The sequence below is a fragment of the Psychrobacter sp. SHUES1 genome (genome assembly GCF_001652315.1).
GTDB classification, from domain to species: Bacteria; Pseudomonadota; Gammaproteobacteria; order Pseudomonadales; family Moraxellaceae; genus Psychrobacter; species Psychrobacter faecalis.
The window spans coordinates 1-57,671 of sequence record NZ_LXWA01000008.1; the positions used below are offsets into that span (position 1 = coordinate 1).

The following is a 57,671-nucleotide window of genomic DNA, read 5'->3' on the forward strand; positions in this document are numbered from 1 at the left end:
CTTGGTGTGTTTATCATGACAAAAAGGGCAGTTTTTTGATTCATGGCTTTGATTCCTTGCAAATATAGACAGTATATAGCGTTAGACACTACGCCAGCATGAATAATGTCCATTACACCGGATTTGCGGCTTATCAAAGTTAAAAATCAGCGTATCAATATCACTTAAGATGCGCGGTAAAAAGCGTGTTTCGACCTCTTGCGGCGCTACGCTTTGCAGCATAACTTGCGTGCTATCGCTCTGTTTGGCAAGGCTACTGATTTCGATATAAATATTCGCTATCAGCTCGTTGATAACTTTTGCCGATAGCGCTTTTTGATGGGTGCTTGCCTCTATTAACGCATCAAATTGACTCAATAGCGCGGCGTAATACTTAGGTCGCGGCGTTTCGTTATGGGCAAGGTCATGTAGCCAAGCTTCAGTCAAATACCAAAGACGCTGCAAATCGTCATCTTTTGCGGTTTGCCATAAGTATTGAACGACTTTTTCTAAAGTCGCCAGTATAGAAGCGTCATTGGTATCAGCAGCAAGTAACGCTTGCGCTTGTTGACGCCAAACCAATAGCAACTGCTGATACTGCGCCTGGTCTAAACTGACCATTGCCGTACTGACGGGTAGCGCAATATCAACAATATCGTTAGTGGCAATGCTAGCAAGACTGTCCTCTTTAGAGTCTAAAGAAGCGTCTACAAGGTGATCGGTCGCTATATCATAACGCGCTAAAACTTGGGTAAGCTCAGCTGATGTTTTATTTATTAAAGCGCTATGAAAATTGCTCGTACGTGCGTAATAAACCAGCTCACCCGTAAGCAGTCGATGCGCTATGTGACCTATACGGCTCGCATCAGCATCTAAGCTATCGACTTCTGTCCTTGCAAGTAAGCTGAGCTTAGTAGCCAAATTTGCCAATATCGGCAAGTTAATCATGATCAAAGCGCCACCAATCTGATGATAGCTCTGTGTCATCTGCTCATAATCAGCGCTTTTTTCACCCAATTGCCAGCCATCAGCTATCTGTGATAATTGCTGATCAAACAGTGGCAGTAACCACTCAAGTGTCACCATGTCGTTGGGCTGGTTTTTCATAGATGTATCCTAACTCGTCTAGGCGCTAATTTAGGCACTGGTTTTTTGCCAGGCGTTAATCTGTGGGTGCGCAATACGGCGCATGTTTGAAGGACGCCAAAATAACGCCTCACCTGGAGCCAATATAATATAACCGCCTACTGCGCACTGCTCTGATAGCCGCGCTAATATATCGCGCTGATCAAACTTACGAAAATAAAGCAGCATGTTTTGGCAGACAATGACTTGTTGTAAATGCGGCGTTGGCGGTTTTTTGTCGATAATGTTGTGTAAAGCAAAGCGTACACGCTGTTTTAGCGTTGGCATCACCTGCCAGTGGGCTCGAGCGTTTTTCTCTGTATTTTTTTGCGTAGACACAGGCAGAAAACGTAATTGTTCAACGATACTTGTTGGTCGTAATAGTTGAATAAATTGCTGGCAATCTTGCGGAATCAAAGCCAGTTGCTTATTATCATACTGACCTAAACGTGCTTTTTTTAATGCCTGCTGACTGACATCAGTCCCTAATATGCTGTAATTGGTCAGCTGCCTTGCGGCCAAACTCATGTCCAGCGACCAAGTTTCTTGCCCACTGGCACAGCCGACGCTCCAGATACGGAATGAATCATCAGGATTGCTGGCGTCAATACTAGCGCTGCTATCATTAGTATTGCAGCTAGTACTAGCAGCGATTAGCTGCTCTCGTTGCCACTGTAAGGCGTAATCAGTGATAAACTCTATAGAGGGCAAATGGCGAAAAAAGCGACTTTCATGAATGAGCACTTTATCTAACAATTGCTGGCGCAGCTCATGATTAATCGGTAATTGATGCCATAATTGTCTGTTGCTCAAACCATAGGCCAGTGCCGTTTGACTGACGGCGTTGACCAACCATTTACGTTGAACATTTGGCAATATAAAACCAATCTCTTGCTCTATATAGCGTTGCCATTGCTCAGTATCAAAAGCAACATCATCCCACAAAGCTTCTGCTATCAAAGCATCGGCTTTATTAATCATCAGACTGTCTTTTTGAGTATGATTATTCACGTGACCTGCTATTAATAGTGTTGCTCAACAGAAAAACGAGTAGAGCAACTGCTTGGTTAATATTTCAATATCACAATCATAAGCTGATAACTAGAGATTACATGCTCGCCGAAACACTTTCATCGATCTCTAAATACTCATCTTCGCTAAACTCTTGCTCTAACTGCTCATCATCATTAGAAATCTTAAAGCCGGTGACCGATTCTTGCAGTGCCGCCGCCATTTCACTAAGCTCACCGATAGAGCGCGCGGTCGCCATCGAACCAGACGAGGTTTGCGAAGTAATATCTTGAATAATATTCATGGTGTGCGAGATGTGACCAGCAGACTCAGCCTGTTGTAGAGCGGCGTTAGAGATGTTTTGAATCAGGTCAGCCAAGGTATTTGAAACCGTTTGCACCTCTTCTAGTGCCTCACCCGCATCTTTTGCCAAGCGCGCTCCGCGTACGACTTCAGAAGTTGTTGATTCCATCGACATAACCGCTTCACTGGTATCGGCCTGAATGGTTTTTACCAGCGTTTCGATCTGTTTGGTTGCGTTGGCTGAACGCTCAGCAAGACGCTGAACCTCGTCGGCAACAACCGCAAAGCCTCGACCTGCTTCCCCTGCCATCGATGCCTGAATCGCAGCGTTCAATGCCAAGACGTTGGTTTGGTCAGCAATATCGTTAATTAGACCAACGATATCACCAATCTCTTGCGAAGACTCACCGAGACGCTTGATACGTTTTGAGGTTTCTTGAATCTGATCACGAATCACGTTCATACCTTCTATCGAGCGCTGTACAACTTCCGCACCGTTATAAGCAATGGCAACCGAACGCTGTGCAACCGTCGCCGATTCTGAAGCGTTATTTGACACTTGGTCAATCGAGACTGTCATCTCATTAATCGCCGCAGATACCCCAGCAATTTCTTGTGCTTGGTGCTCTGAGGCTTCAGCAAGCTCAACTGCATTCATCTGCGTTTGCTCTGAGGACTGCGAGACACGCTCAGCGGTACTATTAATAACCAGTACCAATTGGCGTAATTGGTCAATTGCAAAGTTCACAGAGTCAGCAATCGCACCGGTAAAATCTTCCGATACCGTCGCGTTTACTGTTAAGTCACCATCTGCCAAATCGCCCAACTCATCTAGTAGACGCAAAATTGCAATCTGGTTACGCTCGTTCTCTTCTTGAATCTGGCGCGCGCGCTCAGACTCCGCTTCTGCTTCTTGACGACGGCGTAAGGTTTCTTTTTCAATCAATAAACGCTCTGAGCCGCCGCGTTGTTTGAGTAATTGGTATAAAGCAAATAAAATGCCCAGTACACCTACCACAAAAACAATCACAGGCAAGATGACTGATTGATTAAAATTGCTTAAATATTGGCTGACCGACGACAATGAATTGACCAGCCAAAACAGACAAGCCACGCTCACTAAAGCACAAAGCCCTAATAACAGCTTCCATTTACTATTAGCATCTGTCGTTGTTTTATTCGTACCAGCTACAGGGTTGTTTATAACATCACTCATCGTGCCTATTCCTTTCAAACAATCGTCAAAGTCGTATCGTGACTGACTCTGAAATCATATTGCCATCAAAACAACAGTGATTCACAAAGCCTGTATGAATGCTGACATCTCATCAAACCATGTCAGCCTTTGTTCTTTTCTTGCTTTAATAAACACCCGTTAATAATCGAAGTGTTTATTAAGGTTGATGTATTTACCAAAAATCAATATTTAGAAAAAACAGCTAATTACTAGTTACTCACAGCCACTAGATGGCAGCATCGGTATATTGCAAATCCTGTGCCAGCAGACTTGGCATAAATACATACCAATCTTGCTCATCTTTGACAAACTTACCGTGATTATAAGGCGCAAACGGCGAGCTCGGTTCAAGCGCTTCTGCTCGATATTGGTCTTGGGTAAACTGCTCAATGCCCAGCACCTGATCGACCAGCAGTCCTGAAAACAGATTATCATGGTCAATCACAATGACTTTACGCTGGCTCATTTGTGGCAATCGGCTGGGCACTTGTAAAAACCGCGACAAATCGGTTAACGGCAACAAGCGCCCGCGGATGTTGGCGATGCCGAGCATCCAAGGCTTTACTAAAGGTAAGCTGGTATATTCTGGCATGGATAATACTTCTGATACTTGACCCATTGGTGCCACCAAACGCTGACCGCCAATTTCAAATACCACGCCTTGCCAATCAAACTCTTTGCCGCCGCGGCGACCACTTTTACGCGCGCGTGCTAAGTCTGCTATACGCAGCAGCTCAATAAATCCTCTGGATGCCACAAGCTACCCCATTACTTTACGAATTATCTGGACCAAACCACTTTCATCAATCGGTTTGGTGATATATTCTTTAGCGCCTTGACGCTTACCCCATACTCGATCTGTTTCTTGGTTTTTGGTACTGATCATAATAATAGGGATATGAGCAGTCGTTTTACCGCGCGTAATTTTGCGGGTTGCCTGAAAACCATTCATCTCAGGCATTACCACGTCCATCAAAATGACGTCTGGTAGATGGTCGACGGCCATCTGACAACCTTGCTCTCCATTGCTCGCTTCTAATACTTGAAAGTTATTTTTAGAAAGCATGTCGCGAAATTTCGCCATCTCAGATGGCGAGTCGTCAATGACTAAAACAGTAGTCATAGGTATTTCCTTTATTTTTGATGATATCCATCAGGATATATTGTTAAAACAAACCGATTAAAAATAAATCGTATTGATTGAATGCCAGTATTATTTTCATCAAGATAAAAATTAAGCAGCAAGCGCTCACTATTAACCTGAATAACCGAACTTATAATATTTTTATAGCAGGTCTTTAACGGGCTGCTATTCACGTTACTGATTATTTAGCGATACTGGTTAATCGCCTCAAAAAGCTCATCTTTACTAAATGGCTTGGTCAAATACTCATCAGAACCAACAATGCGCCCGCGAGCTTTATCAAACAAACCATCTTTCGATGACAACATAATCACCGGTTTGCTCGCATAATCTGGATTATTTTTTATCAAGGCACAAGTCTGATAACCATCTAAACGCGGCATCATAATATCTACGAAAATGATATCTGGATTGTTATCAACAATCTTCGCTAAGGCATCAAAACCGTCAATCGCGGTGACGACTTCACAACCTGCTTTTTGCAATAAAGTTTCTGCGGTACGGCGAATGGTTTTTGAGTCATCGATTACCATTCAAAATCAGTAAATAAGAGTAATCATTTCACCGCCTCATAATTCCCTATATAATAAAAATTCGTTGACAAGGGTGATCGCTATGACAGGTTTTATAGATTTAAGGCGTTTGAGGGCTAAATTTTCAAGCACCATACTTTTAGCTTTTAGCCCATTAAAAAAGAGTGCGTATCTTTTGGGCGCGGCGCTGCTTATCGCCTGCCAGCCCTCCCCGCCTACGTCAGAACCTGTCACAGCTGAAAATAGCGAGGCCTTTGACACGCCCCTGCTCATACGTGCTGATAGCATTACGATGACCCCTGATCATATCCTAAGCGTCAAACCAACCCGTTATCAGCCGAGCCTTGGCTTAGAAGGTGAGATTGAGCCTATCAAACAGGTAAACCTAATTGCTGCCCAAGCACTGACGGTAGAGCAGGTGTTGGTGAAAAAAAATCAACGGGTCGAAAAAGGCGCACCATTATTCACCGTTCGATGGCAAGCAGCGCCTATTGAATCAACAGAGTCATCTGAACAAGCCGATGATGAAGTAGCAACTTCCTTAGAAGTAGAAGATGAAGTAGTAGATAATAAAGGTGCGGCCACTGAACCAAAACCGTCTGCCGTCAACAGTACTCAAGCGGCGCCAAAAGATTCCACTGCTAAGAATTCAGATAACATAAAACCCAGTACAGAAAAAAATGGTGAGGATGTTAAAGGAAATTCTGCTAGTGCTAGCAATAACGACTTAGACAATAACCAAGCTTCTAAGCATACAGAAACGGCGAATAATTTGATAACGGTACGGGCAAGCTTCGCAGGTCATATCGAAAAGCTATACGTCAAAAGCGGCCAACAAGTAGCACCGCGTCAACCTCTTTTAAAGCTTAGCGACGGGACGGAGCTGCATTTTAGCGCAAGCTTACCGATTGAAGCCAAATCACAAATCTCCGTTGGACAAACGGTTAACTTCACGGCGGAAGGCTTGATAGATAAATTTACCGGTCAGGTCAGTAAGCTGACAGTCACTGAGTTACCAAAGCAGCTATTGGTTTATGTCAATGTGGTTGATAATGAAGTCAGTCGCAACCAAATACGACCTGATATGCAGGTGACTGGGCGCGTTGACTACGGACAAATAGAAGTTGGAACCATTGTTCCTAAGCGCGCGCTGCACAATGTTGACCTAACCGTGCTGCACAAACCGCCTTATAAGCCGCTGCGTCCTTTGCATGCTAACGTTTGGATTATCAAACAAGACCAGCGTTTGACGCGCCAGCCCGTCGAAGTTATCGAGTATGACCCCTTGACTAAGCAGTATTTAATTGCCGGTATTACCAATGACAGTTTGATTTGCTTGGCAAACTTACCGGTGGAATCTGAAGGAAAAAAGGCGGTAATTTCATAAGCGCCAAAGCTCGTAGTTACATTGTGTAGAAACATTAACAAAGCCTATCTTGTTTAATAACATCCTGTTTAGGCAATATAGCGTAAACTAATAGGGATTACGCTTTAAGTGAGAATGAACTAAGAGTTAAGGGCTTTGAAAATTTAGGGCGTGCTTATTTACAAAAACAGTTTTATAAAGACAGCATTTGTAGATAGGCACTTTTAAAGCAGTATTTTTAAACAGCATTTTAAACAAACTATAACAACAACTAGAGGAAAAATTATGAGTAAGCAAATTTTATTAATTGAAGACGATCCAGATTTAGCCGAATTAATCAGCGATTATCTGACCATGAACTATTATGATGTACATCATGCAGGACTAGGTCAAGAAGGTTTGGACTTGTTAGACGCTAAAGAGCGTGACATCGATTTGGTGGTGCTAGATTTGATGCTGCCTGATATGGATGGCATGCAAGTTTGCCAAAAGATACGTGGCAACAAAAACAACATGACCAATAAAGTGCCGATTATTATGCTAACGGCGAAAGGCGATACCACAGACCGTGTATTAGGTTTAGAGATGGGCGCCGATGATTATATTGCCAAACCCTTTGAGCCGCGCGAACTACTCGCGCGTATTCGTGCCGTCATTCGTCGTCATGAGCAGCCAAATCAAGCTGACAGCCAGTCAGATAGTTTAACGTTTGGGCGCCTAAGCGTTTTTCCTGACAGTCATGAAGTCACTATCGATGATCAACCAGTCCGTTTGACGACGCATCAATTTCAGCTGCTGCATTACTTTGCTACCCACTCGGGCAAAGTGTTAAACCGTGAGCAATTATGGCAAGCGATGCCAAACGATGATAGCTCAGATAATATTGATCGCGCCATTGACGTGCATATTTCGCGCTTGCGTGCGTTAATCGAAGACAATCCGCGCCAGCCAAAACGTATCATTACCGTACGCGGTGTGGGTTATCAATTCGCTACCGATCAGGTATAGTTAGCACATGCAATCAAACGCTATTAAACTAAGCCCGTATTGCGATAAACTTATTAAAATAAAATGAATAAAATGGTTATAAGCGTTTGATAATAGAGATGATTTAATGCAACAACTGGGTTTTCGTTCCGTATTTGCCAAACTATTTGCCAGTGTCATGCTGGCACTTATTTTATTTGCGGTAGCGATGGTGTTATTGACCCAGTTGGTACATGACAAAGACGCTGGTATTCGTTCAGAAATCTTAGCCACGCAAATTTTGGGTCAAGTCGACCCATTTTTGCATGAGCTAAATATTGCTGTCAGTAAAGACAACCGTTTACAAGCGCGCTTTATGCTAGCGGTGGTCAAGAAAAGCTTTGATATTTTTGATGAATCACTGCAAGCAAAAATGGGCCTATATGACAATGAAGGTCATTTGCTCATGCAAAGCGACAACAGCGATTTGCCATTAGAATTGCCTGCGCCGCCCTCGCTATTAGCGCGCGTCTTTCCCTCATTTGCCGAAACCTCCCCAACCAAGCAAGCCCAAGTTTATAGTAGCACCGGCTATACGCTATTATACGAATCACGCCTGCCGCCTAAAAAACCTGTCCTCTCTGCCGCCTTAAATTTATTTACTGGTACGCTATTGCTGCTGCTTATCATGGCAGGGGTGCTTTGGTGGATTGCGCGTACCATTACTTGGCGTATCAATCAGATGAGCCAACAAATGGCGCAATTGGGCGACGGCGACTTTACGGTGCGAGTCAATGCCCGCGGTAATGATGAGATTGCATCGCTTGCGCGCGGCTTTAACCAAGCAGCACAAAAAATTGAACACCTAATCAATGCCAATAACCTGCTATTGGCGCACGCCTCGCACGAGCTGCGTACGCCCATCACCCGTATTCGCTTACAGATTGAGATGATGGATATGCTGGCGGGTGCATTGCCGAGTGATACCAAAGAAAAATTTGATAAGCGTGCCCAAGCTATCAATCGCGATTTGTCTGGATTAAACGATTTGGTCGAGAGTATTTTGCTGGTCAGTCGTTTAGATGCTGGACACGCGCTACAACAAGTTGAGCATTTGGACTTATATGATTTAGTAAACCAAGAACGCCAGCATTATCCTCAAGCAACCTTGATTGGCGAGCATATCGTTATTGATGGCCAATCGTCAATGCTGACCCATTTAATTCGTAACCTATTGACCAATGCTATGTTGCACGGCAAGCCGCCAGTTACGGTATTACTTTACGGTGTGCAAACGCTGGATGAAGCCGACGCTATTCCTGATTATCTTTTGCAAACCATACTGTGCAGCAGCTTTGTCGATTATAACAGCCCAGACTTTGATTACGATGAAGAAGCGCCTCATAGTAACCATGCGCTTGAAACCAGTCAAAATGTACAACCAAATGATGACGCCACAATTACTAACGATAATATTGTTCCTAGCGATAATAAAGCCACCTCAACATCAACTTCGACAGAAGAAGCATCGACCGCAGCGTTATTACCAGCGCCAGTGATTTATAAAAATGGTGAAAGCATCACTGTGGATGCTGAGATTGATGGCAATACGAATAGTGATAACAGCACAGATACTGATAAATCAGCGACGGCAAAAACTATTGACTCATCTAATGAGCGAAACAATGACCTAAGTAGCACCACTGAGACCGAAGCCGTTGTTGAACCGTCGTTATTACTTACCTATCAGCGCTTTACTACCGATTTGACAGAAAAAATTAAGAAAGTTATTTGGCGCGCGGTTCCTGAACAACAAGAAACATCCATCGACGACATCGATGACAAGACTATCAATAAACAGATAGAAGAAGCGGATAAAAGCGTTAGTACTGAGAAGGATGACGCCAAAAGTGCCTCCAAAGACAATAATAAAGAAAACAGTAATAAAGAAAACGGCGACACGGCAAACGCTACCCGCAAAGAGGGCATATTTAGTAAGCATCTCAAAAAGCCGAAAGCTGAGCCAACACGCCCGCTACCGAAATTTGCGGTGCTGGCGGTGATTGATGAAGGCGAAGGTATCCCCGAAAATAAACGCGAAGAAGTCTTTAGCCCCTTTGTACGCTTACAGCAAAAAAACAAAGGCTCAGGGCTTGGCTTGTCGTTGGTTGCTCAAATAGTAACGGCGCACCAAGGCCGTATCATTACAGATACCATCAATGGTCATACGCGATTTTTAGTGGTATTACCCGTTAAGCACGACCCTCATTATCAGCATGACAGCCGTCACTAATCTCATCAGCTAACCAAGCTACAGCCAAGATTATCCGTTAATCATGGATGTCCATATCCAAAACGCTGCATAATATGCTATATTAGCGCCCCTTATTATAGGGTTATTGAAGGTTGATTTTAATTTGCGCACAAATACGCAAAAGAGCCTGCAACCGCTTCATAGCCATTAAAATATTTATTAAATTTTGAGCATTCCATGAGTGACATGATTGTCTTAAACGATGTGACCAAAAGCTTTTTAAGCGACCGGTCTATAAAAGATAAAGACGGCAAGCCACATTGGTTTACTGCGGTTGAGCCGACATCTTTAACGGTAAAACAAGGCGAAATCTTTGGTTTAATGGGTTATTCGGGCGCGGGTAAGTCTACCTTATTGCGCCTAATTAATTTACTTGAGCGCCCAGATTCCGGTCAAGTCATCATAGATGGTACCGATTTGACCACCTTATCGGCCAGTGATTTACGTATCGCTCGCCACAATATCGGTATGATTTTTCAGCAGTTTAACCTGATGTCCAATCGTACTGTCTATGATAATGTCGCCTTTAACTTAACGGTGGCAGGTTATCCGCGCGCCGATATTTATAAGCGGGTGATGGACTGCTTAGAAATCGTCGATTTGACCGACCGTGCTGGGCACTATCCTGCGCAGCTATCAGGCGGACAAAAACAGCGTGTTGGTATCGCCCGTGCGATCGCGCCGAGCCCAAAAGTATTATTGGCTGATGAGCCGACCAGTGCGCTTGATCCTTCAACCACGCGCAGCTTATTGACTTGTCTGCGTGATATTAATGAGCAGCTTGGCGTCACCATTGTCATCGTCACCCATGAGATGAGCGTCATTCGTAGGCTATGCGACCGCGCCGCGTTGTTACATCAAGGGCAGTTGCTCGAGGTTGCCGATATCCGCGACGGTCTGATTCAGGCCACGACCCCGATTGGTAAAGGCTTGGTTCATGAAGATTAAGAGGCAGGAGAATAGACATGTTAACTGGTGCTGAATTATCCGCCTCATTGGACAAGCTGCTTGCGCTACGTAAAGAAATTTTGCAGGCGTTTGTAGATACCTTTATTATGCTAGGTATCTCAACGACGGTCGCCATCGTCATCGGCGGTCTGTTTGGGGTATTCTTGTTTTTATCCAGTGATCGGCAGTTTTTGCAAAATAAAACCTTGTATGGTGTCCTTGGTGCGATCACCAACTTTATGCGCGCCTTCCCGTTTGTGATTTTGATGATTGCCATGAGTCCTTTTACCAAAGCCATCGTTGGTACTGGTATTGGACCGATTGCTGCATCACTAGTACTGGCGATTGCCGGTTCCTTTTACTTTGCGCGTCTGGTCGAGCAAAATCTGCGCGAAGTACCACGCGGCATTATTGAAGCAACGGAATCGATGGGCGCCCGCCCCTTGACCATCATCAAAGTATTGCTCAATGAAGCACGCTCGGGTTTGGTGTTGTCTGTGACCATTTTATGTATCAGCTTACTGTCGTTTTCGGCGGCGGCAGGTATGATTGGTGGTGGCGGTTTGGGCGATTTGGCCATTCGTTATGGTTACTATCGTTATCAAACTGAGGTGATGGTCTTTATCGTCGTGATGCTATCGATTATGGTTATCGGTATTCAGGCGTCTGGTAATTGGATCGCCACCCGTTTGGATAAACGTTAAGGCAAAAACTTAGACTTCACCCTCTCTATTATGGTGATTTCACCTTTTATTTTGAGAGGCAAAGACTGTTTAATATGAATAATACTCAAGGTTTAATGCCGATTCATCCTAAGCAAATGCTTGACTTTGTAACTGATTCCCTTTAATTTTGATACTATCTTAACAGCCTTTAACTTAGCAGCATTACTATTCATAATGTTGCTTTTTTAATGCGGATTTTTACTGTTGACATTTAATCCCTATTCCCTCCCCCTTATTAAGGAAGTTTCATGAAATTAACAGATATCAGCCGTCAACTCGCGACCGCATTGGCCACCGTTGGCGTATCAGGCCTTGTATTGGTCGGTTGCAACAACTCATCAGCGCCAGAAGCTAGTAAAGAGCCAGTCACTGAAGGTGCTACTGAATCAACGACGACAGAAACGGCAGCGGGCAACGATATCGATCCTGAACATAGCAAGATTGTGATCGGTACCACTGAAGGCGATTTTGCTGATATGGTTCGTAACCAAGTAAAAAGCTCGTTAGAAGCGCAAGGCTATGAAGTTGAGCTGGTCACCTTTACTGATTATGTACGTCCAAACATTGCTTTAGCTGATGGCGATTTAGACATCAATGTCTTCCAGCATAAGCCTTATCTTGATACCTTTAAAAAAGAGAACAATCTTGATTTGGTTGAAGTTTTCCAAGTGCCTACTGCGCCACTTGGCATCTATACTGGTAAAAAGACCAAGCTTGACGAAGCCTACAAAGGCATGAGCGTTTCTGCGCCTAATGACCCAAGTAACTTTGCTCGTGCATTGGTCATGATGGATGAGCTTGGCTGGATTACGCTAAAAGACAATATCGATCCACTGACCGCCTCAAAAGCTGATATCGCTGATAATAGCAAATACGACATCAAAATCGTTGAGCTAGAAGCAGCCCAGCTGCCACGTGCGCGTGATGAAGTAGACTTTGCTGTTATCAATGGCAACTACGCGACCGATGCGGGTATTAAGCTGACTGAAGCGCTATTTCAAGAGCCAAGCTTCGCTTATGTCAACTGGTCTGCCATCAAAACTGCGGATAAAGACAAAAAATGGGTCAAAGACGTGACCAACGCTTATAACTCAGACGCCTTTAAAAAGTATGCTCATGATAGCTTCCCAGGCTACAAATACCCAAAAATCTGGGGTGAGAACACTGCTACAGCCCCTGCTACTACAACAGATACTGCACCAGTTACCGAAGCTGCTGCTCAATAGTTAATATTAACCATTGTAAAAACGATTAATTCGGATAAATAAAACGTTTTTACAGTTAAAATTGCCTTAATTTGAAAAAGCCCATTATTTTGAATAGTGGGCTTTTTTGCTCTTAAATTTTATTGAATGGGTACAATCAACGACTCGCAATGACGTTACAGCCTGTTTGTGGTTTGTAGGAAAGCGTCACCTGCTCTTTCACTTAGCCTATTTTCTTTTTATAGTGGCTAAGCCTAATAGAGAATGTGCCTTAATATAAGCTTTGATTTAATAAAAATCGACGCTTAATAAAATCTAAGAAATTTATATGTCTGCTCAAATTCTCTATTAATAACGATAAGAACCATTAATAAATCACAAAAAAACAAGGATAATAATATGCGTGCTAAAACTTATAATATTCGCACCGCTGGACAAGCGAACATTCCGGTACTCGGACTGGGTACATGGCAATCAACGGGACAAGACTGTATCGATGTGGTCAGCCAGGGGCTACAAATGGGCTATGAGCATATTGATACTGCCCAAGCTTATGATAATGAAGTCGAGGTGGGAAAAGGCATTAAGCAATCAGGCGTCGCGCGTGATAAGTTCTTTTTAACGACGAAAATATTTCCTGATGACATGAAGTTTGAACCAGAAAAACTTATCGCTGCGGCCAAGCGCTCGCTAGAAAACTTAGATACTGATTATGTTGATTTACTGCTGCTGCATTGGCCTGATGATCGGGTGCCTTTGTCTGAAACGATGCCAGCGCTTTGCGAGCTACAAAAACAAGGGCTGACTCGTAATATTGGGGTATCTAACTTTAATATCGCCAATATTATCGAGGCTAAAAAATATGCTGATGTGCCGATTGCGGTTAATCAGGTTGAGTTTCATCCCTTTATTAAGCAAAACACCCTGCAGACTTTTTTAAACAATCACCATATTTTATTAGAAGCTTACTCGCCGCTTGCTCGTGGTGATGTGTTTGATAATGAAATCATTAAAGACATTGCTGATAAGCATGGGATTACACCAGCGCAAGTTTCACTAGCGTGGATTTTATCTGATAAGGCACGTATTGCCATTCCAAAAACCTCTAACCCCGACCATTTACAAGGCAACTTAGATGCTGTCAAGGTAACGCTCAGTGCGGATGAGCTTGAGAAAATCGGTAGCTTAGCGCGTAGCGATGGGCGTAAAATTAAGCATCCAGATTATTCACCAGAATGGGATGATTAGTAAGCTATAGTAATGTAAAAATGAAAATAAGCACAAAAAAGCCAGTGATAAAGGTCACTGGCTTTTTTTATGTTTAATACTTTTTACGATAACTATTAATAATTGTATTGTCAGCGTTGTTACTGCTGCAAAGTATCGGTCTTATGCACTTTTTCGGCAGGATTGTATTGCTCAGAAGAAGGTATGGCGCCGTTACGATTGTTTTCTTTCATCGATTTGGCCACTTCTGGCGGCATATAGTTTTCATCATGCTTGGCCAATACTTCGCCTGCGACAAAGGTATCACCTTGCATTTTACCCGTTGCTACCACGCCTGAGTTTTCAGCGAATAAATCTGGCAATATACCTTGATAGGTCACCGGCACGGTTGATTCAAAGTCGGTGATCGCAAACTCCACGCTTAACGGGTCGTCTGGCGCCCGTTGGACACTACCGGCAACGACCATACCACCAGCGCGGATACGCTTATCCTGAGGCGCTTCACCTTGCGCAATGGCGGTGGCGTCAAAGTAGTAATCGGTCTGTTGCCCAATGGCATAAATCACCAATACCACGGCAATCGCCGCCCCTGCAAGCGTAAACATAACCCACATCAGTTTTTTGCGACGAACTGCGTTCATACCACTACCTCATTGATGAGTCGCTGTTCTACAAACCACTCGTCTGCAAAACAGAAAATATTAAAGAAATGCTTATTGGACTGACTTAATGATAAGCCCGTCTAACCGTACTTTTCTAATACCTATATGGTAGCATTTTTTGCCCAAATCAATAAGCCCCCTAGCAACCGATGCGGTCATATATTTACCAGTAAGGCATTATTATTTGATAGGCTAAAAATTTGATATTAAAAAGAATTTTTTAAGAAGATTTGTTTAGGATGGTTGTTTGGTTTTAGAATTAGGGGTCTTGGCAGCGCGCTGTGCTTGACGCGTTTGCTGAATGGATAGCTGCTTGATAAGCGCTTGGCGTTGACGGCGGCTATAAATAATAAAAAACAGCATCACGCCAACCGTAATTGCCCAGCATGACCAGACAAACACGCCATGCTCACCCATGGCAACAAACTCAGAGACGCTATAAAAGTAAGGCTGCATTTTATTTCCCTAGCCGTTATTTGCTTGGTTTATGGTTGTATTTTAGGATTATTTATTTTGGCTACGAACGTATTCTTTGACCCATGCTTTGCCTTGGTCGCGATATAAAATCAGGGTATTGGTCCGATAAATGGCCAATGAGGCGACCAGTAAATAACTACCAATAATCATTAGTAGTAAGGGCAGCCACATATCTGCCGACATTTTTGGTGCCGCCGTCAGGGTAAAGGTTGAACCTTGGTGCAAGGTATTCCACCACTGCACTGAGTACTTGATAATAGGCAAATTCACCGCGCCAACGATAGACAAAATAGCCGCCGCTTTACCGCGATTGGCGGTATGTTCAAAGGCCGCAAACAACGCCATTACCCCAGCATACAAAAACGCCAAAATGAGCATAGACGTCAAGCGTGCATCCCAAACCCAATACGTCCCCCACGTCGGTTTTGCCCATATAGAACCTGTGAGTAAACTAATCACACAAAGCAAAAACCCCATCGGAGCCAGTGCCTGAGCTACAAGGCTTGCGGTCTTAATTTTCCATACCAGATAAATGACACCAAGTACCGCTAAGGCAAAATAAATAGAGATAGCGAGACTGGCAGCGGGTACATGGATGAAAATAATGCGATAGCTATTACCTTGCAGATAATCCGGCGGCGCAAATGCCAAGCCCCAAACGCTACCGATGAACAGACAGAGACCGGCTAATATCGCGAGCCACTTAACCCAAGGTGCAAAGATACGAAAAAACTGCTTAGTACCCACAGTGGTCAAAAAGACCTGCCAAATGCGTTGCCACAGGCTAGGAGATGAGACATTATTCAGGTTGGGCATGGGAATAAACCTATTGCGCAGCTGGTGATTATCGAGTAAAACGCATGATTCATACGCCTACCCGCTAACTTGCTGACGTTAAACGCTGGATAGAATCTACACGTGATTATTTGTTGAATAGCCTATTATAGCAAAGTTGCCAGTTTTCATCATGCTGTTAAGATAAAGGGCTTTCATCAGAAAAGGTATATAGTCGATACTAAATGAAAAGGATAGACAATACTATGCCGCGTGACTGGTGCAAATTTTTCTTGCTTGCTGTGCCTACGCCGACAGAGGCGACGAAAAATTTATCCCAGCCCCGCTGCCTCTTTTTAATATTGACCTGAATATAACATGCCAACATTAATTGTTAATTTAACCATGCCATTTTTAACGTCATTGCAATCACCCATGGCATCACCAGTATCGAAATGATGCTACCTGCTAATAATAACGCTAAAATCGGCAAGCCGTTGAGACCTGTGGCAAATAAATCAACCGCACCAGTAGCAAAAATCAATACCGGCAACTGCATCGGTAAGGCAATCAAAGGTACCAGCACCGCGCCGTTTTTTAGTGATAACGTCAAACTACTGGCGACTGCTGACAGCATGAGCAGCATCGGACTACCAGTAATAATAGACGCCATCAATATCCATGCCTCAAACCAGCTTAGCTGAAATAAAGGCACGGCGAGCAAACTTAATACTGCCACAATGCCGCTACTAAAAATCCAGTGAATAACCAAACGAATCAGCACCCATAATGGCAGCGATGCTTTAGCGACGACTAACTGCGCAAGCGTACCATTATCAAGCGCAGGCTTAAACAAGCCATCAACACCCATTACCAGTGACAGTAATGCCGCAATCCACACTGCCGATACCCCAAGGCGCTGCAGTAAAGCAGGCTCGCTACCAACCGCTAGCGGAAACAAGGTGATAATCACTAGGAACAGTACCAAAGGATATAACCACTGCACCGCGCCTTGCTGCTTGACCTGCCATTCACGCCGCCAAAGCTGCATAAAACTGATACCGCGCACAGCAGCTGTATTAACATTTGAAGTATTAGCATCCGAGCTTGTATTCACGGTTTTTACTGCACTGTCAGTGTCTATCATTTATTGGCTCTTCCACTCATGCGTGTCGCACTTATATTGACGCTTGTTGCAGTTAGATTGATGTTCATGGCAGTTATATTGATAGCATTTACACCATATAATCGGACAAATCGAGCACTTGATTGGCAACGCCGACGGCTTGGTGACTGGTCATTAGTATCGCACCGCCAGCCGTAGCAAATTCGCGCAACCTATCTTCCATGCGTGCTACCATATCGACGTCAAGCGCGGTAAATGGCTCATCGAGTAGCCATAAAGGCGTGACCTCAGGCGTTAATAAATAAAGCCGTGCAAGGGTAATGCGCCGTGTTTGCCCCGCAGATAAATGGCTTGAGCTAATCGTTTCAAAACCCTGCAGCCCTACCCATGTAAGGGCGTCATCGATCTCAGCTGTACTTGAACTAATGCCATATAAATTAAGCAAAAAAGTGAGGTTTTGGGCGACGGTCAGGTTTGGATGAATGCCCAATTGATGCGATACATATAAAGGCTGCACGGGCAAGTTTGCTATCCCTTGATAAATAACCTCACCGCTTAGCACTGGCAATAACCCAGCTAATTGCATCAGTAGCGTCGTTTTACCCGTGCCATTAGCACCGACCAAGTGACAAATGCTACCCGCCGCCAGATTGAGCGTCACGCCTTCACATAAAGGAATTTCACCGCGCTGAACCGTTAGCTTATCAAGCGCAAGTAAAGCTGTATTCAGAGCCGTCATCCAAACCTCTCATTTATTTATTAAGCAGCAGGCAATATTCATCACAAACACCGCTGATGTTCGTGGCATAATACTTTATGCTTACTTCAACCCCACAGTATAACAAATTGTCGATTACTATGACCTCAAAACCTATGCAGACTTCAAAAGATAGCCAAAATTTAGACACTCAAAGTGCTACGAGCACCAACCTAACGCTCGACCGCTTAATCGAGGCGCAAGTTGCCTTTATGCAACAATGGCTGCATGCGCAAGCCCAGCCTTTAGCAACACAGGCTTGGCAGTGGTTTGGCGAGCAGCCATTGAGCAAATATATCAGTAGCGATGATTTGCAGCATCTTATTAATGACTGGTTTCTCAAGCAGCCGCTAAGCGAGGTAGTACGACGCGATATTCGTGATATTTTGCATACTATTATTTATCATCCGGTTAATGATAATGTGCCTTTATCAGAATTGGTCGATGACAGCCAAGTTGAGATCCTAGCCAGCTATGTCGGCAGTCATGAAGAGCAGCGTAATATCTTGGTGCATACGCTGGTTGGCAATGAAACCTTTGCTGATTTATTGACGCAAACGCTGTATCACGCTATCAACGATTTTATGGAATCCACGCTAGATAAAGCGGGCCCTGCTGGTAAACTGATGAAACTTGGGCGCAGCTCGTTTGAAAAAGCCACCAACCGCAATCTTGATGAAAAACTGCAGTCCTACCTGCATCGCAATATTAAAGATTTAACACGCCGAGCAGAAGCCAACGCCCAAGCGCATTTAACCAACGAAGAGGTTGCGCGCTTATTGGTCACCGGTTGGGGGCGTATCAAAGAAAAACCAATCAGCGAAATCCAAACCTATTTACGCGATGAGCCAAACGATAGCAGTATCGCGCATATTGAAAATAGTATTCAACAAAGCTACAACCGTCTGCGCCTATCGCCTTACTTGCACAGCCTTGTGGCAGCGAGCGTCGATACTTGGTATAGCAACCATCAGGCCGATAGCATAGCTACTATCGCGGCAAGTTTACACATCGATGAGCAGGCAATAACGCAATTGAGTACCGCCCTGCTCCCTGTCGTCACGGACGCTCTTGAAAGCTCATGGTTTACGGCGCATATAACAGAGATGCTGCAAGCGTTTTACGCCCAGCCTAGTATCAAAGCAGGACTGGTATTTGGCAGCAATTAATCTGCTGTTTTAGCGTACGGTTTTCTTTAAAATTTTATTATTCACCCTTTATTAGTCAGCTATTATCTATGAGCGAATCTTCTAAACTCAGCTTATGGCAAAGAATCAAGCAGTTGCTTAGTATGGCAACTGAACAGGCTACTATTGACGACACGAAGATTGATAACGACTTGGACTTGGACTTGGACTCGGACTTGAGTTCAGATTCAAGTCTGACAAAACAGGATAAAAACAATGCTTATCCTTCAAAAAATGAAAGAGATAGTATTCAAACTTATCCTAAAGACAGTGATAATAATGACAATGATGATACGGATATTATCGGCTCTAGCCCTGACTTAAACCATAATGTGAACCGTAACGCAAACCAGAGCGTTGATAGCCACTTTGATAATCACTTCGATGAGGTTATTCATAGCAGCCTTAGTAGCAATCTTGATAGTCGCTTAGATAGCAGCACTGACACTGACACTGACACTGACACTGATACTGATACTGATACTGACGCTTATTTTGATTTTGATAATGACATAGACAGCATGACGCAGCAAACTGCGCTCAATGACACCCCTATTGTCAATTATCTTAAGCAGTATTTCGACGATCAACAATGGCATTATAACCATTATCGACCTAAAAGCAGTGTCAGCGATAATAACGACAGCCAGCAATCACACTATTTGTCTTTTAGAATGCGCAATAAAAATCTTGATTGCGGCTACCTATTTCGCGTGCAAGAACATAACAACTTGCTAGCGGTCTATGGTGTTTTGCCGTTCTTAATACCCGAAAGCCATCAAAGCGCCGCCATGTTACTGATTACCCAAATTAATTACGACATGCTGATTGGCAATCTCGAAATGGATATCAATGATGGCGAAATACGCTACAAAAACGCCATCGATGTCGAAGCGGTCGGTATGGATGAAAGTATCATTGAGCACTTATTACAAAGTGTCATCGCGATGACCACGGTGACTTATGAGATATTTAGTGAATTGGTCAACAATCAAAATCCTGCTACAGAATTGCAAGATTTACTGATGGCGCTACATCGACAAGAGGATGCGCGCACCTTTTTCTTACCTACGCAGTTTGTTCAGTAATCCATTGCGCAAACTCAGTATTTGTCGCTCTTACAATTACTCACCAATCCTCTACTTTCAAAACGCTTAAACCTCTCTATTCTTTTACCTTCTATTCTTAAATTACTTTTTAAAAGACATACGTTAATACTATGCTAAAAATTGCTTACTCTGATATTTTTCGTTATTCCGTACCCGAAAAACACCGCTTCCCCATGCAAAAATATACGATGATTCCTGAGCGTTTACTGGCCGAAGGGACCATCACTAGCGATAATTTTTTTGCCCCAAAACGTCTGAGCGAAGAGGAGATTTTAACCACGCATACTGCGGACTATTGGCAGCAGCTTAAAACCCAAACCTTACCACGTAAAGAAGCGCGCGCCATTGGTTTTGAGATGACGCCAGAGTTGGTAGAGCGTGGTCGTTATATTGCCCATGCCACCTATGAATGTGCGTTATATGCGCAGCAATACGGCGTGGCGATGAACGTCGCGGGCGGCACTCACCATGCTTTTGCCGATCATGGCGAGGGGTTTTGTGTGTTTAATGATGTTTGTATCGCCAGCAATTTATTATTAAATCGTGGACAGGCACAACGAATCTTAATCGTTGATTTGGACGTGCATCAAGGTAATGGCAACGCCAGTATCATGGCGGATGAGCCGCGCGTTTTTGTCTTTAGTATGCATGGCGCAAAAAACTACCCGTTTCGCAAACAAGTATCAGACTTAGATATCGAGCTGGATAATGATACGGCTGATGCAGAATACTTACAGATATTAGAGGATACGCTGCCACGCTTAATCCATGAGTTTGCACCGGATATGATGTTCTATCAATCTGCGGTCGATGTGTTGGCAACCGATAAATTGGGCAAGCTTAGTCTGACGCTAGAGGGTTGTAAGGCGCGTGATGCGTTTGTCCTACAACAAGCTAAAGCGGCCAATATTCCCGTGGCTATCGTCATGGGCGGCGGCTATTCAGAAGATATTGAAGACGTGGTTGAGGCGCACTGTAATACGTTTCGTTTGGCACAGCAGCTGTTTTTTGCAGAATTGATTGATTAAGGTGTTACTTAGAAAAAGCCATGACCAAATAACGTAAGAAAACTAGAAAGATTAGCGAGAGTTTAAATGGCAAAAATATTGATTGGTGTAGGAATTTTGCTGGTTATTATCGGCATTATTTGGCTGCTGTTTCCAAATGCATTTTCGTGGCTCGGCAATATGCCAGGCGATATCAAACATACCTCAGGCAATACGCGAGTTTACTTTCCAGTGGTCACCATGATTATTATCAGTATCGTTGCCACTATAATATTAAATCTATTTAATCGCTAAACTTGTTTAAGCGTTAAGTTTATAGCAACGCTGTTATGCCTTGCCAGCCAACCCGAATACCGAGAACGGTAAGAATCAACAAGATAAGCTGACGAAAGCGGGCTTGCGGTAAATAGCGACGCAAGCGAATCCCAACCAACAGCGCAGCGATAGACAATACACTCAGTAAGATAATCAGCTGCCACTCATTAGCACTTAGCGCCATGATAGGTTCACGTAAGACAATAATTTGCGCAACCTTACCCAAGAAATAGCACATGTTGCCAACTTTGGCGATGGTATGCTTATCGTCACTTGCGGACAGTAAATACATCATGAGTATGGTCGACATAGCATTGGTCGCACCGCCAATTATTCCAGCACTAAGTCCAACGATAATCAACACAGGCTTGGTATTGGGCAGACGGATTTGCTTACCGAGCAAGCTACTGCTGACATAAAAGCCAATCACCGCAGCTAATACCAATAGAATATATGCGCTATCGACCCACAGCAGTAGCTTGGCACCGAGCATACTACCGAGCAGGCTGGTCAATGCCAATAACCAATAGCGCCTACCGTAATAGATGAAATTTTGCCAAATACTGCGTCCGCCACCTGCTAACCACGTCATGGCATTGAGCAATAACGACGGGAAAATCACCAAGACAATCGCATGCGGTAACGGATAAATACTGGCAAGTGCAGTGGTGGTTACTAACGTCACACCCAGTCCGCTAATACCATGCAATAATGATGCTAGCGCAAAAATTGCCAGTAGCAATAACGTCTGGGTACTATCGCTATCCATCATATTCGTCATATGAGTCATAGAAACTTATAACCTAATAACGATAGTGATGATAGATATCGGCGACTGACATTGACAACAGCGCAATCAGCATAAGTAGACCGTTTCTTATGATTAATTATGCTTGATGACGTTGCCAAATGGTCTCACCAATAATAGTAACTAACTGCTCGGCAATCTCATCTTTGCTGGCCTTTTCAAGAATCACATTATCGTGTTCATAACGCTCGGAGAAAAACACTTGCATGGCATTATCGTCACTGGCAAAACCAATATCGGCGCGCGAAACGTCATTACAAGCGATCAAATCTAAGTCTTTAGATAGCAGCTTGCCACGCGCATAGCGCTCAACATCTTGCGTTTCTGCTGCAAAACCCACGACAAACAGCTCCGGATGGGCAAGAGAAATCGTCGCTAAAATATCAGGGTTTTTAACCAAGTTTAGCGTCATGGCATCTTGGGTTTTTTTGATTTTTTGCGGCGCGGCATCGAGGGTACGATAATCGGCGACGGCGGCAGTGGCGATAAAAATATCAGCAACCTTGATACCCGCACTCTCATTTTCAGCATGTTCATGTTGATGCTCTTCACCGCAACCACAGTCATCGTGATGATGAGAATGGTCATGGCTATGTTCATGAGAATGCTCATCAGCGTCTTCAGGCAAATACTGTAGCGCACTATGCGTCCCATTAACACATTGCTGTGCGGCTATCAACATATCTTGCGCTGATAACACATCAATGCGCGTGACATTAAGCGGTGTTGGCAAGGCAACTTTGCCACCAGCAATCAAAATTACCTCTGCGCCAGCGGCCACGCAAGCACGGGCTAAAGCAAAACCCATTTTGCCAGTAGAGTGATTGGATAAATAGCGCACCGGATCGATACCTTCTACGGTCGGCCCTGCGGTAATTACCACGCGTTTACCGGCTAAAAGCTGCGGCGTGGTTTGCATGGCGGTAAATAATTGCACTTCCGCTAATAAATCTTCAGGCTCAGGCAAGCGCCCTGCTCCGACGTCACCGCATGCCTGCTCGCCGCTGGCAGGTGCAATAATTTGATAATTCATATCGCGCAGAGTTTGCACATTGAGATTCACCGCTGGATGCGCCCACATCTGCTGATTCATGGCTGGCGCAATGATAACCGGCGCAGTCGTTGCTAAGCAGACCGTGGTCAATAAATCATCTGCCATGCCCATCGCCAGCCGCGCTAAGGTATTGGCGGAAGCAGGCGCAATGACAATCAAGTCTGCCCATTTAGCAAGCTCAATATGTCCCATTCCCGCCTCTGCTTGCTCATCAAGTAATGAAATATGTACCTCATTACCCGTCAAAGCCTGCAAGGTCAGCGGCGTGATAAAGGCTTGCGCGCCTGTGGTCATAATGACGCGCACATCAAAGCCTGCTTTGACTAAAAGACGGGCAAAAATAGCAGATTTATAGGCGGCGATACCGCCAGTGATAGCAAGCACAATATTTGACATAAGCATGGCATCAATAAAAAAATGAAAGATAAAAATTGCGCTTATAGTAACAATTATGCGATAAGTTAGGGGAAGTTTTGTAGATTTATCTCAGTTATCTGGCATCCATCCTTTGTTAAGGAGTAACAATGGCAATTAAAGACTGGCACGAAGATGACAGGCCACGTGAAAAGCTACTGAAATTTGGTGCCGCTCACTTATCTGATGCCGAGATATTAGCGATATTTTTGCGTACAGGTACCCAGTCGCAATCGGCCATTGAGCTTGCTCGGCATTTAATAGAGCAGTTTGGCAGCCTAGCTGAGCTGTTGGCCGCACCAAAAGAGACGGTACTTGCTTGTCACGGTATCGGTCCTGCTAAGTACGCGCAGATTCTAGCATCGCTTGAGATGGGTACGCGCTATTTGGACAGTCAGCTTAAAACTGGTCATGCGCTTGGACGCTCGCAAATGGTCAAAGACTATATCAGTACTCAGTTGCGCGGTGAATCTCGTGAAGTTTTTGCCGTGCTATGTTTAGATAATGCGCTAAATTTAATCAATTTTGAGATACTATTTACTGGCGGAATGTCCTCTTGTTCGGTTTGCATCAAACATGTGTTACGCCATGCGTTGAGCCACGCTGCCAGCCAGCTTATCGTCGCTCATAATCATCCTCATACTGACGCTACCCCCTCAACGGCCGATAACCTACTCACTTATGAGCTAAAAAAAGCCTGCGACTTAATAGATTTGTCTTTAATTGACCATATCATCGTCGGGCGCAATGAAACGCTCTCGTACGCTGAGAAAAGCCTAGCGCCTTTTGCCTGACACCTTTTGCCTGAGACCTTTTAGCTAGCACCTTTTAACTGTCGCCTGATACATATTATCGACATAGCGTAGCATTTTGGCTCTTGATAGTTATAAACAACTGTTTCATATTGGTAGCTTACTTTATTTTTGCTCCGTGAGCTTTTATACAGTAGATATCAACAAGCTTAAGTTTTAAATAAAGTCCAACACAGATATTCAATTTGTAGCATAAATGAGCTTGTTCTAAGCCCAGCTATAATGAAAAATTAAAATAATAATTCACATTATTGCATTTTTTTATTCACTTAAATTTTACGCTGGTGTATGCGGCGTTAGCAAGGAGACAGTCATGGCCATTGGCTTTTTTATTTTGGCAATCCTCATTCAGTTAGCCATGGTCTTGGCCATCTTTTTATTATCCTTATCGCACGTCACCGGTAGTATCGTCGCCCTTGTTACCGTCCTCGTCACCGCCTTTATCAGTCCATGGTCGCTCATCTTAGGCATACCGATTGCATTACTGTGCTTGGTGCTGCTGCTCACTCCGCTGCGTCAATCATTGATTACCAAGCCCGTTTATAAAGCTTTGGGCGGTGCCATGCCAAGCATGAGTGATACCGAACGTGAAGCGCTCGATGCTGGTACCAGTTGGTGGGAAAAAGAGCTATTTATGGGTGCGCCAAATTGGGATACCTTTGCTAAATATTCGTACCCTGAATTGTCAGAAGAAGAACACAGCTTTATCGATAATGAAGTCGAAGTGCTGTGCGCGATGCTTGATGAGTGGAAAATTCACCATGAAGATAAAGAGTTGTCACCAGAAGCGTGGCGCTTTATCAAAGACAATGGCTTTTTGGGCTTAATCATTCCAAAAGAATATGGCGGACTGGAGTTTAGCTCGTATGCGCAAAGCCGCGTAATGAGTAAGATTGCCTCGCGCTCACCGACCGCAGCTGTCAGCTGTATGGTGCCAAACTCACTTGGCCCTGGTGAGCTTTTGATGCATTATGGCACCGATGCGCAAAAGCAACGCTGGCTACCGGGTCTTGCCAAAGGCGATGAAATCCCCTGTTTTGGTTTGACCGGCCCTGAGGCGGGTTCTGACGCTGGCGCTATTCCTGATACGGGCGTGGTTTGCTATGGTATGTATGAAGGCGAGCAAGTGCTTGGTCTGCGCATGAACTTCTCCAAACGCTGGATTACCCTAGCGCCTATCGCTACCGTCGTTGGCTTAGCCTTTAAAATGTATGACCCAGAAGGTCTGCTCGGCGACCCTAAAAAGACTGATTACGGTATTACCTGTGCGCTGGTGCCTGCCAGTCACGAAGGCGTGATTACAGGACCAAGGCATAATCCAGTTGGCTCGCCGTTTATGAATGGGACGGTCGATGGCACTGACGTCTTTATTCCGCTCGATTATATTATCGGCGGCGTCGAAAACGCTGGACGCGGCTGGCGGATGCTGATGGAATGCTTGGGCGTTGGGCGCGGCATTTCCTTGCCAGCGCTGTCAACGTCGGCCAGTGAAGTTGCCTATTTGACCGTTGGGGCATTTGCAAAAGTACGTGAGCAATTCAAAATCTCGATCGGTAAATTTGAAGGCATTCAGGACGTGACCAGCAGCATGGCAAGTAACACTTACATGCTTGAAGCGTTTCGTCATCTGGTCACCTGCGGTCTAAACCAAGGTGGTACGCCATCGGTCATGACGGCAATGGCAAAATACTATGCGACTGAAACCATGCGCAATGTCATTAATGACGGTATGGATGTCGTCGGTGGTCGCGCCGTACAAATGGGCCCGCGCAACTTTTTAGCGATTCCTTATCAATCCATTCCCGTCTCTATCACTGTTGAAGGGGCAAATATTTTAACGCGCTCGTTGATGATTTTTGGTCAAGGGGCGATGCGTTGTCACCCTTATCTGTTCGATGAGCTACAATTGCTACAAAGTGACGATAAAGAAAACGCGATTAAAGAGTTCGATAACTTATTCTTTAAACATTTAGGCTATACCTTTAATCGCGGCGCTAAAGCATTTGTCGCCGGTTATGTCGGTGGTAGCAGTCATGCGCCAAACTTTGCCGATAGCTTTACCCGACCTTATTATAAAGACATCAATCGTTTAAGCGCAGGATTTGCCCTGACCGCTGATATGGCGTTAGGCTTACTTGCTGGTGATTTAAAACGTAAAGAGATGCTCTCTGGGCGCTTAGCTGATATCCATTCGCATCTATTTATCTGTACAGCGATTTTGCAATTTTACGAATACGGTTCTAAATCAGAAGCCGAGCGCTTACACGCAGAAGTGGCGCTAAAAAATAGCCTTTATACCATTCAAGAAGCGTTCTTATCTTTGTTTGCCAACTTCCCAAATCGCATGGCGGCAAGCGTAGTCAGCTTTGTCACTTTCCCAAGCGGTCGTATCTTTGCCCCAGTGAGCGACGAGCTCAAACGCAAATTGGGCGATACCTTTATGGATGACTTTGAAGCCAATCCATTCCGCGATTATCTTAAAACCATGGTGTATTACAATACTGAGCCAGATGATGTCAATGGTCGCATGGAAAACGCCTTTCAAACCCTGCTCGAAGTAGAGCCTCTATGGCAGAAATTTAAAAAGGCGGAGCATAAAGACCATTTCGAAGGTCTGACTTTTGAAGATCATGTGGTTTATGCTAGCCAAAATGGTGATATTACCGAAGCAGAGGCGGAGCAGCTGATTCGCTATAATGCCATACGTTTTGATTCCTTATTAACCGATGTCTTTGATAAGCATTTAGCCGAAGCACAACCTCGCGATAATCCGCACAGTTTGGATAATGCGGTACATAAACTCACCGATTACGCGCAGTTAAAAAACCAAGCGCAAGCAAGAAACGGCGTTGCGACAGATGATTCTACGCAGACGGCTGATGCGGTCACTGCTGATAAGCAAGAATCCACGGGCGATGACAACCCTGACCACGGCTATGAAAGCGATGGTGATGTCAAAATGGTCAGTGAGCAAGACACGGTCGAAGAAGTGCAAGAACAAGCCGACTTTAAGGATGCAAATCCTGATGCAGAAGCGCTTGATCCGCGTCGCCGTGATGCAGAAACCCATCTGAGCGAGCGTATGAGCTATAACCATAGCCTGCATAAAACGGACTCGCATGCTGACACAACACAGAATGAGATAGAAAACGGCGTAGAAAAATCTGACAATCATGCTGAATGGCAAGATGGTCTACGTCGTGACGAAAATGACAAGATATAAAAAGGTGTGAAGTCATTGCGGTTTTAAACAGTCACGGTATGAAACCGCCAAATCAGCCTTTACTCATAATCGGTTTGCCCTTAAGCGAGATTATTCAATATGAATAGTCTCGCTTTTTTGTTTATACCCCAACTACTACCAATCAATTTACTCAAAAATTGCTTATGTTATTCAATTTAATCTAAAAATTTTTGCTGATAAATAAAATTAAAATACCGTGCATTTATTCTCTCACGCTGTTTTAGTCATAAATATTTCTTGCAGTCACCCCAACAATTCTTTTATATTGTCCCCAAAATCTGACTTCAGAGACAGATAACCAACTTTTAGACGTAACGAAAATAGACATAAAAACGATACTTATATACTAGGTAGCGTATTTATGGCTGCGCGTTACGGCAACCAAGGACAGTAGTTATGTGGAAGAATATGGGATTAACGGGCAAGATTATTGTTGCCATGGTGCTGGGTATCATACTGGGTTTATTTATCAACTACTCAGGATTAAATACCGAAGGCAGCTTTGTTAGTGACTATGTGACCAATGGCTTATTTGCCATTATCGGTAAGTTGTTTGTTAACTCGCTAAAAATGCTGGTTGTGCCTTTGGTACTGATTTCGCTTATTTGTGGGGTTTGCGGCATCGGTGATATTCGCTTGCTTGGTCGTATCGGCACCAAGACCTTTTTTATCTATATGATGACAACAGCGCTGGCTATTGCGACGGCGATTGGTCTTGGGGTTTTGTTTGGCATCGGTAAAGGCATGGATATCGAGACGGAAGCGGCATTTGAAGCGCAGTCAGCACCGCCTCTGCTCGATGTATTCTCCAATATTATCCCATCCAACCCCATCAGTGCGATGGCAAATGGCGATATGTTATCGATTATTTTCTTTGCTATCTTAATCGGAATCAGTATCTTGATGGTTGGTAAGCCTGCCAAAGGCTTGGTGCAAAGCTTGGAGCTTATTAACGAAGTCATCTTAAAGATGGTGACCATCATTATGAATCTTGCTCCTTATGGGGTATTTGCACTGCTTGCTACTGCAATGGCAGATCTTGGTCTAGATTTGATTAAAGAGCTTGCGAAATATATGGCCGTACTGATCGGCGCGCTCTTCTTTCACTTCTTTGTTACCATGATGGTGATACTGAAGCTCACTTCAGGATTATCTGTCAAAACCTTTTTGGCAAAGATGCGCGAAGTACAAATCTTTGCTTTTAGTACGTCAAGCTCGAACGCAACCATTCCAATTACGCTGCGTACGGTCACCAAACGCATGGGGGTCAATAACTCTGTTGCGTCGTTCACGGTACCATTTGGTGCGACCATCAACATGGATGGCACCGCCATCATGCAGGGAACCGCGACCATTTTTATTGCCAATATTTACGGTATTGATTTGGGTGTGACCGACTATCTAGTCGTTATTCTGATGTCCGTGCTCGCCTCTGTCGGTACGGCAGGCGTTCCTGGCGTTGGTTTAATCATGCTATCGATGGTATTTGCACAAGTAGGCTTACCAATCGAAGGTATCGGCCTTATCTTAGGGGTTGACCGTATCCTTGATATGTTACGTACCGCCGTCAACGTCAGTGGCGATGCCGCTGTGACCGCTATCGTCGCCAAGTCAGAAGGCAAGATGGATTTGGCAATTTATAACGACCCTGATGCGGGTACAAAAGACGTATTCGATGGTCATATCGATGAAAATAGCGAGCGCGAATTCTCTGAAGTCTTTAGCGATGGCATTATGGGCAGTGAATACGACGATATTAAACGTGGTTAGGTCAAGCATGGCTGGCGGGTAATATCAATTAGTCACTTATAAAAATGCATAATAAAAACCTCAGCCAAATGTGGACTGAGGTTTTTTTCTGTCTTGAGTAAGGGTTTGGAAATTGATATATAGACGAAACAACTTAAGACCGTGACGATACTGCTGGAATAAAGCTTTTTTAACTTATAAAGACTATCTTAACCTCAAAATAACTATCGTTAACCAAGCACATATTTGGTTAGCATTGCCAAACAAACCAACACAATCATCGGACGAATAAGTTTACTGCCGCCTTTAACGACCATATGCGAGCCAAAATAAGCGCCAATCGTCTGCCCAACCATCATTGCCAGTCCCACTTTCCACAGCACATTACCGCCCAAGATAAAGAAAATAAGCGAGCCAATATTGGTAGATAAATTGAGCACTTTTGCTGCGCCCGTTGCTTCAATAATTTGACGACCACGCAGCGCCACATTTCCTAAAGCAAAAAACATCCCCGTACCCGGTCCCATATAACCATCATAAAACCCTATCAAAGGCGCCACTACTTTTTGCCACGTGCCTTCTGAGATACGTGGTGCGGCTTCTACTTCACCTAGCCTTGGGGCAAATAAAGTATAAATACCAATCGCCGCAATCAAAAACGGAATCAGTTTTTCTAACAAATCAGGCGGCGACAACTGCACGGCAATCGTCCCAATAACCGAACCAAGAAAAGCGGCGATGATCGCAAATTTGATACTTTTAGGCTTGATAACACCTTTTTTAATCATGGTAATAGACGCCGCGAGCGCACCTGATGCCGCTTGCAACTTATTGGTGCCCAAGGTTAGCACGGGCGGGATATTGGCAAGCAGCATGGCAGGAATGGTCAATAAACCGCCACCGCCCGCGATAGCATCGATAAAACCTGCCAGCGCCGCAACCGCCGCCAGCATTAAAATAATCTCGATAGAGAGTGATATGTCCATGACACTAACCTTGAAAATTTGGGGTATAAAAAAGCAAACGCAACGTTAAAATTTGTGTAAAGGCGCTCATTATAAAGATAAAACCGTAAAAAAAACCAAAAACCTAGCAAAGTCTGCTAGATTTGTTATATTCTCGGCTTGATCAGTACGCCTTTTGGTAGGCTTTGCCTGTTTAAAAAAACCGCATAAAACCGTTAACGTATTTAATTGTTTATATGAATAAGATTGTGAGAAACTAGAGCCATCGGTCTGCTGCGTCATTTTTAATGATAAGGGCAGCATGAATGATGAGGGTTTATGTTTAGGCGAAATGGATTTGAGCAAGCCAAAGTAAGAAAGCAAGCCAGAACAATTTAGAAATTTGAAGTTTTTGAATGATTTAGCACGTTTTATTGAGTCAATGAGGATAATATGGCAATACAAAGAATCAGAGCATTTTTCAACCTCGAAGCGTCAGGCGGCATTGTCTTAGCGTTGGCAGCTATTGCGGCAATGATTATTGCCAACACCCCTCTTAGTACTTGGTATGAATCTTTTATTCACGCGCCCGTTGCTATTCAAATCGGCGGCTTTGAGATTGCAAAAGACGCCCATCATTGGATCAACGATGGTTTGATGGCGGTGTTCTTTTTTTTAGTCGGTCTTGAGCTCAAGCGCGAAGTGCTCATCGGCGAGCTCTCTAACGTCAAACAAATTATCTTACCCGCTGGCGCAGCATTGGGCGGCATGATTATGCCTGCTATCGTCTACCTTATTTTTAACTATAATGAGCCTGAGTTTTGGAAAGGTTGGGCGATTCCGGCGGCGACCGACATTGCTTTCGCCCTTGGTATTTTAAGCTTACTTGGCAATCGCGTGCCAAACTCGCTCAAAGTCTTTTTGGTATCCATTGCTATTTTTGATGATATTGGCGCTATTTTAATCATCGCCTTATTTTATACCAGTGACTTATCGCTCGGCGCGCTCGCTGTCGCTGCTTTATGTTTACCGTTCTTATATCTACTCAATCGCCGCAATGTTACTAGCATCACGCCATACATACTAATCGGTGTCATTATGTGGATTGCCGTGCTCAAGTCTGGCGTTCACGCGACCTTGGCTGGGGTGGTACTGGCATTATTTATTCCACTATTTGACCGTACTGACCCTGAACACTCGCCGCTTGAAGAGCTTGAGCACGACTTGCAAAACACCGTGTCTTACGGCATTCTGCCTTTATTTGCCTTTGCCAATGCCGGTATCTCGCTTAAGGGCGCAGGCTTTGCGGAATTATTTCACTCCGTGCCGCTGGGTATTGCTGCCGGATTGTTTATCGGTAAACAAATGGGCGTGATGCTGATGTGCTGGTTGATTTTCAAATTGGGTATTTCTACCATGCCAAAGGGCATGACCTTTAAGCAAATTTACGGCGCAGCGTTACTTTGCGGCGTTGGCTTTACCATGAGTTTATTTATCGGTGGTCTGGCCTTTGGCGGCGCGACACCATTATTTGACGATCGCTTAGGTATCATTATGGGTTCAATCGTGTCTGGTATCGCAGGTTACTTGATGCTAAAAGCCACCTTAAAAGAAGAGGTCAGCAATACCTCGGTGGACTTAACCCATCATTCTTAAGCACTCATTAAGCGTGAGCGACTTATAGCTATCACGCTAAATAAGTCGCTTAATGCGCTTAAGATGAGTGGATAAAAGCAGACGATATAAAGTAGCTAATCATATGGATCCCATCGATATCGCTAAAGAAAATGCCAAAGCCAATAGCGCCAGCGCTCGGCAAAAAGCTGACCCTAACCCGGCAATTCACGCTTACCAACGCCATGGACGCACGACGGCGATTGACGACCATAGCGACCTACAAGTCTTAAAGCGCATTAAGCGTTATTTATTGCCAAAAGACTTTGTTATCTCGCAAGAGTTATTGCAGGAAATGGTTGCCGGCTACGATATTGGCGATCCACTAGCCGATGCGTTGGCCGCTGACGGTATTCGTTTTACCAAGCCTTTACAGCAATTTATCTTAAGCGATAGTAATGGTGGCGATAGTAATAGTAGCGATAGAAATGGCAGCAGCTTCGATGCTACCCTTCTAAGCAACCCTGCATTTAATACCTTAACCGAGCAATTTAGCAGCCATCCTGCTTGGTTTGACCCCAAGCTTGCACAAATCGGCGCAGTTGCTTATCGACGTTATCCGCTGATGCTCATTTGGTTATTGCGCAATGTCGCGCTAATGGCCGGCTATAGTATTCCCGCCCTCTCCCTGCCGCTCATTCAAACGGGCGCCTTAATGCACGACGCCCTACCGCGCTTGATGCGTACTTATGCCTATATTCTAGCCGTCTCTGAACACCCACAACTAAATTCTAGCTCTTATAATAACCGTCAACCGATTAAGCAGGTATTGGCAATTGGCTCAGAAGGCTGGCGGCAGTCTATCAAGGTGCGGCAAATTCACACGACGGTGCGGCAAAACTTGCTCAGAGGTAAAGGCAATGCCGCTAAAGGTGTCATACCCGATGCCGACCAACACCACAATTTAGATGGCAGCTGGAACACCGACTATTGGGGTATTCCTATCAATCAAACCGATATGATTGCTACCCATTTGCAGTTTTCATTATTGATTATGCGTGGGCTACGGCTGCTTGGTGCCCGTATCAGCGGCGAGGAAGCCGAAGGTATCTTACATCTATGGAATCTTGCCAGCTATTGGATGGGCGTTGATTTACAGCGCTTACCGAAGGATGAAGCCGCTTGTTGGGAATGGCTTTATACCTATTTATCAGTTCAGCAGCTTGATTTTAAAATGGGGCAACCATTAGCCAAAGCCTTGCATGATTTGCCGCGTCAGCTGATGGGCGAAGACAATCGACGGGGGCGTTTCGTTGAGATGGTCAATGCTAGCGTGACCCGTACTTTGGTCGGCGATGATATCGGCGATGGGCTGGATTTGCCAAAATCAAAAATCCGCTTTGGCGTCTTATCGTCAGTGCCGATTCTCTTTGCGCTCGATACGGCACGCCAACACAATCAAAGTGTGGCTGAAAAATTAGAAGCCTTCCGTGCTAAACGCCAAGATAATATGAATTGGTGGTTAAAGAAAAACGACGATTATTATAAATAACTTGTGCTAATTACAGATACTTTAAGAAGAATAATCACTCAGTATTAGATAAAACCAATAACGAATAATATTATGCAAATCTATAACCATAACCAGAGGGCATAAGTCGAATATTATTAGTAGTAAATAGAATATATCAAGCCATTATCAACCGCCTCTACAATAACTATAATAAATCCGCAAAAGACGCGCTTGGTTTGATTAGAAAATGGTTTTACTGTAGACAATTCAATGGCTAATTCCACCGCTATAAGGGTTAATTACGCGTATCTTGAATGCGGTAATACCACTCAAGCCGCCGATCAAAGCCCGTCTCTAGCAAGCTGGCGATGACGCGTCCTGTCAGACCCCATATTGTTTCGCCATCTACTTGCCAGCTTGGCGTGAGGATGGTCGCAGTCTGATCTTGCATCGTATACTCTATCGCATACTCAACGGTAGGCTGCGTCAGCAAGGTTTCAAAATCTGCCCAAAAAATACGCGAGATTTCATCAAGCTCCGGCACTAACAATAAATCTGGCGCAATTAGCGCCACAATAGGACGCACACTCATGCCACTTTTAGAGGTTTGAATCGGTAATTGACCAAGTAGCTGCACTTTATTGGGTGGTAGCGCGGTCTCTTCGCAGGCTTCACGCAAGGCGGTGATGACATTATTACCGTCACCGGCGTCATGTTTACCGCCTACGCAAGAGACTTCGCCAGCATGACTGTTCATATGCGCAGCGCGGCGCGTCAGTAGCAGCTTTGGATGGCGCTCATGAGTGATGGCAACCAATACCGAGGCATCAGCAATCGGTGTCTGATACAGACTCTCTAAAATACGCTCGCTAAGAGAAGTATGAGAGCTATGGTATAACGCAGGATTGGTGACCGCATTTAAGGTCTCATGCTGCACGCGTTCCGCAAGTTTTCTAATAGTGGGATAGCGAATAAAGTCTGGCACAGCGACGGAAAATTCATCGAAATGGACAGACTGCGGGGGGAGTAACATTATTATTGCCCTATGTTTTTATCAGTATCAAGCATCAATGCCGTTCAACATAAATAACCATTAAATAAGATGCTGATTACGCAAGTAAGCACTTTAAGATTACATGTTTTTAGGAAATATTTGTGGATAAGATTTTTTCATTAAATAAAATGCAGGGCAAAACCGATGATTGCCCGCAAAGATTGCCATTAATTATCATTGCCCTTGCTTGGGTTGGCGGTACTTTCGCCACCGCCATACTGGCGCTACTGGGCAGCTGGCAAAATGTCGCCATGATTTTGGGCTCATTTGGTGCCAGCTGTTTGCTTATTTTTGCGTATCCAGAGAGTCCATTTGCTCAGCCTAGAAACATCGTTGGCGGTCATCTTATCACCACTTTTACGGGGCTATCGTTCTTGACCTTGTTTGGTATCGAGTGGTGGAGCTTGTCGCTGGCGGTCGGTACAGCGATTGCGCTGATGCTATTGCTGCGCGTGCCGCATCCACCCGCAGGCTCTAATCCACTAATCGTCATGCTCGGCGGCGTCAACTGGCATTTTTTAGTCACCCCTACGCTAATCGGTGCGCTTGCCTTGGTCGCAGTGGCACTGATTTATAACAATATCGGTCGCGGCCGCCATTATCCGCGTTATTGGTGAATCCACCCTTCAATATACAGCCATCATTTATTATTTAACATCAGTCTAGTCTAGACTAACGCAATCTAAAAGCGGCTGCATATACTTTATGTGACTGGACTGATGCGTAATCGCAGCGCTGACAATGACGCTTCAAAAGCCTTATTTCATAAACGTAAGCCTAGCTACCATCAGTTTAGCAAAAATGTGTGCTTTTTATTATCACGGCCAGTGCGATGGAAATTTGTGTTATCTTAGGCTTCATAGCTATGATGACAGCTGACAAGCGAACGTCATAACATAAGAATTATAATTCTTACAACACCGATAACTTTTTTCATCTCTCGTTTATCTTATATAAGGCAGTTGATATGCGCTATTGTCTACAATGCGGCCATGAAGCAGAACGCAAAATACCAGCCACCGATAATATGCCGCGTTTGGTATGCCCAAACTGCAATTATATTCACTACGAAAATCCAAAAGTGATTTGTGGCTCACTGGTCGTACATAAAAATAGAGTGCTGCTATGCCGCCGTGCAATTGAGCCGCAATATGGCTTATGGACGCTGCCTGCAGGCTTTATGGAAAACGGCGAAACCATGGCAGAAGGCGCGGCGCGTGAAAGCTTTGAAGAGGCGGAAGCAGTGGTTATCAACCCGCATTTATATTGCTTATATGATATCCCCGATATCGGGCAAATCTATAGCATTTATATCACCGAGTTAAAAGACGGCGCTTACGGTATTGGCTCTGAAAGTCTGGACTGCGCGTTATTTGCTGAAGAAGACATCCCGTGGGATAAGCTTGCCTTTGAAGCCGTGCGCCGTACCTTAAAAAGCTACTTTGCCGACCGCAAGGAGTTTGACGACCATAACGACTTTCCTATTCATCAAGATATGATTGGCAAAGACCAAGCGATTAAGCGTTATTAATACAACTTTTTAAAATACTTACCGGCAATAAAAACCGCCGCTTTCAATACAAACACTGAGAGCGGCGGTTTTTTTATACAGTCAATGATTTGCGATGACTGATTTTGCGCTAAATTAACAACTAGCTTTTAATTTTACAAACGTTAAAACCTAACTCTTTTACGGCTTCTTCTTTATCATAGGGTGCTAATACCGCTCGCACATGGTCTTGACCTTGCAGATATTGCTTAGCGACGCGCTGCAAGTCAGCAACCGTCACAGATAATATCGCTGCGCGCATTTTACGCTGCCAGTCGACGCCGCGATGATGCAGATTGGCAAAGCAGGCTTTTACCGCCTCGCCTGCTGGAGAGCCAGGTTTATCCATGCCTGAGATAATACCTAAGATGGCTTCTTCTAATTGCTCATCGGTTTGCGGCTCGTTTAATAGCCATTCGATACTGGCATCAAAATGGGCAAAAGTTTCAGCACACTGCGGATCGCGATAGCTAAAGAACTTAAAGGCACAAGCATTGGCATCGTAACCTGCACCGCCGCCATAAGCACCGCCGCGCTCACGAATGGCACTATGCAAGTAACCATTGCGCAGATACGGCGCTAACACCATTAAGGCTGCCGTATCAGGATGGTCGGCGGCTGGTACAGTATAAGCGCTGGCATTATGATAAACGTTGGTCGGCACTAGCCACGCCAAATCGTCAGCAGTAACCTCTTCTAATTGAGCGCCATCATTCTTACCATTGAGCGCCGAGTCTAACTGTAAATCTGCAAACTCACTTGGAATGCTCGCTTCAATAGCCGTTTCAGTATTGCTTAATTTTTCCGCAATTTGTGACGCTTTACTGTTTTTCCAGCTCTCAACAATTAAATTACTTAAACGTTCAGTTTGCTCGGCTTCACAGATAATGACGGCGTGTTTCGGCAAACTTATTATACGCTGATGTAAATCCATCAAACTGCTTGCCAATTTATCCCACTGCCTATCGTCACTACTGGCGTGGGTTAAGAAGTCTTTTAGCGCGTTCAATGCTGGCAGCCCGCTACGCACATATTCTAACTGCGCTTGACGGCTCATGCCGCGACTGGCGGTTTGCATAGCATACGAATGCCCAGAACCGGCAAGGTTTGATTGCCAACCAGCTGCGCGCTGCTGCAAAATCTCTTTAATACGGTTATGCTCGCTAAAGACGCTGTGCTCCATGACTTCTTTAAGCAAATCAATGGCTTCAGGCTTACGATTTAGCGCGCGTGTAGCGACGACGAAGTAGCTGCTAATCGCTTGGCTATCATCGATATTGGTACGCTGGCTGATACGCGCCGTCACTCCTGATGAATGCGCCGCTTGCTTGGCCTGCATTTCATGAGCGCTTAGCGAGTCCGTGCCCAGTTCTGACAATAAGCTTAAATAGATCGGCAATAGCGGATGATTGATGACTTCATTAACCGGTAGCTCGCTGGTGTCTTGATTACCAATCGCATCGGTCAACGGCACTATCACTTGGTAATAATACAAGCCATTGGTACCGGCTTCATATTCAAATAAGGTGCTGTCTTGCCCGCTTAAATTTACTTGTTTTTGCGTGCCTTGTTTAAAGCTGATATCGGTTGGCACGTCTTCTAGACCAACTTTTGGCAATAAGCTTAAATCATCAGGCGCAGCTTGGCGCGCTGCCAAATCAAGCGCTTGCTGTTTTAAGATAGCTTTATCATCAGCGGTCAAATCCATCGCAATGGTATCAAGACGGGTTTGCTCAGCGGCTGCCAAACGGGCAGTTTTTTCGCTATCAGGCGTCAACGTGACACGGACACGATGCTGATTATCGAGCAAATGGGTCTTGATTAAATTCGGTAACCACTGTTCGTCTTTGACTTGCTCACGCAGCCATTGCAAGTGCTCATCAACTTCCCACACATCGATAGGGTTGCCATCATGAATCGCCGTGCTAAAGCCCTCTAACATAAGGTTTAAACCATACGGCATGCTATCACCGCCGATATGGCGCTGATCAATCTCGATTTGGTGCAAAATGGTTTCGATGGTTTCATCATCAATCGGATTGCTCGCCACCTCTTTAAGTAAATCAAGAATGCCCTGCTCTACCGCTTCGGCATGCTCAGGGTTTGAACCGCGTAGACCGGTATAGAATACCATTTCATAATGACTGTCATCGAGACCCAATAGCGGACTCGGCGCTTTACCGAGTGGATGGCTGTCCAAATACGCGCGCAATGGCGAGCCTGCATGCTCAACCAACACGCCTTCTAATAGACGCAGTGCTAAACGCTGCTTGGGATCGGTAATCGATGGCAATAACCACGCCACCACATGATGCGTTTGGTCTGGACCAGCTTCATCAGCAGTATAAGTATCAACCGCGCTAATCGGTGCAGACAGACGTTTTTCTGGACGCGAAACGTGTTTTTTACCCGCTTCAAACTGAATCAAGGCATCGTCATGAATTTTTGCTTGCGTTTGGGCAACCGGAATATTACCGAAGCTCATGATCACGCTGTTTGACGGATGATAATGGCTCTGATGAAATTCAACCAGCTCATGATGGGTCAAATCAGGAATATCAGCAGGATCGCCGCCCGAATTATAATGATAGGTCGTCGTTGGGAACAAATGATGGGCGACCGTATGATAAAGCTGGTCAATCTCGCCGCTCATTGCGCCTTTCATCTCATTAAAGACGATACCTTTAAACTGCGGTTTATCGTTTTCGTCTAACTCAACGCGGATGCCTTCTTGGGCAAAATCCAGCGGATGAATATTGGGGAAAAACGACGCATCAAGATAAACGGCTAGCAAGTTAAAATAATCGTTTTTATTTTGGGTCGCGTACGGATACGCCGTCCAATCGGCGGCGGTCATGGCATTCATAAAGGTGTTTAATGAACGTTTAATCATCGAAAAGAACGGGTCGCGGACAGGGAACTTTTCAGAGCCACACAAAGCCACGTGCTCTAAAATATGCGCCTCACCTTTTGAGTCCATTGGCTGAGTACGAAAGCCGACCAAAAAGGCATTCTCATCGCTTGGATGCGCCAAATGGTAATGCATGGCGCCTGTCTTGACGTGCTGGCTTATCAATACGTCCATCGACAGTGCATCGATATGACGGTGCTCAAGCAGCTCAAACGCTGGATGTAGGGTTAAATCAGCGGTAAATGGCGTGTCAGTCATAGTTGTCCTTATAGAGTAACCTGATAGCTTCTTCGTTAAGCGCTCATGTGGCCGTTAACTGATAAAGCATCTCAGGATAAACAATCAAAAATGGAAAGGTTTATATTTATAAAATTGATTGGTCTAAAATTAATAGCGTTGTAAAAGTTATAAAAATAGCAGTGTTATAAAAATATAGGTAATCTTTAAATAGAATGGCAGTTATCAGCTAAAAAGGATTTGCCTAACGAAACTAGATGGGGCTTAGGGCTTGATAAGTCAAGATAGCGCTAGGAGAAAAATAATAACGCTTCAACAATAAATCATAAAGATAGTGTGGATTTAACAAAGCCTACTTAACAGCAGTCAGTAGTAGTGCTATAGTTGAAATCATCTGTCAAAAGGAGCAGCTCATGAGTTACGAACATATTTTATTGGTCACCGACTTGATGTCCGACGCTGATGTGGTCGCCCAAAAGGCCAAACGTATCGTCGAGAATCGTCCGAACGCCAAATTATCGGTATTACATATCGTCAAAGATACCATGGTCGGCTTTGGCTATGAGCTGGTGCCTGCCTCAAGCTTATACGATGAAATCGATGATGAACGCTGCCAAGAAGCGCGCGCCAAACTGGCGCAATTTTTGGAGCGTAATGACTTGCACGCGGTCAACTCTGAAGTAACAACCGCTATCTCTAACAGTGAAGGTATCGTCAATTATTGCCATAAGCATGACGTTGATTTATTAGTCATCGGTCGTCATGAGCGCCACGGTATCTCGGCTTGGCTAAGTGGCGCGACGGCAGATAATATCTTGCCAAACGTCCCATGCGACAGCTTAGTGGTGCGACTGGATAAACCCGTTAATAAATAAGCCTAATAACAGGAACAGACTTAACATAATTCCCAAGTTATTAAAAAAGCTCATTGAGAAAAGCGCACTGTGTGACAGTGCGCTGTTTTATTATCCATCAAAATAGTAGAGACTCTATCCAATACCTCTATGTTTACTACTAAAATCAATCTTCTGTCAAAATATCAATAAAACTCTGCCAAATGGGGCTTTGATGACGCGCTTTATGCCACACCAGCCACCACGTGCGCGCTAAATCAATACCTGCTACTTTCACCTGCACCAGCTCTGCTTTATCCAATTCTGCTTGAATGACATACTGCGATAAGCAGCCAAGCCCAATATCGGCGCTGACCATATGCTTAATGGCTTCTGACTGCTGAATTGCCATGACAATCTCGGCATGCGGTAGATGCTGCAATAACTGCTCATCGATAATCTGCCGCGTCCCCGAACCCGCCTCTCGTACCAGTAATGGCAGCCTTGCCAATCGTTCAACGCTGAGCTCATAGCATTTTTCTTTATGGTTATAGTCCATGTTTGCCAGCCATTTACTATGAGATTTAGCAAATACCATCAAGGTATCGGTCCGCCAAGCGCGCTGCTCAATCACTTTCATATCTGTCGGGCGCGGCATACCTTCTACAAGCGCAATATCGATATTTAATTGCTCAACCTCGCCGACCACTTCTTGGGTATTGGCAATATACATATCGATATGGGCATCGGGTAGCGCTTCGTACAATTTGGCAAGCAGCGGTGGCAATACATAATTACCAATCGTGGTACTAGCACCAATATGAATCTGCCCTGCTTGATGCTTATGATAATGCTCAAGGGTTAAAGCTTGTCCCAAAATAGCTTGCGCCTGAATATAAATAGGATGGGCGTTTGGATGCTGATTAAGCCTGCGACCGACGCGCTCAAATAGCGGCATTTGTAACCGCGCCTCCAGCTCAGTGAGTGCACTGCTGACCGCTGACTGCGATAAATGCAGCTCTTCACTGGCACGGCTGGTACTGCCAGTTTGATAAATACTGACAAACACCGATAGCTGCTTAAGGGTAATCCTCGGTAGCAGCTGCATAACTTTTTTCATGATTGGATCACCTCTTTCATCGGCCTTTTATCTTTAACTAATTAGGACATGACCTAGCCTACAACAACTTACTAACCTAAAAAATCGATAGTTTATATCTTATTAATCTGTTTTTATTATAAATCGGTTTATCTTATACTGTCTATTCATAAGCTTATGCTTATTTCGATTATAGATGATAAAAAATAGGATGCGTACGATATGAACGCAGTGGCACAAACCATGCATAATTACTTCCCGCATAATCGTCATGCGATGGGACTTATTGTCGTGCTGATTGGGAGCTTGTTTTGTTTGTGGTTAAATGTCAGCCTAGACACATGGTCAAATGGACAAATTGTTGGTCTGTCATCGTTGACGCTAGCAATTTTACTTGGCATGGTACTTGGCAATACGATTTATCCAAATTTTTCTGATCAATTAAGTGCGGGTGTTGGTTTTGCTAAAGGTCAAATACTGCGCCTAGCCATTATATTTTATGGTTTTAAACTGACTTTAACCCAAGTCGCAAGCGTTGGTATGCCCGCCGTAATGACTGATGCATTGGTATTAACCTCAACGTTTTTACTTACCTATTGGCTCGGTACAAAGTGGCTTAAAGTCGATAAGCAAACGACCTTATTGATCGGCTCAGGGGCAAGTATTTGTGGCGCTGCAGCGGTAATTGCCGCAGAACCCGTGGTCAAAGCCGAAGCGCATAAAGTCACCATTGCCGTTGCCACCGTGGTGGTCTTTGGCACGATTGCCATGCTGCTCTATCCATTTTTATATCAACTTGGCTGGCTACAACCTTGGCTAAACGCTCAGCAATACGGCATATATACCGGTTCAACCATTCATGAAGTGGCACAAGTAGTGGTCGCTGGTAACGCCGTCAGCACCGAGGTTGGCAATACCGCGGTCGTCACAAAAATGATACGAGTGATGATGCTCGCGCCTTTCTTATTGATTTTATCGTTTGCCTTAACCAAAACCAGTAGTGATAATGGCGAAAAGCCGTCTTTCATAAATCGTGTGCAACAAGTGAAAGTCCCTTGGTTTGCCTTTATCTTTATTTTGGTGGTGGTATTGCATACGTGGGTACCGATGACGGCAAGCTTTGAGCAGAGCATGGTCATGCTTGATGATGTCTTATTGACGATGGCAATGTTTGCCCTTGGTTTGACCACCCATATGAGTGCCATTAAACAAGCTGGCGTCAAACCATTGATACTCGGTGCCATTATGTTTACTTGGTTAATCGTTGGTGGCGGCTTGATCAATATTGGCATCGCTTCACTGTAAAAAAGCTATTTACGCACCAATAAAACTAAAAATGCCGACGATTATCACTATAATCGTCGGCATTGTTGTTCTAAGACTTTACTATTTATTTATCAAAAGCAATAAACATAAATAATAGGTGAAAAAAAACGAACCCTAAGGCTCGTTTTTTTATTCATCTAGCTCTAATTGTCTATAAAGACAAATTAGATAGCAACGATGTTATGTGCTTGTGGGCCTTTTTGGCCTTGAGTTACAGTGAACTCAACTTCTTGGCCTTCAGCCAAAGTTTTGAAACCTGAACCAGTGATTTCGCTGTAATGAGCAAAAACGTCTGCGCCATTTTCTGGAGCGATGAAACCAAAGCCTTTAGCTTCGTTGAACCACTTAACTGTACCTTTTTGAACGTCTGACATAGTCATAACCCTGATATTTAATTTATTTTTGGCCTAATTGGCCGATAACGCTTGCAAATAGCTACTGAACGATAAATATTAAAACGAAGGATTATAACTAATACTACGAGGTAATGATTTGGTGCAGAACTGCTCTTAAGCTTGGAGGTATTATAGGTGCCCTAGCGCAGTATCGCAAGCCTTATCTTATCTTTAGTGTAACAAAGCGCAATTATTGGCTATTTTTTGCACTTATTTGCTTTATTTTTAGACAATTAACAAAAATTTTAAGCATTTAACCGCTAAGTCTAGGCATTCGGCAAACGGAATAAATATATGGCGACGCCAGTGCAAATCGCTGCTACTAGCCACGCCATCCACACCATATCCGCTGGCAGACGATAAAATAACATTGATATCGATAGTGTCATCATAATCGTTGCTAACCACTTCGCATATAGCGGTACGGCACGGCGCTCTTCCCAATCGCGAACAAACTTACCAAAATACTTGTGATTAATGAGCCAAAAATGAAAACGTCGTGAGCTACGTGCCCAGCAACCTGCCGCTAGTAAAATAAAAGGGGCGGTCGGCATCACTGGCAACAATGCCCCAACAATCCCCAAGACAAAAAATATCCAACCAAATATCAAAAATGCCCAACGCACCGCTGGGCTATTGTGTTGATTGGTCTTTGGGCGGTAGTAGAAGTGCTTTTTTTGGCTCATAAAGGATGTCGTTGGATAGTGGATATCGTTGGATAGTGTCAGATAATCAGGTTTTGGCCGGCAAATTTATGACAAAGACGGCGGCTTATAGAACTCACTAAGGATGCCGTATGAGGAGATATGCTACAAGACTATTTTTATGAGGGTTTTGCTATCAATCGGTATGTTTGGTTAGTGATTGGGTAAGTACCAATTACAGATAGTGCGCTCTTCTATTAACACGTCGATTGAAAGCGCCTATAAGATTGAAAGCGCTTATAAAAAGCCGTCACAAATGAGAACTGTTATAAAGGACGGTTAACGAGCGTCAGTCATCACCTTTCATTGTCATTCCTGATACGCTTGCATCACCGCTTACAAGTCGTCTATGATAATGCAGTAGCTATCGATAATAGTCATTAGCAGTACGGATTCATGAGCAGTACTGATCAAAAATAATGCAGCACCACTCAATCTTGTCGGGGTGCTTTGCTTTTAACCTTGTAACGATTGTTAAAACCATCGCTGAGAGACACCCGTGAACCTGAAGCAGTTAGCACTGACGTAGGAAACAAGCATGACAGACCCTAAGCAGTCTATGAATAAGAGAAACCTCTACCTGACGCGCTGATCTGATAGCGCCTTACATGTTGAGATTTTGCCTTTCTTGTTTTACCTTTTTTGTTTTATTTAAACAGCATCAGTCTGATTGTTTTCTATCATTAAAAAGGAAACAACCATGCAGTCAACCACCAAACTGACCCTCACCCTCGAATGGTTTTTGAACCCTGATCACCTGCCCTTTATCGCGGGTGTGACCACAGGCGCGTATGAGCAAGCAGGGCTAGATATCACCATCATTGAGCCTGATGACCACTATGATGGCTTTGCTGAATTGCAAAATCAAAGCATCGATCTGCATGTGAATGAGCCAATTCATCTGTTTGAGCATTACGCGCCTAATCTGCGTGCGCTTGGCTGTTTTTTTGAGACCGATGGCGGCATATTGATGCAGCAATCCAGCATGGATAAGCTCAAGAACAATCAACCGATTCGCGTTTGTACCCCAGCGGCTGAAGAAAAAACCAATCGCATTGGCTTTGAGATATTAGCCCGCTATGCCAAGAAAAACGGCTTTAGTATCAGCCGTGATAATGTGACCTTTGTACAAAAAGACTTCTACCATATAAAAAACCTGCAAGAAGACCTAAGTCTCGATGGTGCATGGCTGTGCTTTTATAACTTTGAAGGGGTTAAGGCGACTCATGAAGGTTTAGACTTTACGTTTATCGATCAGCATCTGTCCCCTTATCCGAATTTTTCGGCGTTAGAAATCCTCACGACTGATGAGACTTATAGCGCGAAAAAAGACGCGATAGATACCTTTATCCAAGTGACCAATCAAATGACAGAACACTGTAAAAGTGAGCCTAAGTCTGCGCGCCGCATGTATTATGACTATAGTCAAACCGACGCAGATGCCTTGATGGATGCGATTATCGATAATACGCTAGGTAGATTGATCACGCCAATCACGCCTGATGCCAGTAAGTGGCAAGAACTGCGCGAGATGCTAGCTGAAATCGATATTGTGACGTTGACGGATGAGCAGTATCAATCGCTGTGGGCGCTGTAGGCATTTTATAAGTTAAGATATTTTGAATAATAAAAAACCGCCATAGAGTTTACTATGGCGGTTTTTTATTGGTTTTAAATAAGAGCGAAATTAAACTAATATAAGCAGCTGATGTATATCTCTATCAGACTTTGGCGAGTGAGCTTGAGCGTGATTGGCGCAGTATCGTCAATAGCAAGATTGCTTAGAGGCGAGCGTTGTCCGACGGTGAGTAACAGCCTTGATAATCTCTAAATAAAACTATTTAGTAAATTCATAGGAAAGTTAAGCTTAAGTTCTATTTTGCTTGAAACACGAAAATAAATTTAAGCGCAACTTCCTCATGCCAGAAATAAATCGAACGTACTGTTAAATTATTAACCTTTTCTAATAAACTTACAGAATCTATATTTTTTAAAAATGTATTTGAGTCTTATCAGTATTATGATAAATCATCTGTTTCTGTTGCGTAACTCTGGACAACAGTTTATGTATATGCTTTGGGGTTATCAATATTTTAGCTTCGTCTACAAAAGTTTTTTCTAAAAGCTTTAGTTTAAAACATTGATTTGTATAATCCAATGCATCTAAAAAAGAGGAGTTTGATGTAAGGTGACCTTTACCACCCCTAGTAATTAAACAGTATTTAAACCTTAAATTAAAAAAGTCTTCTCTCTTATATCCTAGTATGTTTACCCAAAACAAACAAAGTTTTGAAAGGGTGTCATAGCACTTTAATCTAATATTTACTCTAGATTTCTTATCACTAGGCCATTGTTCTTTAAATTCAATTAGGTATAGCGTGCTATTAGACTCATCAAATAAAATTGTATCCGTTGAACAACTATGAGTTACTTCTAGCTTATCAGCTGTAAGAGCAGGAATATTATCAACATGAAGAGCTTTGAAATTAATATCTAAAAAATATCTGTCATTAGATACATTGTATGAAATTTCCTGTATTGATGCTAAAGATTCAGAATAATGTTCATTTAGTCCATCTATTAATTTCTGTTCATTAGAAATTTGAGACATCCTCTTGCTCCTCCATTAAAGAATATAATGGTTCTGATAATGCCTCAATAATTGGATTTATATTACCATTAGTATCGTTAATAATACTTTTATCTTCTTCTTTAGATGTAAAATAAAACTTAGTACCTTTAAGTTTTTCTTTATCACTATATATTTTTAATGCCTCTAACATATAAGGGCTATGAGTATTAATAAGTATATTAGTACCTTGGTTTGCTAAGCTAACTATTGCTTGTGCATACAGTTTTTGCCACTTAGGATGCAAATTAGTTTCAGGTTCATCAATAATTAATATTGAATCCTTATTTATGAATCTTCCCTTGTATAATAAATCAACAATTGCAATTGATTTCATTCCTGATGAAACATTATTTGCTGTATAGCTTTTCTTTTCCTGAAAAAGTTCAAAACTACGACTTTCAGTATTAAAGTCCATAAATCCCTTATAGAAACCACTCGAATCCCAATTACAGTTTGAACCAATTTCATCTGTAATATTTTTACTGCCATCTATTTTTGAACATAGGTCGATAACATGATACGGCAAGTTCAATTCAAAATTATTTCTACGCCTAACAGTATTGATTGTTGAAATCCTATGGATAATCTGTGATATTTGAAACACATATGGACCATCGATTAGTGTTGAATCTTTTATTGGTAAATTATTTGATGTACTGTATTTCAGAACTTTTTTATTATTAAAATCTAATGAAAAAACTTCCTCTCCTTCATCATAAAATGATAAGCTCGCTTTTTTAACACCTTCTTTCTTATACAACAGGTCGTTTGAGAACTCACTCTTTAATGCTTGAAATATAAAATCTTGAATAGGCTCTTTTTCCAAATTTTGGTATTGATCATTTAATAAATCTTTTATTTTTGATATTTTATCAAAATCATCTTTATATTCCTCTTTAAATTCTTTATTTTCATCCTCTTTAATTAAAAATAATATGTTGTCAATAAGAGATGAAATTAGATCTACATCTATACTATTTACATCAGCAGTCCGTCTTAAATGTAAAACTGTAATTTGTAATTTCTCAATTAATTCAATTAGTGAGTCTTCGACTGGAAAATCTATTTGGGAAATTCTTCTAACGTACAGAGATAGTGCATCATAAATACTACGAAACTTATCATATTTTTTGAGCTGATAGTCAGTTGCAAAAAAAGAGGATGCCTGACCAACAGCATAAACAACTTTAGCAATAGTTGTTTTACCTGAATCATTTTCACCACATATAATACTTAAGTTGTTAAGTTCAATCTCTGCTTTTTCAATACTGCCAATATTCTCAATTATAAATTTCATGAGTTATAACCTTTAATTACGCTTCAGCGTGAATTTGACAAGAAATACTTGCAACAATAACATAAATTTTAAAAAAATTTGTTATAACGCTTTCAACTGCTCCATCTGCGCCGTTATCGCCGTCAACTGCCCTTCTAACTCAGCCAGTTTCGCCTTCTCAGCATCGACTACTTCCGCAGGTGCTTTACTGACGAAGCCTTCATTGCTCAGCTTACGCGCGATACCGTCGGCTTGACCTTTCAACTTATCATATGACTTACCCAAGCGAGCCAGCTCAGCGGTTGGGTCAATCAGTCCTTTCATGGGAACAAGGACGCGTAGCTGGCCAACCATACTTGATGAGGATAGTGGCACCTCATCACCGTCTTTTAGAATCGTTAAGCTCTCCACTTTCGCTAATGCCTTAAATTGATTGGCAATACGCGATAGACGCTGCTCTTCTTCACTTGAGATATTTTGTAGTAGCACGGGCAAGCGCACCGCGTTACCGAGTTTCATCTCGCCTCTGATATTACGGACGCTCGCGATGAGCTCTTGTAGCCACTCCATATCGGCTTCGGTTTGCTCACTGATTTGCGCAGTATCGGTTTGTGGATAGGCGGCAATCACGATACTATCGGTATTTTTACGACCCAGTAGCGGCGCAACCGTCTGCCAGATTTGCTCAGTCAGATACGGCATAATCGGATGGCTAAAGCGTAGCGCGGTCTCAAGCACATGCAGCAGCACATAGCGGATTTGCGCTTTACGCTCGCTTGATACTGAGTCATCATTGAGGCTGGCTTTGGCAAGCTCGACATACCAATCACAGTATTCATTCCAGATAAATTCATAAATATCATGGCTGACCATATCAAGGCGATACTGAGCAAAGTGCTGATGGATATTGCTAATCGTCGAGTTTAGACGACTCATGATCCATTTTTCTGGTAATTCCCACACCTCAGGATTTGCCGTTTGGTCAATCGCTTGGGCGTTGCCTTCTTTATCGATACAATTCATCAGTACAAAGCGGCTAGCATTCCAAATTTTATTACAGAAGTTACGATAGCCCTCAACACGTTTTAGATCAAAGTTGATATCGCGACCGGTACTAGCAAGGGAGGTAAAGGTGAAGCGCAGCGCATCGGTACCGTAAGCTGTGATACCTTCTGGGAACTCTTTTCGGGTTTGCTTCTCAATCTTTGCCGCATCTTTTGGATTCATCATATTGCTGGTGCGTTTTTCAACCAGCGTTTCCAAATCGATACCATCGATCAAATCAATCGGATCTAAGACGTTACCTTTAGATTTTGACATCTTCTGACCATTGCCATCACGTACCAGACCATGAACATAAACGGTTTTAAACGGTACTTGCGGCGTGCCATCTTCGTTTTTGACAAAGTGCATAGTCATCATGATCATGCGTGCGACCCAAAAGAAGATAATATCAAAGCCGGTGACCAACACGCTGGTTGGGTGAAAGGTTTCAAGCACACGCGGGTCAGCATTAACGTCTGCCCAATCAAGCGTACTAAACGTCCAAAGACCAGAGCTAAACCAGGTATCGAGCACATCATCGTCTTGGCGCAATTTTACGTCGTCGCTTAGATTGTACTTAGTGCGTACTTCCGCTTCATCACGGGCAACATAAATCTCGCCAGTCGCATCGTCATACCATGCAGGGATACGATGTCCCCACCACAGCTGACGGCTGATACACCAGTCCTGCAAGTCGGTCATCCACGCCATATACATGTTTTTGTATTGCGCAGGAACGAATTCAATTCGGCCATCTTCTACGGCATCAATCGCAGGTTTGGCAAGCTTACTGACGGCCACGTACCATTGATCGGTCAACCATGGCTCAACAATCGTACCACCACGCTCAGCACGTGGGGCTTTGAGTGCGTAGTCTTCGATATCCTCTAGCCAGCCTTGCTCACCTGCTTGCTCAACTAAGAATTTACGCGCGGCAAAGCGCTCAAGCCCAGCATAGTCACTTGGCGTCGTCTCCAGCGTTGGCTCACGCGTCTGCAAGTCAGGGTAGACTTCCATGGCTGGTAAGATATTGGCGCGCTCATCTAAGATATTAATCAATGGCAAGTTATGACGACGACCCAATTCATAATCGTTAAAATCATGCGCGGGCGTGATTTTTACGCAGCCTGTGCCAAAGTCTTTTTCGACATAATCATCGGCAACGATAGGCACAACGCGACCAGTAATCGGCAAGGTAATGGTTTTGCCAATCAAATGCGCGTAACGCTCGTCCTTTGGATTGACGGCAACGGCGGTATCGCCCAGCAAGGTTTCAGGGCGTGTGGTGGCAACGACCAGATAGTTTTTACCCTCTTGGGTCGTTAAGTCTTTATCGGTGAAATGATAGCGGAAATGCCATAAGCTGCCTTTTTCATCAACGTTTTCTACTTCTAAATCTGATAGCGCGGTTTGGAACTTAGGATCCCAGTTAACCAAACGCTTACCACGATAAATAAGCCCATCATCATATAGACGAACGAACACTTCTTTGACCGCATTGGATAAACCATCGTCCATGGTAAAGCGCTCTCGCGACCAATCAACCGAGCTACCAAGGCGGCGAATCTGCGTGGTGATATTGCCGCCCGACTCTTCTTTCCACTCCCACACTTTATCGATGAAATCTTCGCGCGTCATATCACGGCGCTTCAAACCTTGCGCCTCCAAACGACGCTCAACCACCATCTGGGTGGCGATACCCGCATGATCGGTGCCCGGTTGCCATAACGTATTATCACCATCCATGCGATGATAACGGGTTAGTGCGTCCATGATGGCATTGTTAAAGCCGTGACCCATATGTAGTGAACCGGTGACGTTCGGTGGCGGCAAGGCGATAGAGAACGACTCGTCTTTATCAAAGCTTGGCTTAAAATAACCGCTTTCTTCCCAGCCTTGATACATGCCTGCTTCGACATCGCTTGGATTGTAGGCGTTCTCTAATTGACTTAGGGCGGCCTGAATCGATTGGGTCAGGTTGCTCTTGGTGTTGCTCTTGGTATTATCAGGGGTATTAGGAGTACTCATAATAGAATGGTCTTTTATTAAAAATGAAGGTGGTCAAACAAAGTTATCGAAAAATAGGGAAAATAATTAATAGAGTGATTTTAACGCAGATGGGCAGATTTTGTTAGATGCTAAGGACATTTATCAGACTTCAATAGCGGCAGGGGCCAATTTACAACAGTAATCGGCTGAACACTCAACACAATAAACGCTGCGCATACGCTAGAATAAAGAGAAACTTAAATTATCATCAGATAAACAGCGAGCCGACCGTGTCTAAAGATAGCGAGCACAACGATAACAATAATAGTAGCAATAGCAGCCACTCTAAAGCTGAAAAAAGAGAGGATGTACGCTGCTCTATAGCTGCTGAAGAAAATAATGCTGAAGACAAAGTAGAAGGCGATACTGAGGCGCAGAGCGACTCCGATACCACAGGAAACTTAGAAGACGAAGACTTTTCTGAGGATATTAGCGAAGAAGACAAAGAGACCATCAAAAAAGTCGCCAACGATGACAATTTTAGCCAAGCAAAAAGCTATGCCAGTATCTTGGTTGAGCAGGTGATGGATGCCAGAGAAACCTTTGAGCGCTCGCTTGGCTCGTTATTTACCAGTGCTTTTACCGCAGGGCTCGAGATTGGCATCAGCTTCTTTATGATTTTATCGGCTTTTGCGCTTTTGAGTGGCGTGCTACCCAGTCATTATGCGATCGTCCTCGCTTCCCTACTTTATCCGATTGGCTTTATTATTGTCGTCATTGGTCAATCGCTTTTATTTACCGAACAAACCTCGCTGTTGAGCCTGCCCGTTCTCAACAAAATCGAACCCTTACATAAGTTGCTACGCCTTTGGGGCATTGTCATCGCCGGTAACGTCGTTGGTGGCTGTTTGTTTGCCGCTTTGATGATAGGCCTAGGTTTAAATATGCAGCTGTTTAGCGTCAGTGACATCGATGCCTATGCCGAGCATATCTTAGGGTTTAGATGGTGGGTGATATTTGGTAGCGCCATCTTGGCAGGCTGGATGATGGGCGTTACCGCCTGGCTTGTGACCTCGGCGCGTGACACCCTTAGTCGCATTGTTTTGGTGACCTTGATTACTGGCAGTATTGGCTTTTTAGGTTTGCATCATAGTATCGTCGGTAATATCGAGATATTTTCTGCTTTGCTTTATGGCAATACCGTTAGCTTAGCGCGCTATTTGCTATTTTTGGCGGTGATATTGGTTGGTAATACCGTTGGCGGGGTGGTATTTGTCGCGGTCCTAAAAAACCGTACCTTCTTATTTGATATTGCTAAAGTCAAAGAAGAAACTGCCAAAGACAAACCAAACGAAGTCAACAATATAAACAACCGTATAAACACTCGCCGTCCTTATTAACAATAATTAGCAGTAAAATCCTCAAGCTAGTTTCCCGTAACAGATTTTAAGCATTTAAACCTGTTGTGGGATTTTATGAACGAGTGATATATAGTAAATTCCATTTAGAAATGTTATAGGACTGCTAGAATAAATTTTTCGAAGCCTCTGGAGTGCGAAGCACACAGCAAGCGAGGAAAATTTATTCCAGCAGAGCGCTATTTTAAATGAACCACTTTTATATTGAATTGGCTATAGATGCTTAACGTCTGTCTAAATCATTAGCGTTAAAGCATGCGCGCGGCTAATACACTGCTTTCTATTTCAGATTTTCTCAGTTTATTGTGTCGCGCGCTAAATATGCGTACCAAAATCCCTGCCGTTAAGAACATTACCAAGGTATAGATGGCTGGCATCATCGACATATCGTAGTTTGATAATAGTGTCAACGCCATAAATATCGATAAAGTACTGTTTTGGAGCCCGACTTCTAACGTGACCGACGTTCTTTGCGCCAAGTTTAGACCAAACCATTTGCTACTATAATAGCCAAGCGCCATGGTTGAAAGATTCAATATTATCGACACAGGGCCGGTAGCGATAAAGGCATCGACGATGATATCGCGTTGCACATAGCCCAAAAATAGCACTAAAAATGTTAAAAACAGCACGCCAAAGCGAGACACATAGATTTGTGAGCGATCGGCGACTTTTGGCGCGTAACGCTTAATCAGCATGCCGATACTAATAGGCACAATCGTTAGTAGCACCAAAGTAAGCACCGTTTTTAATACGGGCAATTCAAACGCGCTACCGCTGCCCATAAAATAAATCAACGAAAAGCTCAGTACAATCGGAATGGTAAATACCGTGATAACGCTGGCAATTGCGGTCATCGTCACCGACAGCGCCACATCGCCTTTGGCTAAATAAGTAAATAAGTTTGAGGTAGTGCCGCCCGGACACAGCACGAGCAGCATAACGCCAACGGCATACTCTGGGCGTAATGGCATGATATTGGCTAAGGCAAAGCCGATGATTGGCAGTAGTATCAGCTGATTGGTCAAGCCTATACCTACAGCTTTGGGATACTTTAACACCCGTTTAAAATCATTGGTGACGAGGGTCAAGCCCATGCCCATCATGATTAAAAACAAGCAAATAGGAATAATAATTGAGTTTACTAAAGTGACTAGCGCCAAACTTTCCATAATGACATCCCTGTAAATGTGACCTACTCCTAGATCAACTGCTAATGATTGAGCGATAACGGCTTAGCATTCCTTGCTAAGGCTGGTTAATAGCGGCTAACGCTTAGCATCAACGGCCATCACTCATTGTTATGCTGAATTGCTGTTATATAGTCAAAATATCCTAAAAACGCTAAGGTATTGCTGATATCAATTTTTTGTAGCCTCTGTCTGCGTAGACACAGCAAGCAAGAAAAATTGATATCAGCAGTGCGTGATGTAATATTACTTTTCACTCACTATAGCTTTTATGAGAGTGCTTATAGCATAAAAGTCAGCAAAACATATAGCGAGTATATAGCGCAAATGTCATACATATTTGCTTTATTCAGCGACTCATCAGTCAAGTGTAAAATGTGGGAATAGAGTAGAAATAGAAAGGGTTTTAGTCAGAGTAAATAAGAGGACTTGCCAGAATGTTTAATATGGTTAGGGTTAAATGACTTTGAAGGATCGAGGCTTTATCAGAATTCTCACAACTATGGACGGCGGTACCATAGGCAATGGCTTCGACCATACTGCCCAACTGATTGACATTACTGACTTCAAAACGCAGGCCATAAATATGATTATAGCCTTTCGCCTGCGCTTGGCTACGCATACGTACGGCGGCTTCACGGCGCGCGCGGTCGAGCAAAGTTTCATAAGTAGTGAGATTTTTACCAAAGATACTTAGAACGCGAGCAATGACCATTTTAAAATAATCTTGCGCAATCACCACGCTGCCAAGTACCAATTCACCCTCAGTATGAGCTGCAAGTTTGGGTACATAAAAGCGCTCGGTCGAGACGACAATATGGCCAAGCTCTTTTTCAGCGATTTTTAATTGTGCCAAATGCTGACGCTCATGCCGTGAGCCAAAAAACCAGCCGACCACAAATAACACCAGAAGCGGCGCGTAGTTGATGAGCATTTGGGTAAGAGAATTATTCATGGACCGTCTCGAGCGTCAAAAAGCATTGCTGCTTTTTTTACTGGTTAATTAACCAAAAGGATTGAAACGTGGCAAATCATCAGCAGCGGCGGTTGGGTTTTTCGGTGCTGCTTGGTCGTGATTTTGCAAACCTGTAGGACCAGAAGGAGTGCTCGGCGGTTGATGAGATGACGGCGAAGAGATGGACTGCTGCGACATAGGAACCGCTTTAACCGCGGTACCATAAACAAACAGCTCAGAAGCGCCTTGGGCAATGCTCGAAGTCGAAAACCGCAAGCCTACCACGGCATCAGCACCCAAGGCCTCTGCCTTGATGACCATACGATCGATCGCTTCTTGGCGTGACTCTTCTAACAGCTCGGTATAGGCTGTCAGCTCACCACCAACGATATTTTTTAGCCCAGCGAACAAATCTTTGCCCACATGCTTTGAGCGCACGGTACTGCCGTAGACGACATCTAAGCGCTCGGTAATCTGATAGTTGGGTAAGTGCTCAAGGTTGGAAAGTTGCACAGTCATGCTACAGCCTTATTGGTGACTTATATGAATTTAATGAAGATTGATGGTGTCAGTGCATAATAAACAATCAATATCGTTGAAACAAACCCTGCTAGTCATTGGTATGAAACAATAAAAACAGCTCGGTCAAATTGCCTTCGATGCTATTGGCCATTTGCGCCATTTTATCTTCATCAGCGCGCATTTCGGCAAGCTCAGGATCTTCATCATCGATACCGCTTAGCACAATCATCGGTAAGGTTAAGACCGCCACATCTTCTGCGGTTTCTTCATCTTCAAACCAGTCACTGGCTTCATCACCATACATCGCATCGACAAAACCAATCGACCAAGCAACGATGTCAGACTCTTCTGAAAAATCGACCGCCACTTCTTCATCACCCGCATCTTCACCAAAGGGTAGCTCGATCGGCGTCTCGTTTTTTAGCTCAGCCATAATCGAGTCGCGCCAGCGCTGAATACCGTCAATCACATTTGCAGGAATGTCACTGACGTGACCTTCAAATAGCGCATCTAGCCAATTTGGCAACGGACGACCAATAACTGTCGCGGTCAAAAAACCATGGGTGGCAACACTATCCAGCACGAACTGGCTCTCATCATTGTCCAAATAGTCTAATAATTCATCGAAACTGAGTGGGTTATTCATAGCAGGGAGTCCTTGGCGGCTAGATTACGGCGTACGCCATACATGAGTATGACAACATAAAAAGAGCTGATTGCAGCATCATTTTTAACAATTTAATATTATTAAAAACCTCTAACAATCAGCTTAGCACAATATACTTAACATGATGATTGCTTATCTGTGTAACCAGTTAACAACTTTCGGCTAACACAAGCCATTATCTCTACTTTGCCTGATTATCAAGCGGCAAACTTAAAACGAAAATAACGGGTTAAATATCGTCATCATCCCAGTCATCGCCATCTTCATCAAAATTATCGATGTCATCAAGATCGTCTTTGAGCTCTTTTTCTAGACGTTTTTCTTCTAGTAGGTTATCAATCAAACGGCGTTTTTCAAGGCTACTTAAGCGCGTACGCACACTGGTTTCAGCCTCTTCCACCATCTTGGCGTCGTCATCATCGACAAAATCGTCATCAAAATCGTCATCAATATCAGCGTCACTCATGACAAACTCCTATCGTTTTTCGGCAAAGGTATTAAAAATACATAAATATATATATGCCTTATAAAGTCTCTCCCAAGCGTTGTCAATCCTTTTTATCACTATAACAACGTTATGCTCAAAGCTAATAAGCACACAGGCATTTATCTTACAGGCAATTGTATAGATTCACTGACGTCTAAAGTGACAAATTTACCCCTGCTCTTCTGTCTCTTCAATCATCAATACCGCATTACGTACATCAGCCAGCCGCTGAATCATGGCATCATTACCGCCATCGAATATCGCACATTCGCGCTCATAAACGGTCGTTGGGCGCATGACGCTTTGGAGCTGCACATGATGATTGATTTGTTTAATGCCCGCATTTGGTAGCAAAATAAGCATCTGCTCTTTTTTACCGACGCTCTCTAATAAATGACTCATCGCCTCAACTTGCGCATTGTCACTGACACCCGCTTTCGCTGGTAAGGCAAATCTAGATAGCTCGATATGCTTATCGTGGATAATTTTATTGAGCATGAGATACAGCTTAGCGAGCATCACCCCTGCCAATGCTACTTTGGCATGGCTATTATCTGCCTTTAGCATCACATAAGCGCCGCTTTCATCAAAGTGTGGCTCATTAATCGCGCTGACCCCAAGCAATAATGGCTGCTTCAGTAATTCGGTCACCGCTTGATTTAATAACTGCGTACATAATGCCAAATAAGGCAGGCGCTGCGACGGCGCTAAGCGCTCGAGCATATTGAACTCATCATGAAAGACTATCTGGACGCTGACACTATCAAATGGCCGGTTGGCAGACAGCCGAGCCATACCATTAGAGCCATTAGAGCCATTAGGCTTATGGCTGTCATGATTGTTAGCATTGCCAGCAGTCAGTTGGTCCTGTAGATTGTCCGCGCCATCGTTACTCATAGCATGTGCATTGGTGTCACGAGTCGCATCAAGCTCAAGATTTTGACCTTGCTGCCCTCTAACGTATTGATTGACCGCACTATGAATATCCAGCTTACGCGGTAGGTCTGATTTATCAACATTTGGATTGCGGCTGGTAGCCGCGGCATTGGCGGCACTAGCGGATTCTGTTGACACATCTTCTTTTTCTTCGCCACGCTCAAGGTTGCGCTCATAACCGCGCGCAAATTCGCGCTGATCGATCTGCCTGTACTGCTCGCGATGTAAATCTTGAATAGCGCGGCTTAGGGCATTGATTTGCTCTTTGGTTGGGCGCGCAATATAACCATAAATCAGCCATAGCAATAAATGCAGCAGCATCGAACCAATCACAAACGGCCACTGCATGGCAATAATCTCACCCTTGCTAATGTCTTTGAGGGTCAAGGCCACGCTACCGATGACTGCATCGCCTTTGGTGGCGATTTGGCTAATGGTATCGCCTTGCTGCATCGGTGCATTACCGACTGGCACCAAGACATCGCCATTATTGTCTTTAATCAAAATGCGCGTGACATCCTGCTCGCTGGTATAACGATTGGCTATGACGCTAAGGCTGACGCGGTCTTTATTTTCTAAAGATAAGCGCGCTTCATCAATAAGCTGAGCGACCATTTGCTCGCCCTTTTGGGCACGGCTATTGCTCAGCTGCTGATCGGTACTGATGACCAATAATAGGGTCTGCAAACAAAAACTAACCAGAAGAATAATGGCAAACAACCCTTGCCGCGGCGCTAAATACGTCATGATATGGTAAACTTTTTTGGATAAATGGAAGTAAAAAAAACGAGGCTAAGG

At 43.9% G+C, this 57,671-nt stretch carries 49 protein-coding genes, 1 pseudogene and 1 riboswitch; of the genes and pseudogenes, 22 read left to right on the plus strand and 28 right to left on the minus strand.

Annotated elements, in window-relative coordinates; all coding sequences use genetic code 11:
* Positions 1–81: 81 nt before the first annotated feature.
* The 6 genes and pseudogenes from A7325_RS00060 to A7325_RS00085 all read right to left on the minus strand — a co-directional run bounded on the left by A7325_RS00060 (position 82) and on the right by A7325_RS00085 (position 5,332).
* Entirely contained in the window at positions 82–1,086 is a 1,005-nt protein-coding gene (locus A7325_RS00060; protein ID WP_068403509.1) for a hypothetical protein, read from the minus strand.
* A 30-nt stretch (positions 1,087–1,116) separates the two neighbouring features.
* Positions 1,117–2,115: a CheR family methyltransferase gene (locus A7325_RS00065; RefSeq protein ID WP_068403512.1), complete on the minus strand. Its 999-nt coding sequence runs from the start codon at positions 2,113–2,115 to the stop codon at positions 1,117–1,119.
* A gap of 181 nt (positions 2,116–2,296) precedes the next feature.
* Positions 2,297–3,301 (minus strand): annotated as a pseudogene (locus A7325_RS00070) (methyl-accepting chemotaxis protein); the annotation flags it as partial.
* Positions 3,302–3,881: 580 nt separating this feature from the next.
* The gene (locus A7325_RS00075) at positions 3,882–4,412 is read right to left on the minus strand and encodes a chemotaxis protein CheW (RefSeq protein ID WP_068403518.1); all 531 of its coding nucleotides are present in this window, start codon (positions 4,410–4,412) and stop codon (positions 3,882–3,884) included.
* Positions 4,413–4,415: 3 nt separating this feature from the next.
* Positions 4,416–4,778 (minus strand): response regulator, encoded by a 363-nt coding sequence (locus A7325_RS00080; protein WP_068403521.1) that lies wholly within the window; start codon positions 4,776–4,778, stop codon positions 4,416–4,418.
* Between the two features lie 206 nt (positions 4,779–4,984).
* Complete coding sequence (locus tag A7325_RS00085; RefSeq protein ID WP_068403524.1) at positions 4,985–5,332, minus strand: response regulator; 348 nt, start codon at positions 5,330–5,332, stop codon at positions 4,985–4,987.
* A gap of 82 nt (positions 5,333–5,414) precedes the next feature.
* Between A7325_RS00085 and A7325_RS00090 the strand changes: the two genes are divergently transcribed.
* The 7 genes from A7325_RS00090 to A7325_RS00120 all read left to right on the plus strand — a co-directional run bounded on the left by A7325_RS00090 (position 5,415) and on the right by A7325_RS00120 (position 14,104).
* Positions 5,415–6,719 carry an efflux RND transporter periplasmic adaptor subunit gene (locus tag A7325_RS00090; protein WP_068403527.1) on the plus strand — a complete coding sequence of 435 codons (1,305 nt, stop codon included), beginning with the start codon at positions 5,415–5,417 and terminating at the stop codon, positions 6,717–6,719.
* Positions 6,720–6,983: 264 nt separating this feature from the next.
* Entirely contained in the window at positions 6,984–7,706 is a 723-nt protein-coding gene (locus A7325_RS00095; RefSeq protein ID WP_068403530.1) for a response regulator transcription factor, read from the plus strand.
* Positions 7,707–7,812: 106 nt separating this feature from the next.
* Positions 7,813–9,957: a sensor histidine kinase gene (locus tag A7325_RS00100; protein ID WP_068403533.1), complete on the plus strand. Its 2,145-nt coding sequence runs from the start codon at positions 7,813–7,815 to the stop codon at positions 9,955–9,957.
* A gap of 198 nt (positions 9,958–10,155) precedes the next feature.
* The gene (locus A7325_RS00105; protein ID WP_068403535.1) at positions 10,156–10,926 is read left to right on the plus strand and encodes a methionine ABC transporter ATP-binding protein; all 771 of its coding nucleotides are present in this window, start codon (positions 10,156–10,158) and stop codon (positions 10,924–10,926) included.
* A 17-nt stretch (positions 10,927–10,943) separates the two neighbouring features.
* Entirely contained in the window at positions 10,944–11,630 is a 687-nt protein-coding gene (locus A7325_RS00110; RefSeq protein ID WP_068403538.1) for a methionine ABC transporter permease, read from the plus strand.
* A gap of 269 nt (positions 11,631–11,899) precedes the next feature.
* Complete coding sequence (locus tag A7325_RS00115; protein ID WP_068403540.1) at positions 11,900–12,877, plus strand: MetQ/NlpA family ABC transporter substrate-binding protein; 978 nt, start codon at positions 11,900–11,902, stop codon at positions 12,875–12,877.
* Positions 12,878–13,255: 378 nt separating this feature from the next.
* Positions 13,256–14,104: an aldo/keto reductase gene (locus A7325_RS00120; RefSeq protein WP_068403543.1), complete on the plus strand. Its 849-nt coding sequence runs from the start codon at positions 13,256–13,258 to the stop codon at positions 14,102–14,104.
* A gap of 119 nt (positions 14,105–14,223) precedes the next feature.
* Here A7325_RS00120 and ccmE read toward each other — a convergent pair whose 3' ends face one another.
* The 5 genes from ccmE to ccmA all read right to left on the minus strand — a co-directional run bounded on the left by ccmE (position 14,224) and on the right by ccmA (position 17,861).
* A complete protein-coding gene (gene ccmE, locus A7325_RS00125; RefSeq protein WP_068403544.1) occupies positions 14,224–14,724 on the minus strand; it encodes a cytochrome c maturation protein CcmE in 501 nt (166 codons plus the stop codon).
* Positions 14,725–14,979: 255 nt separating this feature from the next.
* Positions 14,980–15,201: a heme exporter protein CcmD gene (gene ccmD / locus A7325_RS00130; RefSeq protein WP_068403545.1), complete on the minus strand. Its 222-nt coding sequence runs from the start codon at positions 15,199–15,201 to the stop codon at positions 14,980–14,982.
* A gap of 48 nt (positions 15,202–15,249) precedes the next feature.
* On the minus strand, positions 15,250–16,038 hold the full coding sequence (gene ccmC / locus A7325_RS00135) for a heme ABC transporter permease CcmC (protein WP_068403546.1): 789 nt from the start codon (positions 16,036–16,038) through the stop codon (positions 15,250–15,252).
* Between the two features lie 352 nt (positions 16,039–16,390).
* A complete protein-coding gene (locus A7325_RS00140) occupies positions 16,391–17,047 on the minus strand; it encodes a heme exporter protein CcmB (RefSeq protein ID WP_068403642.1) in 657 nt (218 codons plus the stop codon).
* Between the two features lie 184 nt (positions 17,048–17,231).
* The gene (gene ccmA / locus A7325_RS00145; RefSeq protein ID WP_068403547.1) at positions 17,232–17,861 is read right to left on the minus strand and encodes a heme ABC exporter ATP-binding protein CcmA; all 630 of its coding nucleotides are present in this window, start codon (positions 17,859–17,861) and stop codon (positions 17,232–17,234) included.
* 134 nt (positions 17,862–17,995) lie between these two features.
* Between ccmA and A7325_RS00150 the strand changes: the two genes are divergently transcribed.
* From A7325_RS00150 to A7325_RS00165, 4 genes are all read left to right on the plus strand, one after another.
* Positions 17,996–19,048, plus strand: coding sequence for a hypothetical protein (locus A7325_RS00150; RefSeq protein ID WP_227514901.1), 1,053 nt, complete (start codon positions 17,996–17,998; stop codon positions 19,046–19,048).
* Positions 19,049–19,116: 68 nt separating this feature from the next.
* Positions 19,117–20,154 (plus strand): YbjN domain-containing protein, encoded by a 1,038-nt coding sequence (locus A7325_RS00155; RefSeq protein WP_068403548.1) that lies wholly within the window; start codon positions 19,117–19,119, stop codon positions 20,152–20,154.
* 131 nt (positions 20,155–20,285) lie between these two features.
* Positions 20,286–21,203 (plus strand): histone deacetylase, encoded by a 918-nt coding sequence (locus A7325_RS00160; RefSeq protein ID WP_068403550.1) that lies wholly within the window; start codon positions 20,286–20,288, stop codon positions 21,201–21,203.
* A 66-nt stretch (positions 21,204–21,269) separates the two neighbouring features.
* Positions 21,270–21,476 carry a DUF2905 domain-containing protein gene (locus tag A7325_RS00165; RefSeq protein ID WP_068403553.1) on the plus strand — a complete coding sequence of 69 codons (207 nt, stop codon included), beginning with the start codon at positions 21,270–21,272 and terminating at the stop codon, positions 21,474–21,476.
* Positions 21,477–21,495: 19 nt separating this feature from the next.
* Here A7325_RS00165 and A7325_RS00170 read toward each other — a convergent pair whose 3' ends face one another.
* Together A7325_RS00170 and coaBC are read right to left on the minus strand one after the other, a co-directional pair.
* Positions 21,496–22,278, minus strand: coding sequence for a sulfite exporter TauE/SafE family protein (locus A7325_RS00170; protein ID WP_082894226.1), 783 nt, complete (start codon positions 22,276–22,278; stop codon positions 21,496–21,498).
* 106 nt (positions 22,279–22,384) lie between these two features.
* Complete coding sequence (gene coaBC, locus A7325_RS14195) at positions 22,385–23,755, minus strand: bifunctional phosphopantothenoylcysteine decarboxylase/phosphopantothenate--cysteine ligase CoaBC (protein ID WP_068403648.1); 1,371 nt, start codon at positions 23,753–23,755, stop codon at positions 22,385–22,387.
* Between the two features lie 128 nt (positions 23,756–23,883).
* On the opposite strand from coaBC, the gene radC reads away from it, so the two are divergent.
* The 3 genes from radC to A7325_RS00190 all read left to right on the plus strand — a co-directional run bounded on the left by radC (position 23,884) and on the right by A7325_RS00190 (position 29,599).
* The gene (gene radC, locus A7325_RS00180; protein ID WP_068403556.1) at positions 23,884–24,567 is read left to right on the plus strand and encodes a RadC family protein; all 684 of its coding nucleotides are present in this window, start codon (positions 23,884–23,886) and stop codon (positions 24,565–24,567) included.
* A 331-nt stretch (positions 24,568–24,898) separates the two neighbouring features.
* On the plus strand, positions 24,899–27,808 hold the full coding sequence (locus A7325_RS00185; protein ID WP_068403559.1) for an acyl-CoA dehydrogenase: 2,910 nt from the start codon (positions 24,899–24,901) through the stop codon (positions 27,806–27,808).
* A 417-nt stretch (positions 27,809–28,225) separates the two neighbouring features.
* Positions 28,226–29,599, plus strand: coding sequence for a dicarboxylate/amino acid:cation symporter (locus A7325_RS00190; RefSeq protein ID WP_068403562.1), 1,374 nt, complete (start codon positions 28,226–28,228; stop codon positions 29,597–29,599).
* Positions 29,600–29,808: 209 nt separating this feature from the next.
* Here the strand turns inward: A7325_RS00190 and A7325_RS00195 are convergent, their stop codons facing one another.
* A complete protein-coding gene (locus A7325_RS00195) occupies positions 29,809–30,564 on the minus strand; it encodes a TSUP family transporter (RefSeq protein WP_068403565.1) in 756 nt (251 codons plus the stop codon).
* Between the two features lie 411 nt (positions 30,565–30,975).
* On the opposite strand from A7325_RS00195, the gene nhaA reads away from it, so the two are divergent.
* On the plus strand, positions 30,976–32,178 hold the full coding sequence (gene nhaA, locus A7325_RS00205; RefSeq protein WP_068403570.1) for a Na+/H+ antiporter NhaA: 1,203 nt from the start codon (positions 30,976–30,978) through the stop codon (positions 32,176–32,178).
* 103 nt (positions 32,179–32,281) lie between these two features.
* Entirely contained in the window at positions 32,282–33,688 is a 1,407-nt protein-coding gene (locus tag A7325_RS00210) for an oxygenase MpaB family protein (protein ID WP_068403573.1), read from the plus strand.
* 256 nt (positions 33,689–33,944) lie between these two features.
* Here A7325_RS00210 and A7325_RS00215 read toward each other — a convergent pair whose 3' ends face one another.
* Positions 33,945–34,682 (minus strand): NUDIX hydrolase, encoded by a 738-nt coding sequence (locus A7325_RS00215; protein WP_068403576.1) that lies wholly within the window; start codon positions 34,680–34,682, stop codon positions 33,945–33,947.
* A 122-nt stretch (positions 34,683–34,804) separates the two neighbouring features.
* Between A7325_RS00215 and A7325_RS00220 the strand changes: the two genes are divergently transcribed.
* Together A7325_RS00220 and A7325_RS00225 are read left to right on the plus strand one after the other, a co-directional pair.
* A complete protein-coding gene (locus A7325_RS00220; protein WP_227514902.1) occupies positions 34,805–35,320 on the plus strand; it encodes an HPP family protein in 516 nt (171 codons plus the stop codon).
* A 350-nt stretch (positions 35,321–35,670) separates the two neighbouring features.
* Positions 35,671–36,234 (plus strand): NUDIX hydrolase, encoded by a 564-nt coding sequence (locus A7325_RS00225; protein WP_068403579.1) that lies wholly within the window; start codon positions 35,671–35,673, stop codon positions 36,232–36,234.
* 121 nt (positions 36,235–36,355) lie between these two features.
* On the opposite strand, the gene A7325_RS00230 is transcribed toward A7325_RS00225, so the two are convergent.
* Entirely contained in the window at positions 36,356–39,421 is a 3,066-nt protein-coding gene (locus A7325_RS00230) for an insulinase family protein (RefSeq protein ID WP_068403581.1), read from the minus strand.
* Between the two features lie 392 nt (positions 39,422–39,813).
* Between A7325_RS00230 and A7325_RS00235 the strand changes: the two genes are divergently transcribed.
* Complete coding sequence (locus tag A7325_RS00235) at positions 39,814–40,275, plus strand: universal stress protein (protein WP_068403584.1); 462 nt, start codon at positions 39,814–39,816, stop codon at positions 40,273–40,275.
* Between the two features lie 145 nt (positions 40,276–40,420).
* On the opposite strand, the gene A7325_RS00240 is transcribed toward A7325_RS00235, so the two are convergent.
* On the minus strand, positions 40,421–41,353 hold the full coding sequence (locus A7325_RS00240; protein WP_068403587.1) for a LysR substrate-binding domain-containing protein: 933 nt from the start codon (positions 41,351–41,353) through the stop codon (positions 40,421–40,423).
* A 201-nt stretch (positions 41,354–41,554) separates the two neighbouring features.
* Here A7325_RS00240 and A7325_RS00245 point away from each other — a divergent pair, with 201 nt between their 5' ends.
* The gene (locus A7325_RS00245) at positions 41,555–42,637 is read left to right on the plus strand and encodes a YeiH family protein (RefSeq protein WP_068403590.1); all 1,083 of its coding nucleotides are present in this window, start codon (positions 41,555–41,557) and stop codon (positions 42,635–42,637) included.
* 185 nt (positions 42,638–42,822) lie between these two features.
* Here A7325_RS00245 and A7325_RS00250 read toward each other — a convergent pair whose 3' ends face one another.
* Both A7325_RS00250 and A7325_RS00255 read right to left on the minus strand, forming a co-directional pair.
* On the minus strand, positions 42,823–43,032 hold the full coding sequence (locus A7325_RS00250) for a cold-shock protein (RefSeq protein ID WP_068403593.1): 210 nt from the start codon (positions 43,030–43,032) through the stop codon (positions 42,823–42,825).
* Positions 43,033–43,319: 287 nt separating this feature from the next.
* Entirely contained in the window at positions 43,320–43,739 is a 420-nt protein-coding gene (locus A7325_RS00255; RefSeq protein ID WP_068403595.1) for a YbaN family protein, read from the minus strand.
* Positions 43,740–44,188: 449 nt separating this feature from the next.
* A riboswitch (TPP riboswitch) is annotated at positions 44,189–44,306 on the plus strand.
* A gap of 151 nt (positions 44,307–44,457) precedes the next feature.
* On the opposite strand from A7325_RS00255, the gene A7325_RS00260 reads away from it, so the two are divergent.
* Positions 44,458–45,354 carry an ABC transporter substrate-binding protein gene (locus A7325_RS00260; protein ID WP_068403598.1) on the plus strand — a complete coding sequence of 299 codons (897 nt, stop codon included), beginning with the start codon at positions 44,458–44,460 and terminating at the stop codon, positions 45,352–45,354.
* 393 nt (positions 45,355–45,747) lie between these two features.
* On the opposite strand, the gene A7325_RS00265 is transcribed toward A7325_RS00260, so the two are convergent.
* The 3 genes from A7325_RS00265 to A7325_RS00275 form a co-directional block, all read right to left on the minus strand.
* A complete protein-coding gene (locus A7325_RS00265) occupies positions 45,748–46,368 on the minus strand; it encodes a hypothetical protein (protein WP_068403601.1) in 621 nt (206 codons plus the stop codon).
* On the minus strand, positions 46,352–47,686 hold the full coding sequence (locus tag A7325_RS00270; RefSeq protein WP_068403604.1) for an AAA family ATPase: 1,335 nt from the start codon (positions 47,684–47,686) through the stop codon (positions 46,352–46,354). Before A7325_RS00270 ends, A7325_RS00265 begins: the two co-directional genes overlap by 17 nt.
* 81 nt (positions 47,687–47,767) lie before the next feature.
* Positions 47,768–50,737: a valine--tRNA ligase gene (locus A7325_RS00275; RefSeq protein ID WP_068403607.1), complete on the minus strand. Its 2,970-nt coding sequence runs from the start codon at positions 50,735–50,737 to the stop codon at positions 47,768–47,770.
* 251 nt (positions 50,738–50,988) lie between these two features.
* Here A7325_RS00275 and A7325_RS00280 point away from each other — a divergent pair, with 251 nt between their 5' ends.
* Complete coding sequence (locus tag A7325_RS00280) at positions 50,989–52,098, plus strand: formate/nitrite transporter family protein (RefSeq protein ID WP_068403609.1); 1,110 nt, start codon at positions 50,989–50,991, stop codon at positions 52,096–52,098.
* 266 nt (positions 52,099–52,364) lie between these two features.
* Here the strand turns inward: A7325_RS00280 and A7325_RS00285 are convergent, their stop codons facing one another.
* The 6 genes from A7325_RS00285 to A7325_RS00310 form a co-directional block, all read right to left on the minus strand.
* Positions 52,365–53,288: a bile acid:sodium symporter family protein gene (locus A7325_RS00285; protein ID WP_068403611.1), complete on the minus strand. Its 924-nt coding sequence runs from the start codon at positions 53,286–53,288 to the stop codon at positions 52,365–52,367.
* Positions 53,289–53,712: 424 nt separating this feature from the next.
* Positions 53,713–54,261, minus strand: coding sequence for a YbjQ family protein (locus tag A7325_RS00290; protein WP_068403612.1), 549 nt, complete (start codon positions 54,259–54,261; stop codon positions 53,713–53,715).
* A 48-nt stretch (positions 54,262–54,309) separates the two neighbouring features.
* The gene (locus tag A7325_RS00295) at positions 54,310–54,780 is read right to left on the minus strand and encodes a YbjQ family protein (protein ID WP_068403613.1); all 471 of its coding nucleotides are present in this window, start codon (positions 54,778–54,780) and stop codon (positions 54,310–54,312) included.
* A gap of 91 nt (positions 54,781–54,871) precedes the next feature.
* Positions 54,872–55,429, minus strand: a complete 558-nt coding sequence (locus A7325_RS00300) for a UPF0149 family protein (RefSeq protein ID WP_068403615.1) — start codon at positions 55,427–55,429, stop codon at positions 54,872–54,874.
* A 250-nt stretch (positions 55,430–55,679) separates the two neighbouring features.
* Positions 55,680–55,916 (minus strand): PA3496 family putative envelope integrity protein, encoded by a 237-nt coding sequence (locus tag A7325_RS00305; RefSeq protein WP_068403618.1) that lies wholly within the window; start codon positions 55,914–55,916, stop codon positions 55,680–55,682.
* A gap of 189 nt (positions 55,917–56,105) precedes the next feature.
* Positions 56,106–57,620, minus strand: a complete 1,515-nt coding sequence (locus A7325_RS00310) for a hypothetical protein (RefSeq protein ID WP_068403619.1) — start codon at positions 57,618–57,620, stop codon at positions 56,106–56,108.
* Between the last annotated feature and the right edge of the window lie 51 nt (positions 57,621–57,671).

Bases quoted from the DNA above. Each gene is read 5' to 3' on its own strand.
- A7325_RS00060 (WP_068403509.1), bottom strand. From the start codon at position 1,086: ATGAAAAACCAGCCCAACGACATGGTGACACTTGAGTGGTTACTGCCA.
- A7325_RS00080 (WP_068403521.1), bottom strand. From the start codon at position 4,778: ATGACTACTGTTTTAGTCATTGACGACTCGCCATCTGAGATGGCGAAA.
- A7325_RS00085 (WP_068403524.1), bottom strand. From the start codon at position 5,332: ATGGTAATCGATGACTCAAAAACCATTCGCCGTACCGCAGAAACTTTA.
- A7325_RS00090 (WP_068403527.1), top strand. From the start codon at position 5,415: ATGACAGGTTTTATAGATTTAAGGCGTTTGAGGGCTAAATTTTCAAGC.
- A7325_RS00095 (WP_068403530.1), top strand. From the start codon at position 6,984: ATGAGTAAGCAAATTTTATTAATTGAAGACGATCCAGATTTAGCCGAA.
- A7325_RS00100 (WP_068403533.1), top strand. From the start codon at position 7,813: ATGCAACAACTGGGTTTTCGTTCCGTATTTGCCAAACTATTTGCCAGT.
- A7325_RS00105 (WP_068403535.1), top strand. From the start codon at position 10,156: ATGAGTGACATGATTGTCTTAAACGATGTGACCAAAAGCTTTTTAAGC.
- A7325_RS00110 (WP_068403538.1), top strand. From the start codon at position 10,944: ATGTTAACTGGTGCTGAATTATCCGCCTCATTGGACAAGCTGCTTGCG.
- A7325_RS00115 (WP_068403540.1), top strand. From the start codon at position 11,900: ATGAAATTAACAGATATCAGCCGTCAACTCGCGACCGCATTGGCCACC.
- A7325_RS00120 (WP_068403543.1), top strand. From the start codon at position 13,256: ATGCGTGCTAAAACTTATAATATTCGCACCGCTGGACAAGCGAACATT.
- ccmE (WP_068403544.1), bottom strand. From the start codon at position 14,724: ATGAACGCAGTTCGTCGCAAAAAACTGATGTGGGTTATGTTTACGCTT.
- ccmD (WP_068403545.1), bottom strand. From the start codon at position 15,201: ATGCAGCCTTACTTTTATAGCGTCTCTGAGTTTGTTGCCATGGGTGAG.
- ccmC (WP_068403546.1), bottom strand. From the start codon at position 16,038: ATGCCCAACCTGAATAATGTCTCATCTCCTAGCCTGTGGCAACGCATT.
- A7325_RS00140 (WP_068403642.1), bottom strand. From the start codon at position 17,047: ATGCAGCTTTGGCGGCGTGAATGGCAGGTCAAGCAGCAAGGCGCGGTG.
- ccmA (WP_068403547.1), bottom strand. From the start codon at position 17,861: ATGACGGCTCTGAATACAGCTTTACTTGCGCTTGATAAGCTAACGGTT.
- A7325_RS00150 (WP_227514901.1), top strand. From the start codon at position 17,996: ATGCAGACTTCAAAAGATAGCCAAAATTTAGACACTCAAAGTGCTACG.
- A7325_RS00155 (WP_068403548.1), top strand. From the start codon at position 19,117: ATGAGCGAATCTTCTAAACTCAGCTTATGGCAAAGAATCAAGCAGTTG.
- A7325_RS00160 (WP_068403550.1), top strand. From the start codon at position 20,286: ATGCTAAAAATTGCTTACTCTGATATTTTTCGTTATTCCGTACCCGAA.
- A7325_RS00165 (WP_068403553.1), top strand. From the start codon at position 21,270: ATGGCAAAAATATTGATTGGTGTAGGAATTTTGCTGGTTATTATCGGC.
- A7325_RS00170 (WP_082894226.1), bottom strand. From the start codon at position 22,278: ATGACGAATATGATGGATAGCGATAGTACCCAGACGTTATTGCTACTG.
- coaBC (WP_068403648.1), bottom strand. From the start codon at position 23,755: ATGTCAAATATTGTGCTTGCTATCACTGGCGGTATCGCCGCCTATAAA.
- radC (WP_068403556.1), top strand. From the start codon at position 23,884: ATGGCAATTAAAGACTGGCACGAAGATGACAGGCCACGTGAAAAGCTA.
- A7325_RS00185 (WP_068403559.1), top strand. From the start codon at position 24,899: ATGGCCATTGGCTTTTTTATTTTGGCAATCCTCATTCAGTTAGCCATG.
- A7325_RS00190 (WP_068403562.1), top strand. From the start codon at position 28,226: ATGTGGAAGAATATGGGATTAACGGGCAAGATTATTGTTGCCATGGTG.
- A7325_RS00195 (WP_068403565.1), bottom strand. From the start codon at position 30,564: ATGGACATATCACTCTCTATCGAGATTATTTTAATGCTGGCGGCGGTT.
- nhaA (WP_068403570.1), top strand. From the start codon at position 30,976: ATGGCAATACAAAGAATCAGAGCATTTTTCAACCTCGAAGCGTCAGGC.
- A7325_RS00210 (WP_068403573.1), top strand. From the start codon at position 32,282: ATGGATCCCATCGATATCGCTAAAGAAAATGCCAAAGCCAATAGCGCC.
- A7325_RS00215 (WP_068403576.1), bottom strand. From the start codon at position 34,682: ATGTTACTCCCCCCGCAGTCTGTCCATTTCGATGAATTTTCCGTCGCT.
- A7325_RS00225 (WP_068403579.1), top strand. From the start codon at position 35,671: ATGCGCTATTGTCTACAATGCGGCCATGAAGCAGAACGCAAAATACCA.
- A7325_RS00230 (WP_068403581.1), bottom strand. From the start codon at position 39,421: ATGACTGACACGCCATTTACCGCTGATTTAACCCTACATCCAGCGTTT.
- A7325_RS00235 (WP_068403584.1), top strand. From the start codon at position 39,814: ATGAGTTACGAACATATTTTATTGGTCACCGACTTGATGTCCGACGCT.
- A7325_RS00240 (WP_068403587.1), bottom strand. From the start codon at position 41,353: ATGAAAAAAGTTATGCAGCTGCTACCGAGGATTACCCTTAAGCAGCTA.
- A7325_RS00245 (WP_068403590.1), top strand. From the start codon at position 41,555: ATGAACGCAGTGGCACAAACCATGCATAATTACTTCCCGCATAATCGT.
- A7325_RS00250 (WP_068403593.1), bottom strand. From the start codon at position 43,032: ATGTCAGACGTTCAAAAAGGTACAGTTAAGTGGTTCAACGAAGCTAAA.
- A7325_RS00255 (WP_068403595.1), bottom strand. From the start codon at position 43,739: ATGAGCCAAAAAAAGCACTTCTACTACCGCCCAAAGACCAATCAACAC.
- A7325_RS00260 (WP_068403598.1), top strand. From the start codon at position 44,458: ATGCAGTCAACCACCAAACTGACCCTCACCCTCGAATGGTTTTTGAAC.
- A7325_RS00265 (WP_068403601.1), bottom strand. From the start codon at position 46,368: ATGTCTCAAATTTCTAATGAACAGAAATTAATAGATGGACTAAATGAA.
- A7325_RS00270 (WP_068403604.1), bottom strand. From the start codon at position 47,686: ATGAAATTTATAATTGAGAATATTGGCAGTATTGAAAAAGCAGAGATT.
- A7325_RS00275 (WP_068403607.1), bottom strand. From the start codon at position 50,737: ATGAGTACTCCTAATACCCCTGATAATACCAAGAGCAACACCAAGAGC.
- A7325_RS00285 (WP_068403611.1), bottom strand. From the start codon at position 53,288: ATGGAAAGTTTGGCGCTAGTCACTTTAGTAAACTCAATTATTATTCCT.
- A7325_RS00290 (WP_068403612.1), bottom strand. From the start codon at position 54,261: ATGAATAATTCTCTTACCCAAATGCTCATCAACTACGCGCCGCTTCTG.
- A7325_RS00295 (WP_068403613.1), bottom strand. From the start codon at position 54,780: ATGACTGTGCAACTTTCCAACCTTGAGCACTTACCCAACTATCAGATT.
- A7325_RS00300 (WP_068403615.1), bottom strand. From the start codon at position 55,429: ATGAATAACCCACTCAGTTTCGATGAATTATTAGACTATTTGGACAAT.
- A7325_RS00305 (WP_068403618.1), bottom strand. From the start codon at position 55,916: ATGAGTGACGCTGATATTGATGACGATTTTGATGACGATTTTGTCGAT.
- A7325_RS00310 (WP_068403619.1), bottom strand. From the start codon at position 57,620: ATGACGTATTTAGCGCCGCGGCAAGGGTTGTTTGCCATTATTCTTCTG.